Below are 57,671 nucleotides of genomic sequence, written 5' to 3'. Positions count from 1 at the left end.
GCACAGGTGTTGCAGGCTGCCGAAAGTGCAATCGACTTGGCTGCGATTGCGACTGGGCCGAGTGACGAACTCGGATTAGGACCGGAATACGAAAGTCACTCCTGCCTCGACTACTTGCTTCAGGAACTTCCACGATTTCCGGGGCAGGGAGCCGTATTTATTGAAGCCGGTCTCAAGAGTCCCGTCGTGCGCAACCGAAACATGGCCGTCGCTGCCCTTACAGAGTGGCAGGCCGACCATCGAGATGGCGCACCGTTTGAAACCTTGCGAGCCGCCGAAAAAATCGAGCCGGATGATGATGTGCGAGAACGAATGACGAAGGTGCTAAGGGGCGAATCTTTGGAGGAGCAAGCATGAACGACAAAACAGGTGAGATCACGTCTGATGTCCAGCAAGTGGTGCAGGCGAACAACCAGTTCGCAGTCGATCTCTATTCCAAGTTGGCAACGGCGGTGAATGGTGATCTGTTCTTCTCTCCCAGCAGTATCTCCCTCGCTCTTGCGATGACCTACGCAGGTGCCAGAGGAGATACGGCAAAAGAAATAGCGGAGGCGATGCATTTTTCATTGCCTTCGGATCGATTGCACCAATCGCTACGAAAATTGCAGCAGGAGACGAAAACAGGCGGTGTTGAGTTCCGAATCGCAAATCGCTTGTGGGGACAACGTGATTATCACTTTCTATCTGAATTCTTGCAGATCACGGAACGAAAGTACGGGGCATGTTTGGCGGAAGCAGATTTTGTCCATGCCGCAGAAGCGATGAGAATAGAAATTAACGATTGGGTGGCGGAACAAACTGCTCAGAGAATCACAAACTTGGTTCCGCCCGATTCGTTCAATGAATTAACTCGCCTCGTCCTTGCCAACGCCATCTACTTTCTCGGTAGCTGGGAGAACGAATTCAAGGAACAAGCAACAGTTGACGCCAACTTCAATGTGACGCCGGGCCAGACTCACCCGACAAGAATGATGCGGCAAAGCGGCTTCTTCCAATACGGTGAGTTTGACGATCTGCAAGTTCTTGAAATGCCGTACAAGTCTCACATGATCGAATGGAAAACTGTGAAGCACGGAGATATTGAGGGGCAAGAACCGGTGGAGGTCCCCGATGGAGGTAGTGATTTTGCCATGACGATTTTCTTGCCACGGAAGGTCGATGGTGTCGCACACATCGAAAAGCACCTCACAACAAAGATCCAAGAATGGATGATGCTCCAACCGAGCAGGGTATCGATTCAATTACCGAAATTCGGCATGGAATCGACTCACTTCCTGAATGAAACTCTTCAGTCGTTAGGCATGAAGAAGCCATTCATTGTTGATAAGGCCGATTTCTCAGGAATGTCGGACAATCCAGAAGGACTTTTTATTGGCTCAGTCATCCACAAGGCGTTTGTCAAAGTGAACGAGAAGGGCACCGAAGCAGCAGCAGCGACAGCGATTGTTATGAGGGGAGGCAGTGCTCGGGAACCGGAACCGCCGAAAGAGTTTATCGCCGATCATCCATTTATCTTCTTGATCCGTGATCGAAGAACACAGCAGATTCACTTTATGGGGCGAGTCTGCGCACCAACCTTTCAAGACTGAACATTGAGCCCAAGATGATCAGCAATGTTGCAGTCGGCAGGAACGTAAACTCGTTCAGCCGGTGTGACGAGCGTGCCAGACTTCCAACTGCCGATGTGTTCTCGCTGTTCAGCAACAAAGTCACTGACATTGATGATTTCAAGAGCCTCATGTTTGCCATAGGCTTCGAGCGTCTCACCACGTAAGCCAAGCTGAATTGCTCGACGTTCACACTTGTGGCCCGTTGGAGTGTGATCCGGGTCCCATTGCAGACGCACATTTGACCGGCCAACAGCGGCCTTCCATTCGTCGTGATCAGAATACAACGCCGAGGTGAATGATGATGGAACGGTCTGCTGCAAAAGCGAATCAAAGAATGTTCGCCGCAGTCGAATAGCAAGAATCACTTCCTGCCCCTCGGAGCGTCCCCAATCGCTGCGATACATCATCCACAGGAAGTTTGGTTTAATCCAACTCATGCGGGTGTACTTGAAGTCGCCACCAAAGTAGCCATGTTGCGCAGCAAACAGTCCAATCGCCGGTCGATACGCTTGATAGACAAGGATTGTGTCGTCGTCGTGCTGAGCGAGAATGTGCCGACCACTTTCCGGCCACCGCAGCACCTGCTCTGAGTAGCTTGCAGTGTCGATTCGCAACTTGCCTTGGTCATTCATCGTCATCGCTCCTCATCGTCTTCAGGAGGCGACATAGAATTTGAGCAATATTCCAAGCGTCATCGTCACCTCGGTGATGCGTGCCTTCAAGTTCAAGACCGAGTTGCTTGTAGGCCCCGTCCAAACCGAGTTCGTGACCGGAGCCCATGGCAGCGGCGAACAAGGACTTCACATTCAGATGACTTGGGCCGAATGGATAACCGACGTTCAGGTCCTTGCAGACTCTCTCGAACTGGCGACGGTCGTAGTCGCCCCAACTCGCCCAGAGTCGGTCCTTTGACCCGTATTCTTTCTTCAGAACTTTGACGGCATCTGCAAGACTTCCGGCATCAGTCAACATGTCCGGTGTAAGCGTCGTGAGTTCTGTGCAGAATTCACTGATCTCCGACAGAACGGGCTTCACGAGAAAGCTGCGTTTCTCGGTTCGAGTCAACGTTTTGAGATCAACGGTGCGAAGCCCTATCTCAATGATCTCGCTTGTTTGTCCGGGCGGCGGCGAGCCTTCCCAGCAGGTCGATTCCAAATCGACGACCAGAATCACGTCAAGTGATCGTGCCATTTCCTTTCCTCTCCGATAGCGAACCTATTTCGTCGCCACTGTTTGATTGTTTGCAATTGTATTTCTGACTCGGACAGGCGGCGGCGTCAAAAGGTTCGCTGATTATCCTCGTCGAGATGCGTCTTCCTCTTCGTCATTCCGCTACTTCGCCGTAAAGTTCAACCGACCGACCATCCGGGTCTTTGACGACAGCACGCAGTCCCCACGGCGTTGTTTTCGGACCACTCACTTCGGTGAGATCGCCAAGTTCTTCAATGACAGCGGGCAGGTCGGCAACGCCAAATCCAAGACGAGTCGATGAATCCGCCTCAGTCCCCTCGGGCAATGGATAGAGTTCGAGAATCCCATCGCCGAGTGGAGCCGAGTAGTGAACTGGACCGTTACCGTGTTGCTCTTCGACAAAAGAGAAACCAAGTCGTGTGTAGAAGTCTCGGAGCGTGTCTGCCTGAAGGGTTTTCAGGACCAAGAGTTTCAACTGTGTCATCATTCGGTTTTCCCATCGTTTGATGGTTGATCGTGCTCTTTGACCCAAACATTCTCGTTATAGCTTGCTGACTCGCCTCGGGGGATTGTGATCGTTTGCCATTCGTCACCGGCGAGAATTCGGGCGACCATGATGATCTGGCCGATGTGGTAGGCACAGTGAGCCAGCGAACGGTGAATTGCCAGCGGCACTGAGTGCGCTTCCCCTCGGATCGTGACTGACTTTGACAAGTCTTCTGGTCGGAGTGCAGCCAATGTTTGAAAGAGGCTTGTCCATCCCTCCTCCCAGTGATCAACCACTTGTTGCCGACCCGAAAATGAATCGACAAATTCATTGTCTCGATTCCTCCATTCCTTCTCGCCATCAGTCGTCAGGAAATCAGTCCATCGAGATTTCAGGTTACCGCCTACGTGCTTCATGATGACAGCAATGCTGTTGGTGTTCTCATCGAGGGTGACATGCAGCTTTTCGTCGATCAATTGAGCAATCGCCTTGTCAGCCCAGCCTTTGTTCGCTCGAAAAGACGCCGCAGCACTATTCACCAATACGGAAGCGATGTTGGTGTGATCGTTCATGTGTGTACTCATCAGGATGGAAAGATGACGACCACTCGTCGGCTCAGTATAGATCGAGCACGGCCTGCGTCAGAACGTCGTTCGGTTCTCGGAACTAAATCTGTCTCATCACCAACCGTTTTGATCTCGGAGCCAAAGAATCTGTGCCGTGTGGTGTCGCCCATGCCACGCATAGTTGTTGAGTGCAAACCAAAGGTCCACTGTCTTGCCCGACTGGGGGTGACGGAATGTTCGGCCAAATTGTTCTTCTGTCATCGATTCTAAAACCTGTACCCACTTGGCATGTAAGCCATCAAGCAAGAGCAGCGATGGTTCAACGTTGCCCGACTTAGCATCACTGAGTCGAACCCAGTCGCCTTCCTCGTAGGCTTTGATGATCGGATTGTCCTCGGTAAGTGCCCACTTGAAACGAATGATGCTGTGCAAATGACTGTCGGCGATGTGGTGTGCGATCTGCCGAATCGTCCAATTTCGATAGAGCGTTTCGAGTTGAGAATCCGTCAACGCTACAACAGCTTCTCGCAGTCGTGCTGGTGCCTGCTTCACGATCTCAATGAGTTCTGTTTTCTTCACTTCATCGAACGTCTCGACAGGATCAAATGGTCCAGAGGGATTGTCGGGTGCTTTTGACATTTGTCTGTCGTTCCTAAAGAGACTTATCGTTTACTTAGAATGATGTATCGATCAATCGGAAATCGCCCCGTGCTTCAATTCTCAAAGCAGTTCAAAGCAACGGTGTTTTCGCAGGTCGGCCATCTGCTGCGCAAACAAATCAGGTAAGCACACAGCCAGTTCTTGGACTGATGATGCGTTCTGAAGCGACTCGACTACGATTGGCAACGGCTCGGACCAGATTTCCGGGAAGTCAAATTCACCATCGACGTTCGTTGAGAACGCAAGTTGGTCAATCGGTGGTGTGAACTGTGCATCAACACCTGCCTTGTTTCCACGAGCGTCGATTCGATACCAGCCGTGCTCTTGCAGATACACGGCATTCAACCCGTGCAGGCAAAACGGAGGCTTGTCGCCGTCGAGCGTCAGTCGTTGGTAACAGAAGCCAGCAGGAATGTCGTTGGCTCGCAGCAGAGCCGCCAGAAGATGGCTCTTGGCGTAGCAGTAGCCCGTTCCAATCGAACGAACGTCGGATGCTCGGCACGTCAATTCAGATCGCTGGTAATCAAGACTGTGCTGAATGTTGTCTCGAACCCACTCAAAGGTGCGTCGGGCGAGATCAGTGTCAGCTTCCGATTTGTCCCGCAATTCATCAGAAAGCTTCCGAATAGCATCGGTCTTCCAATCAATCACATCTGTCGCTTGTAGGTACTCTTTCATGAGATTTTTCTCCCGACGACTCGGATTCGGCGATAGTCAGCGAACCACGTACCGTCAGATTGTAGATTGGGATCTGCAAATCTCTCGACCGCCTCGAAGAAATCGTTGTGTTGGTCACTGGGAATTTCGCCAAGCCAATGGTTGCCGAACATCCTGACCCAATTCCGAAGACCGTCGTCGCCCTCCAACCGTGTTGGCCGGTCAATCATCGCCGCATGTGTAACCTCGATCCCGTGTGACTCCAACACTGTCGAGAACCCAGCGATGTTGGGGAAGTACCACGGGTGCTGAAGTGAACGTCCGACGACGGCCTCGAATGCCGATTCGATGGCGTTAGCCAGATGGCTGACATTCCCGTCTCCACCGAATTCGACCACCAGACGACCGTTGGGCTTCAAGGCCCGAGCAACACAGGCAGCAACTCGGTCAGGATCGATAATCCAGTGCAAGGCTGCATTCGAGAACACTGCGTCAAATGGTTCCGGGCAATGGAAGTCGTGAGCATCCGCTTCCTGAAACGTGATCTGTGGAAATAGTTGGCAGGCTTCATCGATCATCGCTGTGGAGTTATCGAAGCCTATGGCGTGTGCTCCGCTCTCGGCAATCTGAGCGGTCAGTTGCCCTGTACCACATCCGACATCGAGAATTCGTTCACCGGTTTTCGGTGCGAGCAATTCGACAACTGAAGAGGCGAGTTTCCAAACGAAGGAATGCTTCTCGTCGTACAAACTAGCGTTCCAGTTGGTCTTATTCATGGCTGACTCCTGTGGATTTGTCATCGGTAACGTCTGAATCTGAAAGCGTTTGTCGCATGAGATTGGCGACTTCAATATCCCGTGCGTTCCCTGACTTCAGCAATGCCTGAATGACTCGTCGCCGTCTCTCAGGTTCATGATTTTGATTCAGTTTCCATTTGCCTTCAATCCGCTCAATGTCAATCGTGAAGCAGACAATCCCATCCAGTAGGTGATCGACAAATCCTTCTTCCGTTTGCTCCGCCGACCATGGTTTCGGCATTGCCGATTCGTAGGTTTCGACGTATCGCCGAATAATGTCAGCTTTGCTTCCCCTGTTCTCCTCCAGCTTCCATTTGCCGTAAACATGCACGGCTACATAATTCCAAGTTGGCACGGCATTCTGCACCTCGTACCAAGTCGGTGAAATATAAGCATGTGGTCCGTGAAAGATGCTCAAGGTGATTTTTCCTTCCGCTGACTGCCACTGCGGATTCGCTTTGGCAAGGTGTCCGATCAACTGACCATGCGTGCCAACAGATCGGTTCAGCAAAAGCGGAAGGTGTGAGGCAATCGGTTCGACTTCATCGGTGGTGATGACAGTGGCGAAACTGTGTTCTTCGATGAAGTCGTGCAGACGTTCAAGATTGTTCTCAGAGAATTGGGAGGGCGTATACATGCAGGTTACAGTTCGTGGCATTGCGAATTGGATTGTGGCGTTTGGTCATTCGGCACAGATGACAAGACTCGGCCAAGGCTCGACCTGTCTTCCAACTCATAGCCGCAACGACGATAGAACTCCAGCACTTCTGAGTTCGTGGAACGGACTTGAAGATTGACCTTCGGACATCCGAGTGCCTGCAACGCTGCTTCCGCTTCTCGAATGAGCAGACGACCGATTCCACCTTTCCTGTGGTTTGGCATGACAGCGAGGCCATAGATCCAGCCACGAACACCGTCGTATCCAGCAATTACCGCTCCAACCACTTCAGCCTTCTTTTCGGCAACGAAAATCAAATCGTCCTGCTGACGCACCTTTCGAGCCAAAGCGGTCTGGGGATCATTCCACGGTTGAGACGACGGTAGAACTTCGTGCCACATCGCAACGAGAGATTCAGCGTCCGTTGGTCGATATCGTCGGACGTGTACTACGTTGGGCATTATTGTGCGCCGATCAAAAACAACGACTTCAAACCAGTTCTCCCTTTAGAACCGTGACAGCCTTGCCACCAAGGAGAACTCTATCGCCGTCAATGCGAACTCGCACTGCACCGCCTCGCTTGGATGCCTGATAAGCCATCATCTCAGATTTCCCGAGACGTTTCTGCCAAAACGGCCCAAGGCAACAGTGAGCCGAGCCTGTCACCGGATCTTCATTCACGCCAGCAGAAGGTGCGAAGAAGCGAGAGACGAAATCAAACTGCGGATCGTCAGAAACGGCGGTGACGATGACGCCCCGCATCGGAATCTCAGCGAGCTTTCCAAAGTCAGGTTGCAGCGACCGGACGATCTCTTCCGAACTGACCACGACAAACTGGTCGAAAGGTGATTGCCCAATGTACTCGGAGGTGTTGACGCCAAGAGCTTCCAATAATCTCGGTGGCGGTTCAGTCTGTGCTGGTGGTGTCGCCGGAAAGTTGAGTTCGATGAGGTCGCCGTCCTGCTTGCAGGTCAGAACACCACTTCGAGTTTGAAAGTGGATCGGCTCATTCGCTTTAACCCCGCCTTCGGCCCAGAGAATGTGTGCCGACGCCAAAGTCGCATGGCCGCACAAATCAACCTCATACGCCGGGGTAAACCACCGAAGCTGAAATTCGTCTTTAACTCGACGAACAAAGGCCGTCTCGGACAGATTCATTTCCGATGCAATCGACTGCATCCACTCAGAGTCCGCTTCATCATCAAGCAGGCAGACTGCCGCTGGATTCCCCGAGAACCTGCGATCGGCGAAGGCATCGACCTGAAACAATGGCACTTTCACGAACGGCTCACACTTTTAGAGAATGTCAGGGGAAACGCATGGCAATCGATTTTACACCCCGAAACTTGCCGAGCGGTTCACATTCCGAGCGTATATCACCGACACATCCATTCAGGGATTGGTTCACATTCATGATTGCCATCTCACTGACTCGTCATCTCCAGCCGACCTGTCGATCTTGATAATTGGCTCTTTCTGTTCAGGCTGACGGAACAGCGAGGTCGGAAATCGGTTCGGGTACAGGGTTGGTCCACAGCCCGAGATAAGGTCTTTCACAACGCAACTCGGCCAAGACAATCTTTGCAAACTCAACATTCTCAGGATCGTGGACTGTCCTCGCAACATAGTCGGCGGCGTACTTTCTGAGCGACGGCTGAATGATTGCGATTGCCTTCGCCAACAAGATCCGATCGAACGGATCTGTTTCAGGATCAGAGAGTTTCTGTTTGAGTTTTGGGATTGCCGAATGAGCTTTACTCTCCATCTTCCAGAGCAAATTCGGTCCACAGCGACGAATGCTGAGATCGTCGTGATCAAGAATATCTGGAAGAAGATCGACATACTGCACGAGATGTACGTGGACGGCTTTGGTCAGGCAACAGTTGATCGAGAGAATCCGAACACTCGGGTCTTCATTCCAGATACCGCAGAAACACGCTGTCGCACCCCAATCTCCCAGTGCAGATATTTCCTGCTCAGTCTCTTTAATCAACTGTCGGCACCGGGGCAGCTTAGCGTTGGATCGAAGAAGCTCCTCTGCGTGATCGAAGGCGACTTCACCTTGGCTGATTACATTTGGTTCACTGGCGACAAGAGAGCCCAGTGGAGCCAACGTTGCACAAGATGCTGCGATCGACTTCGCTACAAACGCTCTGCGGTCCATGTGTTTTCCTTCGGGTTGAATTGGCCGTTTCCACTGTTGCTGTTGTCGATTACACCTCTTTGAAAACTGGCGACCGCTCCAAAAGATCAGCCAAGTCAATTTGAAGTCGCTCTTGAGCCTGAGCTAACGGAATCAGGATCTCTGTGACCTTAAACGAATTCGGGTTCATTCGAACTGTCAGGAGGACGTACTTGCCGTCGTGGCAAGTAGCTGCGTTAATGGCAAGCAAATCGCACTTCAAAGCTTGAGTCTCGGTTGTTCGATAATTTTTCTTGTCGTCGCTCATGTCAGTTCTCCTTTTCCGTTTGTAGTTGGTGTCCGTTATCGACCATACCGTTCGTAGAATGCGGTTGCGTCACCGTCTGCTCCATAGTTGCAGTTCCAACAAACACCGAATGCGTGCTGAACACGAGCACCACATTTTGGACATTGATTTTGAAAATGAGTTGGCGGGATAAAATCCGTGTAGGTGGGCTCTGCAAATCCGCCATTGCGAACCAACTCACTGTCTCGGTTGAGAATCCGTGGCAATGTGTCCCAGAAATAGTGACCGCCAGCCCGAGCCCACTGTTGGTAACCAAGGTCGTTACGAAACAACAATGTTCCGAAGTAAAGGCAAGTCCAGAATAGGGTTGCAACGATGACTGTGACCCAGAACGGGACAACGAGGCAGTCAGCTAAGGTCCAGTACATTCTACCTGCTGCGTGGTTGCCGAGCAGATAGAACAGAAAGAACACGAACATCGCAATCGCAAACATAAAACGAGCGACGATTGTTGACGGAAGCGTTCTGATGCCACGACCGGAATCGATGACAAGCAGAAAGGCAAACGCACCTAACGCCCAGCACACTGATGCCAAGAACGAACAACTGCCGCTCAACCACATGGCCGGAAAAGCAGACAGGATGAACAGGCGACCGATCATTTTCCGGCCTCCTTCATCTGATCCCAGTCAATTGAACTGATCACAAGGCTTTTGCTGTCGGGGCCGACACCATCGACAGGGTGATCCATGAGGAGTCTGGCTGCACCAAATGCCCACGCTCGCACATCCGAGAGTGAACAATGATCGCCGCCGACGAGACGCAGTTTGATTGGAGCTACAAACGATCGAATCGACGACGATTCGGCAACCTGATGATTCAACAACAACTTTTGGACTTCGGTAGCGACTACGTTCCAGTCAGTGAATAGCACGGCGTCAGATTCGATGCCCGTCCATCCTGATCCTGTCCAAAACCAGCGATGGTCGTTTCCAATCAAATACCGAGGAAACTGAATGCTTCCTCGATTGAGTACGGACAGATGAAGTGGTTGTTTGGTCATGTTTGCCTCGTTGGTGTTGAGGCTTCGTAGTTGGTGTCCGTTAGTTGGGGAACACTGAAAAAACTTTTCGCTGACCAAATCGCTCGACAGTTAGAGCAACTTCGTCTCCAATAACTGTGGTAGCGAGAATGTCGAGTACCTGTTGCATACTGTTCGCCGAACTGCCATCCACTTGAAGTATCACATCACCGGACTTGATCCCAGCCGACGCTGCGGCGTCTCCCTCTATTGTGCGTTTAACCAAAACACGTTGGCCCCGCTGGTCTAATGCCATTCCAAACGACGGGGGGAACTTTGCTGCAACGTCCATGCGGCGGATTGCTAGTGGATGGTCTGATCGCACCCCGATAGACAACGCTGCCCGATCCATGTGAGGTGCTTCGATTTGAAAATCGTATTCCATCGACTTCCCAGCGGGCTGAACAACTCGCACGAGATTAGTAAAGTTTCCTTTCTTGTCACGCTCTGCAACTAGAACCATTCCGGGGTCCGCATCAGGTTCCGGCGACCTTGCTCCATGCAGCCCGACGATCAGGGTTCTATCTTGTATATTGAATTGGACAAGCAACGCCCCGTCGCTATGCCCTGACAGTGCTATCTGTAATTCGATAGGAGCCATGATCGAACGTGGCAACCCAAACGAAACATTTTTTCTTTCCTTCGGTGATAAAACAAGCAATCCGTCATCTATCGCCAAGTGATTGTCAATCAACAGGTGCTGCTCACTCGCAATAGATCGGGGGTTCAGTCCCGACAGATCCTTAAGTTGGGCAAAGTCAGAAACCACGTGAAGCCGTCCATCTGTTTGTCTCCAAACGGGTGACGTGCCAAATATCGCTATTCCCTTTTTGTCGCCATCAGCCTCGGCAAACTGAACGGGTTTATCTTCGCTATTCACTCCGATGACACATTTGCCGTTTTTGGCAATTGAAATCGAGAGCCCTTTGAAGACACAATTGTCAGGTTGTCGCACCTCACTTAGAGACGATGCAAGCTTGCTAAATTCTTTGGTTTCAGTGGATGTCGTGTCAGGACGGTGAGAAAAAGACTCTGCACCATGACTGTCTGTATTGGATTTCGGGATATCCAAAGCCACGTCATTCACATCGGGCGATTGTGCTAGTTTCCCCCACGGCATTTGAAAACTCAACCAAACCATTGCTCCGATGCAGATGCTGATTACGCCCATGATCCCAGCAAAACCGGAAACAATACCGCTGCCTTCGCCGTAAATCCTCTCAGGCGACTTTTGGTGTTTGGCGTGCGATTTAGAACGCCGCTTTCCCGCTTTGTTTGTCTTTGCATGAAGACCGATAAGTCTGTCATATTCAAACTTCGTTGCCGGGACGACCAGCGTCGCCACCGCTTCGTCGATTTGCCCAAGAATTTTGTAGACCGCTCTGTCATGGTCCCCTCCTTGCTTGGACAGCACATAGCTTCTTCGTTGTTCCGCAGCACTACGGATGACCGCTTCGTCGCTTTCGCCGGGTTCGAGCGAAAGAATGTCATAGTATGTCGGTGGCCGCCGGTCGGACGGGATGCCAAGCCACACTCGGTAGGGATCAATAGACATGAGTGATTTCCAAGGGTATCGAATCGTTTTGACAGCTAAACAAATTTCCGACTTTGACTGGCAATTGCAGCCACTGGTTATCGGTTCTTCCCCGTAAACAGAGCCTGCTTAACTTCAGACGTGAAGTTCTTACGACACGAACTGCAGGAAATTAATCGACCACCGTTCTGCATCGTGATTGTGTATGTGCTGACTGCACCACACTTCGGGCACTGACTAGCGTCGGTTTCGTGCGCCATGATTCTGCTCGCTCTGGAGTTGTTGGGGGATCTGGGATCAAGAAAGTTTTCGACCCACCGAATAGTAAAAGAGAAAACCAGCGACATAAAGTCGCATGGAAGTAATCGCTGGTGTCCGCTACTTGGACTGGTAAAATCCAATCTGAACGACGGCGGTATCACGAAGAACACCGTAGCTCACTTGGTACTCCAGTCGGTTGCCAGAAGATTTTAGCAGACTACTGTTGTTCTTCGCAGCAATGCCATTTGGGATACCTCGACGGATATCCGATTCGTATGCTTGACGACATTGGACATGAAAACTTTGGTCAACGGTGAATCGTTCGTCCGTCTCGAACCGAGTAATAAAGCCCCCATCCGCATCGTAGAGATTGATGACCAACGGGAGCAGCCAGTTGGCCTCCATCCACATCGACGTTTCAACATCGAAGTCAAGTACAATCGATGTGTCGGTTTTGTGCCCCTTCAAGTCCTTAATGCTCGGGTTGTACTTCTGCTCAATCCACCGGGGCGTTTCCAGTGTCGTACCAACCTGAGTCGCTAGTTCAATTGCGTTAGCAAGGGGTGGTGGCGTTTGTGCTTCGGGTTTCAAGCTGCTTAGGTCCACGATCTGGCAATCGGTTAGCACAAACTGACCTCGAATGAACACTTCACTGAAGGTGCCCGCAATCGAGAATTGCCGCCGGTCTCCCTTCCACGCATCGGGAGCCTTGAAACGGCACATTGCAACCATGCCGTCCTGACATTCAATGCTGATTTGCGAACCAGACTCGTGTTCCCCTTTGGCAAACGACACGCCAGACACGACCACCGTTTTTCCCACGTGATTTTCGATTGGCTTGCCCTGCTGCTTGTCTGAAAACAATGCGGCGTAGTTGGCGACACCTTCCCTGAGTTTCGACGAATCAGCAGTCGAATCCCCAGTTGATGAAAACGTGGAAATGGCAATGTACATCAACAGCAATCCCACGCAGGCTGCTCCCACCAAGACCAATCGCTTGGGACGCAAGAAGGAACTCGACGCCGAATCTTCATGCGTCTCTATTTCAGTGACGATTTCGTTGACTCGACTCTGCAAGGTTTCGATCTGAGAAACTAGCGATGATTCTCCTGCTGCTTTGCCATGAAGTTGGAAGGCGGATTCGCCTAGATCCTTTACTGCCTGCGATTTCTGAACACGAAGCGTTCCTTCCTCTGCCTTCAACTTGGCTTTTCGGGCAAGCGACTTCGCCTTACCAGAAACGCCTTCCTCAACTGAAATCGAATTCGCTGCATCTTGAATTGAAGTATGCTTCTTCTCGATTCCATCAATCCGCTGGTGTATGTCTGGAAAGTCCGATCGAAACTTCGCCTGACGCCGAATCTCTTCGCCAAGTTTTGAATACGCCCTCGGAAGATCCACTGTTTTGATACGTGCCATCTCTGCTTGGCGTGCTGCAACGACACCAGCATTTTTTGTTGCGTCTGCGATTTCAGATGCCGACGATTTCAACTTTTCAAGGAGTGTCGGGTTCGCTGCGGCCACTACTGGTTCAGGCTGTGATGCTTTCTTTGGAAGTGGTGGCGGTCCAGCAGTCGGTTCTACACGAATCAGTCCTTTCACTGATTTTGCACGAACCCACTTCTCCGTGGATTCGTTTCGCACCAGATCGTCAGCCTCTATTCTGCCAGCGTCTGCAAGTTGTTTGAGTTCCTTCGCAGGAACCGGACCATGTTGATGACCGTCTTTTTTGAAAAACCAATTTTGTTGTGTCATACTGTGCGTCTCGAATTTCGGGAGTGCGAGGCTGGTGAATCGAATGAAAGTAAAACCGGCTCAATTTTCAACGGGTGGCCGCAGGGTTTCTCGCCAGTCAATCTTTGATTTGCCACCAGTGTTCATTGTGCTAACTCGTCGAAAGATGCCGATGCCTTTGGCGAAAGTCGTTTCAACATCAATCGAACCCGAAGTGCCAACGGGAACGGACTGTCGTACGACCGCACATCGAACGGGAGTGTCGGTTTCATCCAAGTGCAATTGCCGATCTTCAAAGCGAACAACCGTGAATGTGGTTGTTTCGCCGTAGATCACTTGATCCCACTGCTCGCCAGCGGTTGCTCCAGTTTTAATCAGTGGCGTCCAGTCCATTTGGCCGGAACCATCGTTCATCTGTCCCAGTTCGACGAAGCCATTTCGTTTTCGGTAATGCTCATCTGCCCCGGCTGGAAACGGAATGGAACCGCCCGCCCCGCCAGCAATGAAGCTGTCAATATTCTGACTCCGCATTACATTGTCACGATCGAAGCTGATTTCGATTTGCGATTTGACTTGCTGGTCACCAAGGTGTGAAACACGAACGTAGTGAAGTTTCGTTCCTGCATGATAGGGAAAGAATTCTTCGTTCAATTCATCACCGATAGATGAACCTTTTGGTTCAGTTGCTGATCCGTCTCGGTTCTTTTCCGCTTGGACGTTTGCATAGCCTTCGGGATCAATTGTTGTGGCGATGATCGACAGAACACCACTGCAAATAAGAAGCAGCACAAAGAGTCCAGCACAACCTCCACATCCGATAGTCACGTATTTCACGATTATTGAGTCCTTTTCAATTTCTGATTGCCGTGGGAAGATGTCATTTACTTTAAGCCTTTGGGTTTGGTGTAAACACAATTCGGTGGCTCGAAGAAATCCACAAACTAATTGAGTAACGAGAAAGTTCGTGTTGCATCACTTCGCTTTGACACAGATCATCACGTCGGCCACATAAAAGCTGATGTATGTTGTGGCAAACAGGGGAAGCAGCCCCAACGAGAGTGTTCCGAAGACAATAAAGAAAGGAATACCGATGATGAAGATGCTGGCGATTCCACTGAAGATTGTTGCCATCATGCACACGCCAGTCAGAACTCCAAGAATCAGTGGCAAGCCCAGCATTGCAAATCCGGCTTTCTGTCGCCCAGCAATGATCGATCCCAAACCAGTAATGCCAGACCAACCGGCAGCAACGGCGACGACAATTGCGACGACCTTATGAGGTGTCGAGATGCCGGTTTCCATTTGCATTTCTTCGCTGATCGCCGCCTTCGCCATGGCAATTTTTTCGTTGATTCGGGCAACCTGCTTTCGAAAAAATCCTGCGATTCCTGCCGTCTTTTGCTTTACTCCGCAATGCGGACAGATGACTGCTGCCTCGTTGATTGCTTTCCCACAAGACTCACAGAATTTTTCACTGGCTGAACGCCCAGTGGAAATCGACGCCGACTGGCTTGGGACTGGCGGCGGGGCGGTGTCCGGTGTCGTGACGATCAAACCTTTGACGGCAGTGGCTGGCTTCCACTCCGGCCAACCTTGTTTCCAAACAAGGTCGGTAGGCTGAAGCGCCCCGTCTGTAACGAGTTGCTTAAGTTCCGTGGAGGAAATTGGACCAGTCCGCTCGTCGCCTTTTGAGTAGTACCATTCGCCAGTTGCCATGTGTTTTCTCGGAGATTCAGGGAAGTTGTTGGATGCATTACTAAGCGAGAGCCAGCAACAAATAGGCTCACATTTCTCCTAACTGGTGTCCGCCAGAAACTCCTGAGCCTATTTCCTCTTTGTTCTCGCTCAGGTTTGTGTGGGCTGATTCATTCCTGCAAACGACCCAGTAAACTGGGCGGCATGAATCACCTCGGACACACAACTGCTCTCCAAGAACGCTTGATCGAATTCAATTCAGGCGATTTGGAAGCTCGTGAAGCGATCATCGAGCACACATGCGAGCGTCTCAGGCTTAGAACAAGGCAAATGCTTCGATCATTCCCAACGGTGTCGAGATGGTCACAAACCGACGACGTTTTGCAGAACGCCATGATTCGGCTGCACAAATCGCTGGCCCAAGTGAAGCCTGAATCACCGAAGCAGTTTTACGGACTGGCAGGAACTCAAATTAGAAGAGAATTGATCGATCTGGCTCGCCGCTTCTCTGGCGCAGAAGGTGTTGGTGCCAACCACGACACGAATGCTGGAGAAACCGCAGGGAAATCAGCGGACACCAACTACGAGCCTGAATCGCTAGAGCATTGGTCTGAATTTCACGTTGCTGTCGAACAGTTGTCAGAAGATCAACAGGCGGTTGTTGGCCTGTTGTGGTACGACGGAATGAGTCAACCAGAAGCATCGAAGGTACTAGGGATTTCACTTGCGACGTTGAAACGACGTTGGCAAGCTGCACGGTTGCAGCTCTCGGAACAACTGAAGTCACACTGGATTGATTGATGGAAAACCGTGACGACATCATCGCCAATCTGCTGCTTCGCTGGGAAGAATCCTTCGAGCATGGCGATGATGTTCCTGCCAAAGAACTTTGCCAAGCTCATCCCGAGCTATTCGATGAAGTGCAGTCCAAGATCGAAGATCTCAAGAAGATGTCGTGGATGACCAGAGACGATGATCTGGGCGTCGAACAGCCTGACGAACTGCTGTCACAAACTCTTGGCGATCGCTACCGAATTGAATCGCTGATTGCTGCTGGTGGTTTCGGCAAAGTTTACCGGGCGTTCGATCCCGAACTTGAACGGCATGTTGCTGTGAAAGTCCCGCATCGACAAGAGTCGAACGGTCAAGTTGATGCTCTCGTCGAAGAGGCTCGCCGTGTCGCAAAACTGAGGCATCCGGGGATCGTTTCCGTTCACGATGTTGGCAGAGAAGACGGAACGTATTTCATCGTCAGTGAACTCATTGATGGCAAGAACCTAAGCGAAGTGATTGCTGACCAACGGCCAAGCGTCAAAGGTGCCGTGCTGTTGGTCGCCAACATCGCTGAGAACCTCGAAGCAGCACACAAAGCGGGTTTTGTTCACCGAGACATTAAACCAGCGAACATCTTGATTGATGAAAATGGCAAGCCGTTAATCACCGACTTCGGAATTGCGTCAACGCATTTAGACGAAGAGACTGCGACAAAGGGCACACTCCCGTACATGGCCCCTGAGCAGATCGCAAACGAAAAGCAGTTGATCGACCATCGAGCCGACATTTACTCGCTTGGTGTGGTGCTGTACGAACTGTTGACGGGCGAAAGTCCGTACTCAGCTAGAACGCCGGGGACACTACGTGAGCAGATTCTCTTCCGATCGCCAAAACCGATCCCAGATAGCGTCTTGTCTGCTGTTCAAGAGGTGTGCCTGAAGTCTCTGTCGAAGCATCCAGCCGATCGATTTAACTCCGCTGATGAATTTGCGTCAGCACTTCGGCATAGCCTGACGACGTTCCCAACGAAAAATTCAAAACGATACAAATGGTTTGCGTTGTTTGTTACAGGGGTTTTGATGGCGGCAGGCGGATTTTTGGCAGGCCAATTCTTCGACGATGAGGATCACTCGGTCGTTCAAAACGCTTTTGAGGGCGGAATCACGTTCGACGGAACACGTCGAATCGTGACCCCCATCATGAACACTGATGCCCCCTTAACTATTGAGGTTTGGGTGGCTCCCAGCACAAACGACAACTCCGAGAGTCAGTTTGTCGTAGGAAGCGATGTTCCGGGGCACTACGGAATGGGATTGGGGATGGGAGCGAACGGACATCCAATGGTTGAAATCATCCGAAGCGGTCTGGATGCCACTCGATACCGACTACCGACCAATCGCTGGAGCCATCTGGCAGCGGTCTTCAGTTTCGATGAAACGAGGCTCTATCTCGACGGAAAACTGATTGGAACATGCCTTCCCACGGCCAAGGCTGAAGTTGAGTCACCGTTCGTCGTTGGAAACTTGGGGTTTGATCACGGAAAGATGTGCTTTCTTGGGAAGCTTCGATCAGTGAGGATCACATCTGGAGAAAGATTCAACGAAGAGTTTCTCCCAGACGAGAATTTGTCGATCGGTGACAACTCGGAGTCACTGCTGATCTACGACGAGAGCAGTTTTGGTAGCAAACAGATTGAGGATTTGAGTGGGAACGGAAACCACGGCAATTGGGACTCGGTAGTTGTCATTGAGTAAGTCACAGTAAACGGCGGAACGTCACCGTAACAGTGTCGGAAATGTCGGATTCTGTGTCGGATTTGCGATTTCGCAATCGGCGCAAGTTGTTTAGTATCAGCAACTTGCGGTTTGCGAGTTTTGGTTCCGTTATCCTCCACTCGAAAAGCCGCTTGTGATTTCACAAGCGGCTTTTTTCGTGCGTTGATCTCCGGCAATAACAACGGTTTACGTCATTTCCTGATATTTCACCACGTTATATTCACCGGTAATTTCGGACTGCGTAGGATTTCGACTTTCTACGAATGACAAATTCGCCATGTGGGAAGCGATTGTGCCTCGAGGCGGTGGACCACTTCCCGCATGTCCATCGTCGAGAGAAAAAAAGCTTTTATGTTTTGGAAGGAAAAATCACCTTCCAGATTGATGCGAAACGTGTTGTGGCAACCGCTGGCACCTTCGCCTACATGACAGTGAGCACTACCCATTCTTCCAAGAACAAAAGCAATCAAACGGCGAAAATGATCATCTCAATTGCGCCCGCTGGACTGGAAGAAATGTTTTTCGAGTTCGGTGTGCCGCTACCAGAAGGTTCAACCTCCGCATTGCCGCCGACTAAAGACGAGACCGAAACGCTGCTTGCAATTGCACCAAAGTATGGAATCGAAATCAGAGTCCCACAACATGACTAAGGACACGTCGGACGTGATCAGACAATACGAAAATCAGGATTTGAACGATCTATTGACGGCTTGGGCTGCGGCTTCGGAGATTGCTCACCCTTTTCTGTCAGAAGAGTTTCTCGCCACAGAACGAGAAAACATCCCCAATCTTTATCTACCTAATGCCGAGACATGGGTGCATGAAGACGAGGGACAAGTCGTTGGGTTCATTGCCTTAATTGGCAACGAAGTCGGAGCCATCTTTGTGCATCCCAGTCATCAAAGAATGGGCGTTGGTCAACGATTGATGGATAAAGCCAAAGCACTTCGAGAAGAACTCGAAGTGGAGGTGTTTGTAAAAAATGCCATCGGGCGTGCATTCTACGCAAAACATGGGTTTGAACTTCTCGAAGAGAAAGTCCACGATCAAACCGGCTTTGATCTCCTTCGACTTCGTTTTACTGGATCGGCTGGATGAAAATCCAGGTCGCCATTCTCGGCTCTATACTCCTTCTGGCGTGATCGATGGCACACAAGAAACTTAACTTGCCCGAGAAAAACTGCATCGTCTGCGGACGACCGTTTGCTTGGCGAAAGAAATGGGAGAAGGTTTGGGACGAGGTTAAGTATTGCAGCGAAACATGCCGCAAGAACCTAAGTGACACGGCGACTATCAAGTCAGAGAAATCATAAAACTATTTGTCGCCATCCATGGCTCTCTGCTTCTTTTAGCCTTCAGGATTGGTTACGACGCAATCGGCTTGGGTTGTCTTGTCGGCATTGGCCTCTTGGTCATGAACGCTGTTTGCAAACGAACTCAAATGACGAGATATCCAATGGACCAAAAGGTCGCCAAGAAGCTCGAAGGCGAAATTGAGGGAGCGGATGCCAAAGTCACCGTGAAAATGAGCTTGAAACGATTGCCATCCTGCAGGATCTGTTGTCCAAGCTCAAGTCCGCTACTAACGACTTCAATCGCTTATTCTCCTCTTCAAGCTGCTTCAGACGCCGAAGTTCTTCGGTGCCAAGTCCAGCGAACTTTTTCTTCCACCCGTAGAACGTCTGCTGGCTAATCCCAAGCCTGCGGCACACCTCATCAGTCGGTGTTCCGGTCTCGGCCTGCTTGAGCGCAAAGGCAATCTGCTGGTCTGTGAATTTCGACTTCTTCATCGGCGGTTTCTCCTAGGAAATGCCGACTAGATTTCACTCCGATTTCCCCACTTTGCTTGGACCAGTTTTTTGGGTGCAGGTCACAAACGCTGGAGCACTGCCTACGACAACGACTTCGCGGCGCGGATGGATTGGAGCATCACCGGCAAATGCTCCGACGCCAACCATCATCCGGTTGCGGTGGTCAACGGTGACACTTCACGACGAGTTCTGCGGGTCACAGCAGCACCTGGTTCAACGTTGGATTTGAACGCAACTGGTTCAAGCGATCCGGACGAAGATGAATTGATTTACGCATGGTCTTTTTACCAAGACCCCAGTTCCTACAACGGCGAAGTGAAAATCAAAGACCCTTCCGCCGCCGCGGCAAAGCTGATGATTCCAGCAAATGCTGGTGGCAAAAACTTGCACATCATTCTTGAACTTCACGACGACGGCAAACCTAATCTCTACGCCTACCGCCGTGTTATCATCAACGTCAAATGATCATACGCCGTCTGGAAAATGTGATTCCATGAAATCTGCTCGCCGCATCTGCGTCGTTGGTTCGGCGAACATTGACCTGACGTTTCGGACGCCTCGGTTTCCACAACCGGGCGAAACCTTGACCGGCCACGCGCTGCATCAAGGCATGGGCGGCAAGGGGGCTAATCAGGCAGTCGCTGCGGCCCGACTGGGTGCTGATGTCACGTTCATTGCCTGTGTTGGAAACGACGCATTCGGAAAGGCGGCGATCGACGCCTATGCGGCGGAGGGAATTCAGACAACGTTCATTCGACAGGCAGAAGACCAGCCGACCGGAACCGCTGCCATCCTTGTGGACGACGATGCTGAGAATTGCATCATCGTTGTCGCGGGAGCAAACGCAGAGCTTCACGCCGAGGACGTCAAAGCCGCGTCGTCGATGATCGAGCAATCCGACGCCGTTCTTTGTCAGATGGAAACTCCGGTGGATGCTGCCGTCGAAGCATTCCGCCTTGCCCGTGCTGCAAACGTGCTGACGATACTCACGCCGGCGCCAGCCGAACACGTCACAGACGAACTACTGGCTTTATGTGACGTGTGTGTTCCCAACAAGACCGAGATCTCGGCGTTGACAGGGCAGACGGTTGAGACCGAGGCCGATACGCTTCGTGCAGCGGAACGACTTCGTGAGCGAGGCGTGCGGCGAGTTGCTTTGACCATGGGCGGCGATGGCGTTTTGATTCTTGACGACTCGGGATCGACTCACATTCCGGCAATCAATGTGGATGCTGTGGATACAACCGGTGCCGGTGATGCTTTTACTGCGGCACTGGCCGTTTCGCTGGCCGTTTCGCTGGCCGAGGGCATGACCCTCAAGGAATCCGCCCGCCGCGCCAGTGCCGTTGCGGGCATTTCTGTGACTCGACTTGGAACGCAGACCGCATTTCCAACGTTAAAGGAAGTCAGCGAATGGATCACTTTGAAGGAAAACGCATGAGAGACGTGACCGCATTGCTGCTTCTTGTCTTGTTGTGCTTGAGTACTCCAGCCGCTGCTGAAAAACCGCGAGTCTTTGTACTTACCGACATTGAAAACGAACCTGACGATGCGATGTCGATGGTGCGTTTTTTGACTTACGCAAATCATTTCGACATCGAAGGTCTCGCGGCCACGACGTCCATCCACCAGCAGAATCGGATTGCTCCAGAACGCATTCGTCGCATTGTCGAAGCGTACGACAAAGTTCGCATCAATTTGGAGATGCACGAAACAGGCTATCCGGCGGCGGACGTTCTGCTGCAGCGAGTCACCGAGGGCATTCCGGTCTATGGGATGAACGGCGTTGGAGACGGCCATGATTCGCCCGCATCGGAGCTGCTGATCAAGGCGGCAGACAAAACCGATCCGCGACCGATGTGGGTCACCGCCTGGGGCGGACCAAACGTGTTAGCTCAGGCTCTGTGGAAAGTTCGTAAAACGCGATCGCCGGAAGAACTGCAGAAGTTCGTGGCGAAGCTGCGTGTCTATACGATCTCTGATCAGGACGACAGCGGGCCGTGGCTTCGTGAACAATTCCCAGACTTGTTCTATGTCGCGAGTCCCGGATTTCATGCCGGCGGTGCGTACCACCATGCAACGTGGAGCGGCATCAGTGGCGACTACTTCCACGGTCGGTTTTCCGGCGCCGACTTCCAACTGGTTTCAAACGAATGGTTGGAAAAGAACATTCGGCGAAAAGGTCCGCTGGGTGTTGAGTACCCGCACTGGGAATATCTGATGGAGGGCGATACGCCATCGTTTCTTAATCTCATCAACAATGGCCTGAGCGATCCCGAACACCCGGACTGGGGTGGTTGGGGAGGACGCTACGAACTGTACACACCGCGCAAACAGAAGTGGCACCTTCAGGAAGAAACGCGACCGTGCTGGACTGATGCCGAAGACGAAGTGTTGGGAATCGACAACCGCTGGCACACGGACAACCACGCGACGATCTGGCGCTGGCGCTCAGCCTATCAAAACGACTTCGCTGCCCGGATGGACTGGACGATCAAACCGTACGACGAAGCCAACCATCCACCTGCACCAAAACTCGGACACGCCGATCGACTGCCCGCGAAGCCAGGTGACGAAATTCAATTGAGCGCCGAAGGTTCAACCGACCCAGACGGCGATGCGTTGTCGTATGAGTGGTTCTACTACGGTGAAGCCGGCACGTTGTTGACTTCCAGCGGAACCACCGGACAACCGGTACCGATCAAAAACTTTGACCAGGTCAAGGCATCCTTTGTCGTCCCAACACAGCGCGTGATGCCCGGCGTCGGTTCCATGCACATTATCCTCGCGGTGACCGATCACGGGACACCTCGTTTGACGCGTTATCGGCGAGTGATCGTGGATGTGAAGAATTAGATGAGCCAATACTCGCAGAATTGGGTGCTTGAAAGTTCGACACCTTAGTATTTCGTTAGTCTTCGCGAATTTCGCGGGAGACCGACATGTTGAATCCTGAGAGAATGAGCGTTCGACGGTAGACGACGCATATGAACTTGGACGCAACGGACTCTAACTCAAGCGAGAAACAATGCCGCCTTCAACAACCATGCAGAAACCGGAGAAGTCTATGACGCACGCAACCCCTCAAACCGTCCGGGCGGTCGCGATGACCGCGCCGGGCAAGACCGAGATGCGAACGTATCCGTATCCGACGATGGATCACGACTCCGCGATCCTGAAAGTCGAAATGTCGGGCATCTGCGGAACCGATCGGCACATCTTTAAGGGAGAGGCAACGGAACTGCGCGGCAAGTCGATCTATCCCTATGTCGGCGGTCACGAAGTGATTGGAACCATCGTCGAGATCGGGGACAACGCAGCTCGGACGATGGACTACGACGGACAACTGCTCATTCCCGGTGATCGGGTAGCCATTGCCGTCGAAGTCAACTGCGGGGACTGCTGGTATTGCCGAAATCATTACAACAACTGCACCTGCGAGAATCAGATTCAGGCCTATGGGCTGCATCCAAATTGCGAAACCAAACCTTACCTGCGCGGTGGGTTTGCAGAGTACATGTACATTCGGCCGCGAACTCATTTGTTCAAGGTGCCGGAAGAGATGCCGACAGACGTCGCCGTGCTTGTTGAAGAAATGGCGGTGGCTTTTCATGCCCTGGCCCGCGCGAGCGTGCCCTTTGCTCCGGTCAACGAAGGCTTCGGTCCCGGTATGTCTGTTGCCGTGCTGGGCAACGGTCCGCTGGGCATTCTCCACGGCGTCATGGCTCGAATTCAGGGAGCCGGGTTGTCGATTGCGACGGACTTGTCTGACCTGCGACTCGGCGTTGCGAAGAATCTGTATGCCGACGTTACGATCAATGCATCCAAAGTGGACGTGGAAGAACGCATCGAACGGGTGAAGGAAATGACCGAGGGAGTTGGTCCTGACCTTGTGATCGAGTCGGCTGGTGAACCGGAAGCCTTTCTTGAAGCTCTGAGGATGGTTCGCAAAGGAGGGACGGTCATCGAGGTGGGTAACTGGGTCGACCTCGGCAAAACCGTTCCGCTCGATGTCATGCGGCACATCAACTCGAAGAACCTGCACATCCACTCGGTCTTTCACTGCGGAACCAACTGGCGCCCCGTGTTGAAGGTCCTGCAACAACAATCGAATCGTTACGACTTTCCATCAATGATCACGCACCGCATGAGTCTTGATGAATTGGTGGATGGATTCGGCACGGTGACGAAATTCGACGAATGCGTCAAGATTGAGGTCGTGCCGCACAAGGCGTGAGAGGTATGTGAAGAAACGACTGCAGGTGCTCAATGAAACGAACCAGACTACTCAACAGCGAACTTAGTTACGAGATCAGCCGAATCGGACACACGGCGTCGATCACATTGTGCGACGCCGGACTGCCGATTCCTTCTGGAGTCAAACGAATCGACCTAGCTATCGAACAGGGGTATCCGTCTTTCCTGAGAACGCTCGACGCACTGGTGAGTGAGATGATGGTCGAAGAGATCGTGGTCGCCAGTGAAATTCACCAGCGCAACCCTGAGACATTTCAGGGCATGATGGACGTGTTTCAGCGTCACGAAATGAAACCTGTCGTCACAGAAATTTCGCACGAAGAATTCAAGCGACTTACGTGCGAAAGCGAAGTTATTGTTCGCACGGGTGAATGTACTCCGTACGCAAATGTTATCCTGAAATCCGGTGTTGTCTTTTGATTTCACGCCACCCAAATTCCTCGACCGCAAATAAGGCGACTCTGATGAATCGAACCAAAACCAGCCTTTCAGCGATTTATCAGCTTGCCTTCCTGCTACTTCTCACATTGACCGGTTGCACCAGCAACACGACCACCAACGAGTCGTCGTCAGGCAAGGCGAAAGAACCGAAGAGAATCGCTGTGATCGTCTCGACGCTGAACAATCCGTGGTTCGTCGTCTTAGGAGAAACGGCTCGCGACCGAGCCGTGGAACTTGGCTACGAAGCCAACATGTTCGATTCACAAAATGACACGGCGAAGGAGGCGGAGCATTTTGACAACGTCGTCGCCGCTGGCTACTCGGCGATTCTGTTCAATCCGACCGATGCGGACGGCTCGATTGCCAACGTGAAACGAGCGACGGAAGCCGGCCTTCCGGTCTTTTGCATCGACCGCGAAATCAACTCGACCGACGCCGCTACCGCTCAGTTGCTCTCGGACAACTACTCGGGATGCGTCGATCTGGGCAAGTACTTCGTCGAGAAACTCGGCGAGAAAGGAAAGTACGTCGAACTGCTGGGGCTGGTCGGAGACAACAACACCTGGAACCGTTCAAAAGGTTTTCACAGCGTTGTCGATCGGTATGAAGGGTTGGAAATGGTCGCCCAACAGAGTGCCGACTTTGATCGCAATAAGGCACTGGAAGTCATGGAATCGATTCTGCAATCGCACGACGACATCAATGCTGTGTTCTGTGGTAATGATGCGATGGCGATGGGGGCCTACCAAGCGTTGCTGGCGGCAGACAAGGCCGATCAAGTGAAGGTGTTTGGGTATGACGGATCGGAAGACGTCGTCAAGTCGATCAGCGAAGGAAAGATCGCTGCGACCGTGATGCAGTATCCCAAAGTGATGGCCCAAACATCTGCCGAATACGCGCACGAGTACCTAGCCAACGGCAAACGCGACTTCGATCAAAAGATACCCGTCAACGTCGACCTCGTTTCGCAGGAAAATATCGACGACTTCGCTGGCTACGGGAAAAAGGAGTAGCCGTGTCGCGCTCGAGGTTGATTACATGTGGTTCATTGCTGATTGTTGGTGGGATTGCCTGCTGGTTCTTTCCACTCTTTCATATCCGACCATTGGATGGAGGTAGGACTGAAGCTAGCGAACGGGCTGCGACACTTCGTCAATCAGGTCCTGCTGATCCAGCCGCTTACGTTCGCGAGTTTTGGGACGGACCACTGAGAACGGGCGACGCTGGCACAGACGTCGTTCAACTCTGGAATGCCTTTGACGCCGACACAACTGGAGCGAGAAGCCAGTATGGTCGACAGGCTGGACTTGGTGGGGCATGGTATTTTTGCATTCGTGGGCAGGGCACCGTCGAGACAGTAGAGAAGGACCGCGTCGTCCTCACAGTAACGGATAGTCCACGCCGAATCTGTCTCGAACTGGGAGTCGTTGTCGACAACACGGTTCGTGAAGCGATCGGTGTGAAGGCCAGTGACTTCGCCAACTCACAGGATTTCAATGCCGTCTCGTCGGAGCTGAATCGCCGCGCCGAACAGGAGGTGATTGCAGCGAATCGCGCATTCCTGAAAGAAGGCGTGGTCGTCGATTTCGTCGGCTGTGCAAAGATTAGCGGCAAATCAGACATTGATCCGTTGTGCATGATTCCGATTCAACTTCAGACTCGTGGCAACGAAGACGCCAAAGCTGGTTTTGGCAAAGATACCGCTACTAGAGCAACTCCATGATCCAGTCGGCGGCAAAGAGCCACGTTGTGTTGGCGGGTGAGGGAATCGTCAAGCGTTATCCCGGCGTGTTAGCGCTCAACCAGGTCGATTTTGACGTTCGAGCTGGAGAAGTCCACGGTCTGATCGGAGAAAACGGCGCTGGAAAATCCACGCTGATGCATATTCTGGCGGGAGCGAATCGCGCCGATGAAGGTGTCATTCGGCTGGAAGGAAAACCCGTTCAATTCGCCAATCCGCGCGAAGCGTCAGACCGCGGTATCGCGTTAGTGCATCAGGAATTGAATCTTGTTCCGCACCTCTCGGTTGCGGAAAACATTTTCCTTGGTCGCGAACTTGTCTCAAGGATCGGACTCATTCGCTCGCGGGACCAGAACGAGCAGTGTCGTAGATTACTGACCGATCTGGATGATACCATCGATCCTCGTACGGAAGTTCATCGGTTGCGAGTCGGGCAGCAACAGGTCGTCGAGATTGCCAAGGCGATCAATTCTAGCGCACGCGTGATCTTCATGGACGAGCCGACGTCGGCGATCAGCGATCAGGAAGTCGAATCGTTGTTCCGTCTGATCCGGTCGCTGCGGGATGCTGGTGTTTCCATCGTTTACGTGTCCCACAAGCTGGAGGAACTGCTGAATATCAGCGACCGGATTACTGTCCTGCGCGATGGTCAACTTGTGGAGACAGTGGAGACCGCCTGTGCCGATCGGCATTCGATCGTTCGCCTGATGGTCGGACGAAAACTGGATGATCTCTACATTCATTCGCCCGCTTTGCCCGATCAACCCGAGCGTCTGCGCGTCGAATCGCTGACGCTGGCACGCAAACACGCGCGGCGTCCGCTGGTTGACGGCGTATCGTTTTCTGTACGCGGCGGCGAAGTGTTCGGCATTTTCGGATTAATGGGTGCTGGACGCACGGAGTTGCTGGAATCGATCTTTGGCCTGCATCCGAGACGCATGACAGGAAACATTGCGATCGACAGCGTGAACAGCAGGTTCACATCGCCGGAACAGGCATTGCAGAGTGGCTTGGGGCTCGTTCCAGAAGACCGCAAGCACCAAGGATTGATCTTGGGGATGAGCGTGGAACAGAACATCAGTCTGTCGAATCTTGCGGATATGGAGACCGCCGGATTGCTGAGCGGACGGCGCGAACGAGATCACGCCCAGTCGTTCGTCGAGCAATTCTCGATTCGCACACCCAACGTCACGCAGCCCGTGCGCGCCCTGAGCGGTGGCAATCAGCAGAAGGTTGTTCTGTCGAAAGTCCTTTCCAGGAAGCCAGGCGTCTTGATGCTGGATGAGCCCACGCGCGGCATCGACGTGAGCGCGAAACGAGAAATCTATGGGTTGATCGATCGGTTAAAGCAACAGGGAATAGCGATCGTCGTTGTTTCTTCAGAGTTGCCGGAACTATTGGGCATCGCTGATCGGATCATGGTGATGTGCGAAGGCCGCAAGACCGGCGAATTCGAGAGATCCGCGGCAAATGAAGAGGTATTGATGCGAGCCGCAGTACCTGGAGCAGCAACCGGGAACGAGCCTGTCGAATCAAATCATACAACCTGGCAATAATCGATCATGCGTGACAAAGAACAACTCTGGCAACAAGCAAGCCGCTTTCAGTCGCTGCTCGTCCTGGTCTTGATGATCGTGGCAATGAGTCTGTTGTCGGATCGCTTTTTGACTCAGGCAAACGGCTTGAACATCATGCGGCAGATCTCCGTCAATGTCTGCCTGTCGATTGGCATGACCATGGTAATCCTGTCCGGTGGTATCGACCTGTCCGTGGGATCGGTGCTGGCGTTTTCCGGTGCGATCACGGCGGGGCTGATCAAATCGTCAATTCCGCTGCCCTGGCTGGGAGTGGAACTGCAATTCACGACCTGGGGTGCGATCGTCGCCGGATTGATCGTGGGTTTATCACTTGGCTGGATCAACGGACAGTTAATCACCCGGCTGAAGATTCCACCGTTCGTTGCGACGCTGGGCATGCTCAGTATCGCTCGCGGAATGACGATGCTTTGGACGAAGGGATTTCCCATCACCGGCTTGGGCGATGGATTCGCGATCCTTGGAACTCAATCGGTGCTGGGAGTGCCGACGCCTGTATGGATAGCTGGAGGTCTTGTCGGCGTTTTTGTCTTGCTCACGAAGAAGACGCGAGTAGGACGGTACATCTATGCTGTCGGAGGCAACGAACAGACCACCAGATTGTCCGGGCTGAACGTGAATCGCATCAAAGTCATCGTGTACACACTCGCCGGTGCATTGTCCGCCGTTGCCGGACTGATCATGACCTCGCGACTGGACTCAGCCCAACCCAATGCGGGAGCTGGATATGAACTGGACAGCATCGCCGCAGTCGTCATTGGAGGGACATCGCTTTCCGGCGGCCGCGGGACAATCCTAGGAACCGTCATCGGGTGTCTAATCATCGGAGTCTTAAACAGCGGATTGGTCCTGTTAAACGTTTCGCCTTTTTGGCAACAAGTCGTCAAAGGCGGCGTGATCCTGGTTGCAGTGGCCATCGATCGAATGCGTGAGTCCGACGATTGAATCAATACGTTGCCAACTCCATGCGCCGTTCCGGTTGTCGACAGGAATGAATATTTGAATTGGATCGATTTACTGTTTCGAGTCAGACTCGCTAAACACGACGGACGATACAAACGCCACGCGTTTATCCCCTACGAGTGAAAATTGACGCGAGAATCGCGGTTTCAGTGAGATCCCAGGCTCGAATTCCGGCTGCAAAAAGTTCTACTGGTGTCCTCGATCCTCCACCTCATAAACAAAAGCCGCCGATCGAATGCGATCGGCAGTTTTTTTCGTGGGCTTTTTGGTGTGAATCGCTGGTCTCAAAAAGTTCAATCAGTTTGTGCAATTTGGGGCATGAATTCGTCATTGGTTTTCAACCAATGACTTGCGGGGTTTCACTGTCCACTATCCTCGCCTCGTGTATAAGCTTGGTTCGAGTCCGCCTTGGGCAGCTTTCGGATGGAAACGCGAATATGGCCATACTCGGAATATATGTCGAGATCATCGTCAGATTGGGCGGCGGTCCCGTTTTTCGTTGGCGTCAGATAATCAGATCGTCACGATGACGATTGACTTGCTGTCGTTGGACGATGCGATTTGCGGAATTCTCGAGGGGCGCAGCCACAGCCCGCTTTGAACGCTTCGTTGAACCGGCTGAGACTTTGGAAGCCCGAGTCCAGTGCGACGTTTAAGATCGCGTCGTCCGTTGTGACCAGCAGTCGTTGAGCGTGGGAGATGCGGTGCTGAATAATGAATGCCGTCATCGTGGTACCGAACGTTTTTCGGAACAAAGTCATCGCGTAGTTGGCATGAACGTCTGTTGCTTCAGCGATCGACTGAGAGGTTAGTGGTTGCTGGTAGTTCCTCGCGATGTAACAGGCAATTTGATCAGCTCGAGTCAATGCGGCCATCGAAGTCGTGACTGCCCCGTCGGTCATCCCGTGCGCAAATCGCAACATTCGAGCCTGCACTTCCAAGCGAGCGGCACGCTCTAGCACTCGGTCGTCGGCCTTGAGGTCCTGCTCCCATCGCTGAAAGGCCATTTCGTCCCATTTGTACTGAATGAAATCGACCAAGAGCTCACCTTGCAGGATGCGATTCACGAAACTCAAATCGAGTCCGGCTCGCAGAAACTCACTCAACGGCAGCGTCACGACGAAATAAGGTGCATCCCCTTCAATCTCAACGATCTGATGTGGAATCGCTGCCCAGAAAACGCCGAGCCTTCCGGCCTCGATCGTGGTCCGCTGGCCACCCAGCAGGTAGGTCAGAGAACCAGCCGTGAGCAGGTTCAATTCGATCTCATTGTGCCGGTCTGGACGCGACATGCGGGTCGGCGTCCACGATTCGCAGGCGAAACCGTAGGGCGAGAACTCAGGGCGTTTGGTATCGAATCGCTTCATGAATCTTAGAATAACGCGAGTATTGCTGCGATGGCAGGGAGACTTGCGGTGTATTCACGAATAATCTCTTGGCAGACTCGGATCGCGCCACGGCCACGCCTACACCAAGGCGCGATTTCCTGAAGTCAAGTGATACACCGCACAAAGGAAAAGTCATGAAATTTAAGACGACCTTAATCGCCTTACTAACACTTGGCGGACCGATGGGTCTGCTTTCCAACGCCACTGGCGACGAAGCCAAACCTGCCAGTGTCGCTGCGTTTCCGGGCGCGGAAGGATACGGTTCGATGACGCCTGGTGGTCGAGGCGGTCAGGTGATTGCCGTGACGAATCTGGACGCCAAAGGGCCAGGCAGCCTGCAAGCGGCGTGTGATGCCAAGGGGGCACGAATTGTCGTCTTCAACGTGTCGGGGACAATCGACGGCGACGTGAAAATCAAGAATGACTTCATCACGATTGCCGGCCAAACCGCTCCCGGAGATGGAATCACGATTAAAGGCAATCTCGCCATCGACGCCAACGATGTCGTCATTCGCTATGTCCGTGTCAGAACGGATCACGAAGGCGACGCACTCGGCGGTCGGTACCGAAAAAACATCATTGTGGATCATGTATCCGCCAGTTGGAGCAGCGATGAGGTGTTCTCGCTGTACCACAATGAAAATGTCACGATCCAGTGGTGCATGATCACCGAAGCCTGCGCCAAGGCAGACGGGTCGCATCGTTTTGGCGGCATCTGGGGAAACCATTACAGCACATATCATCACAATCTGCTTGCTCATAATGACAGTCGCAATCCTCGCTGGGCATCGGGCTGTGGGTTCAACGATTACCGAAACAACGTGTTGTACAACTGGGGTTATCAAAGCAGCTACGGTGGCGAAGCCCACCAGAAGGGCGATCGGCGAACACCACCCATCGAGTTCTCCGCAATCAACATGATCGCCAACTACTACAAACCTGGTCCCGCCACGCGAACCGACGTTAAAGACTGCATCGCAAGTCCGTCGTCCCGAGGCGATGATGATTTCGGCGGTTGGCACGTGGCCGAAAACTACGTCGATGGTTTTCCCGAAGTCACCACTGACAACTGGTTGGGCGTGAAAGGTAAGACCTTCCACAGTTTGCCCGCAGCGTGGGAGGCAATGCCCATTCATCAGCAATCCGCGAAGGATGCTTACCTGAGCGTCCTTGAGCATGCAGGTTGCTCGTTACCGAAGCGTGATTCGATCGATGCGCGCATCACCGAAGAAGTCCGCAACGGCACCGCAACTCACGGTAATAACGGCATCATCACGACTCAGGATGATGTCGGCGGCTGGCCGGAACTGCAATCAGCGGAAGCGCCTCTGGATTCAGACGGTGATGGCATGCCCGACGACTGGGAGAAGAAATTCGGTCTGAATGCGAATGCGGCAGATGACAATTCATCAGACAAAGATGGCGACGGATACACGAACGTCGAAGAATATCTTAACGGCACTGATCCGACTGAATTCATCGACTACACCAAGCGGGAAAACAACATCAATTCGTTGGAGAGCTCTCATGGAAAGTAGTCCGCATCACAGTCTGAGCTTTCGACTGCTGCTTCTGCTGATGCTGTTCGCCGCAACCGCAATCGGCCAGCAAAGTACGCTGAAGGCCGCCGACAAGCCACGCGTGATTGTCACCAGCGATGGCGAAATCGACGACGAATGCTCGATGGTTCGCTTCCTGCTGTATGCGAACGAATTCGACATCGAAGGAATCATCACATCCAGTTCGCAGTATCACGCTCACGGGCACAACTGGGCCGGAGACGACTGGGCACAGCCCTATTTGGCAGCGTATGCCAAAGTCTATCCGAACCTCGTCAAGCACGACTCGCGCTATCCGACTCCTGAATTTCTTCAGTCTCGAACGTTGCTTGGAAACGTGAAGTCGGAAGGCGAAATGGACGAGATCACAGCAGGGTCGCAGCGGATTGTTGAAGTATTGCTGGACGAATCGGACGAGCGTCCCGTCTGGATTCAGGCCTGGGGCGGAACGAACACGATCGCGCGAGCGTTAAAGAATATCGAACAGCAGCATGCGGACAAGATGGCCGAAGTCGCGAAGAAGATTCGCTTCTATTTCATCTGGGAACAGGACGAGACTTATCAAACTTACATCCGTCCGCACTGGGGCAAGTACAACATCCCGACGATCATCTCCGATCAGTTCATCGCTCTGTTCTACCACTGGAAGAAGTATATCCCGGCGGATGAACAGTCATATCTGGTTGGTTCGTGGATGAAGGCCAATATTCTGCGAAACCACGGCCCGCTGTGTTCTTTGTACAAGGCTCATGCGAAGGACGAAAAAGGATTCGTCTCAGGCGATTTCCGATCCGAAGGTGATTCGCCGGCCTTCATCTATAATATTCCAAACGGCCTGCGCAGCGATGAATCGCCGGACTGGGGTGGTTGGGGCGGGCGTTTCGTGAAGGTTCGCGAGAACACGTGGTTGGACCCGGTGCTTGAGCCCGACTATGAATATCCCGACGGTCGCTGGTACACGAGTTCCGCGTGGGGTCGGCTACGATTGAAGAAGGAAATCCCGAACGACGCCGAACTGACTGCGTATCTCAAGCCACAATGGCGCTGGATCGGCGCGCTGCAGAACGACTTCGCCGCTCGAGCCGACTGGTGCGTGAAGGAATTCGAAGAAGCCAACCACGCCCCGGTCGCCACGGTGACAGGGCAGCTCACACGAGATGTAAAACCCGGCGAAACGGTGCAGCTATCCGCCACAGCGGCTGATCCCGACGGAGACAAACTGACGTTCCGCTGGTGGCAGTACAGCGAAGCAGGTTCAGCAGAAGCGACCGTCACGATTGCCGGAAATGATTCTGCGAACGCGGCCAGTTTCGTTGTGCCCGACGAACCAGGCAAGCAGATGCACATCATTCTTGAAGTTACTGACAACGGCACGCCGCAACTCGTCGGCTATCAACGCGTTGTCTGCAACATCAAAGAAAACTGATTCTTCGGCGGCGTTAGCTTCCAGCTTGCGAAGAACGACAAACCATGCCCATGAACTACACACAACTGATTCTCTTCGCGATCGCGTGCTGCGTCACAGAGCAAGCATCTGCGCAGTCCGTTCAAGTAAGCCCTCATCGCGTGGTCGTCCCCCTTCGCTTGGCCGAGGTCAAGTGGGCGGACGGTTTCTGGAGGCAACGGCTGGCCACCTGCCGCGACAAAACCGTCCCGGCGATGTGGGAAATCATGCGAGGGACTAAGTACAAGCCGTACCTGGAACATTTCCGCATCGCCGCCGGTTTGTCGGATGGCACCTACCACGGCGCACCGTTCAACGATGGCGACTTCTATAAATGGATGGAAGCGGTCTGCGCACTGCAAGCCACCGAACCAGACCCTGAATGGGATCAACGCCTCGATGAAATCGTCGAGATTATTGGGAAGGCACAGCGCGCGGATGGTTATCTCCACACTCCAGTGTTGATTGCCAACCGCAATGGTGACACGACCGTTAAACCCTTCGGCGACCGATTTAACTTTGAGATGTATAACATGGGCCATCTGATGACGGTCGCTTGTGTGCATCATGATTTGACCGGCAAGGACAGCCTGCTGAATATCGCTCGCAAGGCAGCCAACTTTCTTGATAACGCTTATCGCAATCCGACTCCCGAACAGGCGGGGCACGCGATCTGCCCTTCTCATTACATGGGCTTGCTGGATCTGTATCGAACGACAGGCGAAACTCGCTATCTAAATCTCGCGGAGCGTTTGATTCAGATGCGAGACCAAATTGTCGATGGCGGCGATGACAACCAGGACCGGCTGCCATTTATGCGGCAGAATGAGGCGGTTGGTCACGCGGTCCGTGCGACGTATCTGTACGCGGGAATCGCTGACCTGTACGCCGAAACCGGCGACAAAAAACTGCTGAAACCACTGACCGCGATCTGGAATAACCTGGTCGAAAAAAAGCTCTACATCACCGGCGGTTGCGGTGCTTTATACGATGGAGCCTCGCCGGACGGCTCAAAAGATCAGGGTTCAATCACGCGAGTCCACCAAGCCTTCGGACGCAACTACCAGCTTCCCAATACGACTGCTCACAATGAAACGTGTGCGAATATCGGCAACGTGCTCTGGAACTGGAGAATGTTCCTTGCCAGCGGCGAGGCAAAGTATATCGATGTGATGGAACTCGCGCTTTACAACTCGGTGCTTTCGGGGGTGAGCCTGAACGGGACGGGTTTTTTCTACACCAACCCGCTGCGAGTATCAGAAGCCGCTCCCGTGGATCTGCGTTGGTCTCGGATGCGAGTGCCATTCGTAACGTCGTTCTGTTGTCCGCCCAATGTGGCTCGCACGATCGCGCAGGTCAGCGGTTACGCCTACGCAAAGTCCGACAATGCAATCTGGGTCAATCTGTACAGTAGCAATACGCTCGATACCAAGTTGCGCAGTGGAAGCCGAGTTCTGCTGGAACAACGCACTGAGTATCCGTGGAATGGCAAAGTACAAATCACGGTCGTCGAGTGTCCTGCACAGCCAATGGAACTTAAGCTACGGATTCCTGGTTGGGCGAAGTCGGCGACTCTTAAAGTCGACGGAGAATCTGTCGCAACGGAACTAACACCGGGCACATACGCTTCGCTTGAACGAACCTGGAAACCGGGAACCGTGATCGAGCTAAATCTACCGATGCCAGTGCAACTGATCGAGTCGCATCCTTTGGTTGAGGAAACTCGCAATCACCTTGCGGTCAAACGCGGTCCGATCGTGTATTGCCTGGAGTCTATTGATCTGCCCAAAGGCACATCGCTGGCAGAAGTGCGAATTCCTGCTGACGTAAATTTGCAGTCTCGATTTGACGCGGACTTGCTGCAAGGTGTCACTGTTCTTGAAGGCGAGTTCGCATTCCTGGGAACTGGCGACTGGCCGGACAAACTTTACCGCGAATTCAAACGACCTGATTCGACTCCGATCCCTGCAACTCTGGTTCCTTACTTCACCTGGTCGAATCGCGGCGCGTCCGAGATGTCCGTCTGGCTGCCACTCAACTGATTGGAACTTTAATGTTGGATCAATTCAACGTGGTCACAAGACTTGCAGTGTTCTTGTTCATCTTCGCCGCTGCAACGGATGGGTTGGCGCAGGAAGCAAGTCGCGCAGCTGACGGCGCATTGGCTGGCAAGCGCTACCGAGTCGTTGTTTCAACTGACATTGGCGGCACCGATCCCGATGATTTTCAATCGATGGTGCATCTGCTTGTTTACTCTGACGTGTTGGATATCGAAGGACTGATTTCGTCGCCGTTTGGACCAGGCCGCAAGCAGGACATTCTGGACGTACTCGATTGCTACGACAGAGACTATACAAATCTAAAAACGTATTCGCATCAATATCCAACGCCAGATGCATTGCGAGCGATCACAAAGCAGGGCGAAACCGAAATCGCTCCCCATATCGGCGTGCGAGCATCCACGGAAGGTTCGCGGTGGCTAGTCGAATGTGCGCGGCGAGATGATCCGAGACCGCTGCACGTGCTTGTCTGGGGTGGCATTGAGGATCTTGCTCAGGCATTGCACGATGCGCCGGATATCCTGCCGAAGCTGCGGGTCTATTACATCGGCGGCCCCAACAAGAAGTGGGGACCGAATGCTTACCAGTACATCGCCGACCATCATTCCGATCTCTGGATCATCGAAGCGAATTCAACCTATCGCGGTTGGTTCACGGGTGGCGATCAATCGGGCAATTGGGGCAATAAGGAATTCGTGAGGCAACATATTGCCGGCCACGGAGCCCTTGGCGATTTCTTCAACTCGAAAATGAACTCCATCAAAATGGGCGATACGCCTTCGGTGGGCTGGCTACTGAGCGGGAAGCCCGAAGACCCGTCACAGCCCGGATGGGGCGGTCAGTTCGTTCGCGCTTGGACGAGGCCCTATTCGCGATTTGACCGCCTCACTACGCCGGATGATAAGATGGAAGTGTTTGGCGTTCTGGAACTGGTGTTGCCCCTGGGCAGCAACAGGCCGGAGAAGCCCGAAACGCAGCTGATGGTTGAGAATCAAGTGATTCCCGGCCACGTTTCGGACAACGGCACGGTGAAATTTCGCTTCTGCCCCAAAGCCGCAAAAACCTATCCGTTCTCAATCCGCAGCAATGTCGTCGCGCTCGATGGTAAGACTGGCGGAATCAAGTCCGTCGCTCCTGCAGCCGACATCGCACTGCATCCGTCACCAACCCTTTCGCACTGGTGGACCGATGATCCTGCTCCTCAGTTCGCCGAACGCGAGCACCATGGTGCAAAAACTGTGAGTCGCTGGCGAGAAGATTTTCTCGGCGACTTCGCAAAACGCATGTTGCGATGCAAAACCCCTTCCATCACTGAAACGAAACGTTAACGAGAAAACAAACGAATGCACAATCAACGCCTCTACGCTGTCCTGTTGATCACGATGGTGACCAGCATTGCTGTCGCCCAGGAAGACAAGCCAAAGCCCGATAGCAACGGCGACAAGCCACGCATCATCACGACCACCGACCTCGGTGCCGATCCCGATGACGAGCAATCGATGGTCCGTCTGTTGGTCTGCGCGAACGAGTTCGATATCGAAGGCTTGATCGTCTCGACCGGTTGCTGGAAGAAGAATCAGACCGACACCGGGATGCTCGACAAGCTAGTCGACGCGTATGCCGAGTGTGTTGATAACCTGAAAGTACATGCCGCAGGGTTTCCATCGGCCGAGTACTTGAAGTCCATCTCGATCATGGGCCAAGAAGGCTATGGCATGAGCGACGTTGGCGACGGAAAAGACACCCCCGGGTCGGAGCTGATCATTGCCTCGGTCGACAAAGACGATCCTCGCCCGGTTTGGGTTGGAGGCTGGGGCGGAACGAACAATGTCGCGCAGGCGATTTGGAAAGTTAGAGCAACGCGATCCAAAGAAGAATTGTCCAGGTTTCTCAGCAAACTGCGAGTGTTCGACATCCTTGGGCAGGACGATGCCGGCGCCTGGATCGCCAAGAACTTCCCCGAGGTTGTGTATATCCGCGCAACCGGTGTTTATGGCTGGGCGCCTTCCGACGAATATCTGAAGGAACACATTCAAAGTCATGGACCGCTCGGTGCCGTTTACCCAAACAGGAAATGGGCGACCGAGGGTGACACGCCAGCCTTCATGCACGTCTATCCGAATGGCCTGAACGATCCCGATAAAATTGATCAGGGTGGCTGGGGTGGACGATTTGACCTAACGAAAAAGACTAGCATCAAAAGTATGCGAGCCGTGAAGGAAGAAGAGAGGCTGTACGATCCTTACGACATGTATGGCAACACTTCGGAAGGCAGCGAGGCTATCAAACGCTGGAGCACTGCCTACGACAACGACTTCGCGGCACGCATGGATTGGAGCATCACCGGCAAATACTCCGACGCCAACCATCATCCGGTTGCGGTGGTCAACGGTGACACTTCGCGACGAGTTTTGCAGGTCACAGCAGCCGCTGGTTCGACAGTTAATCTAAGCGCCGTCGGATCCAGCGACCCCGACCAAGACTTGCTGACGTACGCATGGTCGTTCTACAAGGAACCAAGTTCGTACAGCGGCGAAGTGAAGATTAAAAATCACTCCGAAGCCACGGCCAGAGTAGCGATCCCCGCAGATGCAGCCGGAAAAAACATTCATTTAGTTCTGGAACTTCATGACGATGGAGATCCCAATCTCTACGCCTACCGCCGCGTCATTGTCAAAGTTCTGGCAGGACAGAAATAAATGACGTTGGGCAAAGTCAAGAGTCTACGGATCATCGTGGCCTCCGATCCGCTTCCGATTTCAGTCACCAGTAACGCCCTGAAGACCCGACTCAGTCGCTCAGGGAACCGACTGTTTGTTCATCAGTAGCCAACCAGGTACTTCGTCGTCAGCCCAGGTCGTTCGAGCATCGCCGAGTTAAAGATGCAGTATTCGCAGGATTTTATGAGCCGTGCCGACTGGTGCCTTACTCAATCGCTGACAAGCAACGCGACATGCTGAACTCCATGCTCCCGCCCGAGGTCGTCACGGTCAGCGTTTCAATCGGCTGCGGAAACCTTGGTGTTAGCAATGCCACTTTTCCAATCGCTCCCTGACATTCATGTGCTGCAACCAATGCATACGAGGCTTGCAGAATATTTGCACGGCGATGTGAAGCGATTGAACCGCAACATTGGCTCGAATAGGACGGCACGCGGTCTCTACTTCGACGTAGCTGCCAGCAACTGCCAACAAGTTAGCTGCATGCGGGGCATGTGAAACGGCCCTTTCCAAAGGTTGCCCTTCAATCGAGAACTGATGCGGCCGTCGCGGTGAAGATAGCCGAACCACTCACCAAACTCTTTGTAAGGAAAATGTGCGTAGGCCCAGTCATGGACGAGCCTGTGCCAGTCCGCGTATTTCTTGTCGCCGGTCAGTTCATAGGCCAACAGTGTGGCGACAATCGTTTCGTTTTGGGGCCACCAGAATTTCATATCATGCCAATACTCCTGGACGGGCAATCCGTTCAAATCAACAAAATAAAGAACTCCGCCGCACTCTTCGTCCCAACCTCGCTGCCACATCCAATCGAGCATCTGACAGCCGGTTTGAATCAGGCTAGCGTCCCTGCGAAGTTTGCCTTCATGCATGATGAACCATGCACCTTCGATCGCGTGACCGGGATTGAGCGTGCGACCGTCGAAGTGGTCGATAATTTCGCCGGTTGGACTGACCGTCTCCATCACGCACTGAAGGTCGACTTTGATGTGGAAGCGGCGAATATCGTCGAGGCTGCGGTCGATCCATTCATTGGCATCGAGTAAGCCGATGGACTGACGAAGCTCTTGAGCCGTCGCGATCGTGATCATCGGGAAACCGATCCCTCGAGTCGGCCTGATCGATGTCAACTTTGGCTCGACACCTTGCGGATTGAGGTTGTGATCGATGAAGCGCTGGAACGTGCGTTTTGCTTTATCAGCGTATTGTTCGTCGCCGGTTGCCTTGAAGAGTTCTCCATAGGCGATTGCAGCGAAACTCTCGGAGAATGCGTAGCGGCGTTTCCGGATCGGTTGCCCTTCTCGAGTGACGTGAAACCACATGCGTCCGTCGGTCGGATCGAAGCAATGTTCGTCGAGAAACCGAGCGCCGTGTTTCGCTAGTTCCAGCCATTCGTCACGTGGCTCGACGTTGTTGTACAATTCGCCCAGCAACCAAGTGAATCGGCCTTGTTGCCAGACGCCTTTATCAGTGTCGAGCACAGTTCCGTCACGGTCCAGCGACATCATGAAGCCTCCGTACTGGCGATCCACGCAGTGCTTGATCCAAAACGGCAGCGTGTCACGCAGCAGCCCATCACGATAAATCGCAATCAATTCGTCTCGGCGTGCATCATTCATCGAAGCAATCGTTCTCGCAGTGCAGGCACAGCAACCTGTGCTACATTTTTTGTAGCGTGTGAATGGTTAGCCCTGTTAAGTCGCCAGTTGGTTTCGGCGTGACGAGACTTACCAGATAGCCAACGACGAAACACGAAGTGATTCCACACGACGTGTACAAGTATCCGTTGATAGCCGTGAACTTCCACAGACTGAACATCACGGCCGCGCCAACCAAAGCGCCGAACAGGGCACCGGTAGAATTAGCGCGTGTCGTGGTGCCGCCCAAAACAAATAGCCCGCCCAGCACTCCCATGAACAAACCGATCACGACCAGAAACGTATCGAACAGTGATTTGATTTCCGGATTGACAAAGACCAACCCAAGCAGCGTCCCAACTAAGCCCATCAATAGTGTCAAGCCGCGAGCCGCGTTCAAATATCCACCATCGGTTTTGCAAACGTTGTAGGGGCGCAGAAAGTCGGTCACCAATGCCGTTGCTGTGGAATTCATGCTGGTCGAAACCGTCGACTGCGCAGCGGCAAAGACACTAGCAACTATCAATCCCGCCAACCCGATCGGCATTTCATGGGCAATAAAATATGGAAATACTTGGTCGGTTGTGATCGTTGGGTCAAGCCGTTCCGGATGCGACCGATAGAACGCATACAAAGCGGTGCCGATTCCGAAAAACAGCAACGTTGCCGGAATCGTCAGCACCGCATTCGTCCAGATCGAACGCGCAGCGAGTTTTTCATCAGCCGTTGTCATGTAGCGTTGCACAACTGCCTGATCGGCCGTGTACGACGAAAGATTCTGACCGATCGCACCGACGACGATCACCCATAGTGCGATCCGAGCACTGGTCGGACTCAGGTGAAGATTCACAATTTGAATTTTATCCGAAGCGTTGGCTGCGGACAGAAACCCGCTGGCACCACCGTCGGTCCCGATGACCAACAATATGATCGCAATGAGTGCTCCGCCAAGCAGGACGACTGTTTGAATTGTGTCGGTCCAGATCACTGCTTCGACACCGCCCATCGTGCAATACAAAATGCTCAACACGCCCATCAGCAAAACGGATTGAGCCGGCGTCAGCGGCGTGGCGACGGCCAGTGCCAAACTGGTTAACGACATGACAACAGCCATGCGAAACAAATGAAACAACGTAAAACTCGCACTTCCAAACAGTCGAACGGAACGACTAAATCGCTTCTCTAGATATTCATACGCGCTGGTCGCGTCGATACGGCGAAAAAACGGCATCGCGATATACACGGCGACGATGGCAACCAGCGGAATCGTGAAGTTGCCGATCGAGTACACCCAATCCTGTGCATATGCTTTAGACGGAAGCCCAGTAAATGTCAGCGAACTGAGCATCGTCGCGAAGATGCTGCATCCTGCCGCCCACCATGGGACGTGACCTCCACCACGAAAAAAGTCGTCGGTGTTTTTGTTTTTTCTTGCAAAATATACGCCAACGCCAACCATCGACAGCAGGTAACCAATCAACACGACATAGTTAAACCTTCCAAAATGACGTTCCGTTCGATTGACTGAAACGCGATACACGTTTGGACTGCGGACACGCGGTCGGATTTCGCCGGTCGCAACGACGATGTCGTTGCCCCACTGCATTGCGGTTGTCGTGACATGGTTGGCGGGCATCGATCCAGCGGTAACCCACGTGTCGGTAATGGTGTGATAGGCGAGTGATTCTTTAACAAAACCGGGATGATCGTCCTTCAGTCCGTCACCCTGGAAGAACAGTTTCTCGGTCGCGCCGCCAAGTACAAACACATGACTTTGGCCGTACTTAATACTCGTGCCCGCCATCACGCATCGCGGAGCGTCGCTTCGTTGTCGCCACTGACTTGTCTGCGGATTGTATTCCCAGACGTCTCGCAAAAAATCGAAGCTTGATTCTTCCTCCGCCGGACCGTCTTGCCGCCTTCCACTGATGACGTACACGCAGTCGTTATAGCCATTGTGCTGGCTGACGGTCAGGTTCAAGGCCCGAGAAGGTCCCGGCAACGCGGGTAACTCTTTCCAAACGAAATCGCCCGGGCTAGAACGTTTCGACAGATCAAGCGACCAGAAATTCGTCATCGCTGTTTCCAGCGATTGGCCGCTTTGTCCACCCGCCACATAGATCACATCGCCGATCATGGTCGCAGCAGAAAAAGCACATGGCTTTGGCAGCGCAGGAAATACAACCGTAGCGATCTGATCGGACTCGGCATCCCAGCTAAGCATGAATACGTCGTCGAAGGTTTCGGCCGAGTCGTTCCCGCCGATGCAAACCACTCCGTCCTCGGTCGAGACCGTTGTCCCGTACGCAACCGCACGGTCAAGTCTGCCACCGTCTTTCCACGTGAAGCCATCAACACTTCGCTTCATCACGAAAACGTGATCGTGCCAAACTTTGTCGTTGTCCCAGACGGGCTGAGGGAAATTTGCGCCGCCCGCGACGATCATCGCGTCATTGTGAACACCAACAAACGGACCAGCGAGCCCAAGTTCATCCGGCACCGGCGGCAATTCGTTCCAGGACAGCAGTTCCTGAGCAGTTGCGAACGAAGAAAACACAGTTGCAGCGACAAGAATGAGGACACGCAGGATTTGATTCATGTTTTCTTTCACAATGCGGGTTGCCGGCCTTCAAGTTATGGTCATTCCGCAGGTGCCAGGCCGCCAGCCTGCTCTACGTCGAACCCGATTACTTCCAACTCATTCCGCAAGGACGCGGCATCCGCCTTTGACAATCGTCCTTGAGGCAATCGACATCCCCCCACTTTCAAACCACGCATCTCCAGAATTGCCTTCATCGCCGGATGAAACGGAAACTTCCCAATCGTCCGAATTAGCTCGATTGATTTTGATTGCCATCGTCTCGCTTCCTCCACATTGCTCGTCGCAAATGCATCGATGATTCGGCGGTACAATGGTGCTGCGATGTTGTACGTACTGCCGATGCCAGCACGCGCGCCTGTCGCCAGTGCTCCTAACAACATTTCATCACATCCCCAAACCACATCAAAACGTCCATCTTGCAATTCCAAGCAATGCTGGAAATCGAATAGCTTGGTGTCGGTGTATTTCAAACCCACCAGATTCGGGATTCGATCGCCGGCTTGCAAAAGGAATTCGCCCATATCAATTGCCGAACCGGTTAACGAGGGAATGTGGTAGTAATAGAAAGGCAACTCGGGTGCGCCACTGGCAACTTCCCCCATCGTCTGCACCAATGTCGCAACGTCCGACACTTTGAAATAGGACGGACAGGTTGCCGAGATGACATCTGCGCCAATAGCCTGAGCATGCTTAGCAAGCTGACTTGCTTCGCGCACACTGTTGTGTCCAACTTGCACAATCACGGGAATGCGTTTCGCGGTCGCTTGCACGTAAGCTTCCGCCACCGCTCGACGCTCATCGCTGGTGAGCGACATTCCTTCGCCCGTACTACCACAAACATACAAGCCTTCGATGCCTTGCGCGAGCAAGTGATCAACCATCGACGGGATCGCACGAAGGTTCAAATCACCCTCGTCATTGAGCGGTGTGTAGGTTGCGGCTACTAGACCGCTTAAATTCGTAGTCGTCATCAGAGCCCTAGATTTGCAAGTAGGTTCGGTTCGTGTTGTTGTCGTGCAGGCTGGGAGAAAGCGTTATTGCAACTCGCTGAATGGAATCGCAACCAGAATCACTTCCCGATTAGCCGCTTCGTAAAAACAAAGCAGACTCTTTTGATCTGATGCGACTTGCAGAGTCGAATAGGCAAAGGGCCCCGAAATGATCTCCACGATCTGCCACGACTGGCCGTTATCCCTCGAAACCACAATCTGGCCGTTTTCGCGACCCGAGTTCGATGGAAACGAAGCCCACAAATCCCATGTGCCGCCATCTTTAACAGGGCCTTTGATCAACGCCCCCATACAGGCTACTGATGGCAAGCCTTGGTCGATGTTCACCGGTCCCCATGTCTCGCCACTATCATGACTGATCGCTTTCTTGCGGAACGTCACGCCCTCATGATTGCGACTGACCAAAACGATATCGCCATTGGCGGCTTCAGCGACCTGACATTCGTTTGGAAATCCCTCACCACTTTCATCTTCCAATGGCTCGGTTCGCTTCCATGTTTCTCCGTTATCATCGCTATAAGCAGCGACAACTTGCCACGAAAGCTTTCCATCCTTTGCTGGCGGCAACGCTCCCCAAAGCCCCGTAATCACTCGCCCCTTATGCGGTCCCTTCGACAATTGGACCATCGCTCCCGGAGTGTTCGCGTTTACAAACTGCGAAGGCTTAACTTGCCGGCTGATGTCAACGGGCTTGCTCCACGTCAAACCGTCATCATCACTATGACAAAGAAAAGTCAGGACGTTCACCGCCGGGTCGTCGTAACCAAGTTCAGCCTGCTTGATCCAACCTGCGTTTCTAGCGTGCCGACCGTAAGGAAAACGCGCGAACATCAATAAGATGCGGCCACTGTCAAGCTGCACCGTCAACGGATCGTTGATCGAATTCATGCCGTTTTCATACGCAACGATCTCATCACTCCACGAATTGCCGTTGTCCGTGCTGCGTTTCAGAACAATGTCATTCTGAGCATGATCGTGAAAACCGAGTCGCCGTTCCGCGAACGCGAGAATGCTTCCCTTGCTTGTGACCAACAACGACGGAATTCGATACCCGTACGCCTTCGCATCTTTCGCATGACCTTCTCGAGGAACACCGACCGGGATGTCTCGCATCTGAAAAACCGTTTGCGAAAAAGCGGGTTCATCAGCCAAGCCATTGGTGCAGCAACAAACCACGCAGGCGACCGCGACCGCGAGAAGAAAAAAGCACTTCATTCGTTAGGATCCTGAGATTCTTGCAGCACAGGCTTCTAACCTGTGAACTTCTGGCTTGGAATTGCCAGCGAATATTTTAGGAGCTGGACGAGGCAACAAGTCTCGGGCCACAGGACTCGTTGCCTCGTCCACTACCATTTCAACACTTAAACGTCTCGCCGTTCGTGAATGACCTGACTGCGCTGCAGGCAGACAAACTGCCTGCCTTGCGGAACATGTGGAGATGCGGCCGCCGAAAACGTAGATTTTTGGGTAGACCACTAACGCACGACAAACCACGGCAGCCTGGCGGCCCACAATAACGCATGTTATCCTGCGTTATAACATACGAATGACGAAGCTCCGTCGCAAGCCTTTAGCCAACAAAGTATGGAACAAACACTCGCCGAACGATCGTACGATTACATCCGCGAAAAGCTCAAGCGCGGCGAACTACCGCCGGGAAAGCGTTTAGTCAATCGCGTGCTGGCCAGCGAGATCGGTGTGAGCGTGATACCGGTTCGTGAAGCGATTCACCGCTTGGCCAGCGAAGGGTTCATCGACCATGTTCCGGGCAGCGGCGCATTCGTCCGCAAGACCGACCCACAAGACATCGACGACCTGTATGTTTTGCGAGATGCGTTAGAGAGCTGCGCCGCTGGCGAAGCGGCTCGGTACATCACAGAGCACCAGCTTGATGAACTGAATGCCATCTTGAGCGAGGCCGAAAAGATCGCCGCACAAATTTCGAAGAGGCCAAAGCAACACGCAACCAAAACGCAAATGAACGCTTGGCTAGATACAGAACAACGCTTCCACCAACTAGTGTTTGAAGCAGCCCGAAACCAACTTCTCGCCAAAGTGTCGCGGGAACATCGCGCCATCGGCCAGATTTTCGACGCGCAGCGCGACGACCCTCAGCTACTGACATCCGACGTCGCGACGTCAACCGTATCAGGTAAACGCGACCTGATCGACGCGTTTCAGAAACGCGATCACCAACAAGCTCGCGAATTGATGAGCCAACAAATCCAGCGTGGCCGCAAAGAGGTCCTCAGACACCTCAGGACTGTAGCAAATCGATAGCAGATAAGCTTGACGCGATCGCGGCATACAAAAGTTCCGATCTTCTAAACGAACTGCGCCCCGCTGCCAAACGGATCGAGCCTAGCTTGATGGTGAGCAGGGCTACAAAGTTGGATTGCCGCTATATTGCAAAGCCACGGCCATTTCCCAAGAAATGAGACCCCAATGCTAAACGAACTCAACCAGCGGCTTGCGACTACGAAAGCAAACTACCGCCGAAAGGGTAAACTGGACTCGCAGTTGCGTGCAGCGCAACACGCGCTTGACGACGCGAAAAGACAGCAAGCAAATCTCAAAAATATCCTTGCCAAAGAACAGGCTGATGTTGATGCCCTAGAAGGACTCAGCCTGACGGCACTCTTTCACGCAGTGCTTGGCAGCAAAGAGCAGAAGCTTCAAAAGGAGCGTCAGGAACTTGTCGCTGCAAAGCTCAAGCACGACCAAGTCATCGATACCGTTGAAACCCTCAACGAGAGTGTGCACCGATTGCAAGATGCGCTCTCGCGAATCAAGAACGCTGATACCGAGTACGAAGCCGCACTTGCCGAAAAGGCTGATTACCTTGCTGCGAACGGTAGCGACGTTGGCAACAAGCTATTCGAGGTCACCCAGCAAATCGCTGATCTAACCGCTGATCAAAAAGAACTCGACGAAGCCAACGGCGCCGGTCACTCCGCGCTTCGAGCGATCGAGGAAATCCGAACCACACTTGCCTCGGCGGCAAGCTGGGGCACGCTTGATCTGTTCGGTGGCGGCATGCTTACCACGATGGCGAAGCACTCAAAAATTGACTCAGCCAAAAATCAAGCAAGAACGGCACAGCGGAAACTACTGCAATTTGAAGAAGAACTCGCCGACGCGGATCAACGGCTGCAGATTTCACTACAGATTGATGGATTTTCGAAGTTTGCAGACTACTTCTTTGATGGACTGATTTCCGATTGGATCGTGCAATCAAAAATTGAGAAAGCTAGAACCGAATGCTCCAAGACAATTTCTCAGGTCACCACAGCAATTCGTCAGTGCGACAGTCGTTTAAAACAGGTCGAATCGGAGATTGAAACATTGACTCAACGCAAGAGAGAATTGATCGAAACGGCATAGTCGTCCCTAGCGGTCCGCCGGTCCGTTCTGTGATGACAACAGCGACGCGATCAATATCAGACCCCCGATGGGGAGGAACCGCGGAAGCGACTGCTGGTGATGGCACTCAACAAGATTCGCGACACTGCCAACCGTTACAGTGCGCTCAAACGCGATGTTGACGGATTTGGCCAGGATCAATCTTGAACGTTTCTTCAATGACGGAACCGCATCGTTCGCAGCCCAGCATTTCGAAGCTTATCCGGATGCGTTCCGCGACGATCCCTTTTCATGGTTGTGATCTTGGATGAGCCCCCTGGTGGGACACTTCCCTATCCGACTCCCGCGCAGGAACGCGCCTCTGAACTTCGAAGGCCTGTTCACCAAAAGACGCAAACAGCTTGAGCCACCGAACAGTCACGCGGCTCTTCGCAGTGCCTTCGAGACCCACGTCGGGCTTGGTGCGGGCCTTACTCAGTTGGTCGACAATGAAACGGGTTAGCGAGTGGCTAGTCGTGCGGCGTGACTGCACACAATGAAAAACTGCCTCGCTTGAATCAATTCGCCAAGACACCTTCCCATCAAGCCCCCTTCCCCTGGGGACTTTCCGTGTACAGTTGCGCACCCAAAATTCCTGCTGTGTGATCGCATCGACGCCAAAACAAATCTTTTCGGTTTCGTTGATTGACGACGTTGCAGTTCAATTTTCGGTTAAACGCCAAAGAAGGCCCCCTTAAATACACATCCAAATTTTATTCGTCCTGCGACGACGGGCGTGGCCAAGACTAGAGTGGCCACTCGCATGCCCCGCCTAAGACAACGCAATATTGAGACTTCATTGAACCTGCCCAAACGTTTGCGTGTTAAGAATCTAAAATCCCGCCAAAGCCGCTCATCTCTTCGGCAGTCCATAAGACTGAGCATGGAAACCCTGGAGTCACGGCGTTTGCTCGCCGTGACTCCCCTGAGTTATTCGGAAGCCGGTGCTATTCGAAATACCGTTGCTTCCATTGACGGCTTTGCGTCTCGATTGCAAGACTTCGGTGCTTTCAAGACCCAACTGCCATTGGTAGATACCAGCATCGGTGACCTGGTCAACATCGATGCGGCCTTCGGCGAGTCCTTTGCGACGCCGATTGAAACTTATCTGGCACCAACGACAGCGAACCCGACGGTCGAAGGACTTCAGGCGGCTGTCAATCAAGCCATCGCCGATCTGCCGCAACTTTCCGGCACCGTCACCGTTGTCGATACGCCGGGCTCGCTGTTGAGCTTTACCATCGATGCGACCTACGGCCGAAGCGTCGACATCAACTACGACCTGGCAGATGCGATCTCACAAAACGAGAACTTGCGTGATCTGATCACGATCGACGGTGCCCTAACCGCAAAGTTAAACTTCGCGATCGACTTTAACATCACGATCGGGATTGATCGAACCAAGCCGACTGCCGCCGACGGAGCATTCATTTCGTTTGATGACGATCTAGCGCAAAACAAAATCAGCGCATCGATCGACTTAGGGACTCCGTCACCGATTCAAGCCAGCGTTGGATTCTTAGGTGTAACTCTCGAAGATTCGACAGCCAGTTTAGCGCTCAGTGTTTCTTTCGACACCGTCGCACAGCGAGTCAGTCTAGCGCAGCTTTCGGCAGATGACCTCACGACGGTCGTCGACGTAACGCCGACCCCTGGGCAAAACAGCTTTAGCCTGCATCTGCCAATCAGAACGAACCTCTCTGGTCTCGAATTATTCACAGCAGGTATCGATTTCGACGAACCAGACTTGTTCGACACAGCTACTCCGCCGGAGATCCAAATCAACACGGAAGAGCTGTCCGAGTTTCGGACCGTTTCCGCAAATGGATTCTTCAACGCTCTGCAGCAACTTCAAAATACCTTTGGCAGCATCAATACGTTTGACGCCGAGATTCCGTTCACGGGCGGCAAGACGCTGAGCGATGTGCTCAGCATCGGCGATGCATTCGGAGCCGAGATCATTGATGCTTCGGCAGACGCAACCAGCCAAGATCAACTCGTCGCGGCTTTCAAGAACGCGCAAGAGTTCGCTGCGAAAGTTGCCGAGCGAACAACCTATGTCCCTAAGACCGCGACTTCGCCAGCCGAGATCCTGTTCGACGTTTCGTTCGACCATTTATTCAACGCGGCCACCTTTCCCATCGAGTTCGGTGCCGGCATTGGCGAGCTAAACATTCAAGCCGATTCATCACTCAGGGTCGACGCAGAACTTGCCGCTGCGTTAGAGATCGGCATCAAGCTGGAACAACCTGGCGCCAGCTTTGGTTTTGGCGATGCCACTTTGCTTTCAACACTTAACGGTGGCGAAGAATTGCAAACCGAAACCGGAAATGACTTGCGTGTCACGCTGCGCAACGGCACAGCGACAGACCTGGACTTTGACAACTACGCAACCGTTGGCGATTTAAAAACCGCATTGGCGGGTGCTGGGTTAGTCGTCACATTCGATACTCAACAAAACCTGATCGATGGCGGGACCTTCAATCAAGGCTTGATCATCGTCGATACCACAACGAGTTCTGCCGGCAGCAAACTCAAGTTCGAGATGCTCAACGGCTCGCTCGCCGGTCCAACACTGGGGCTATTCGGAACAGGCAACGAAGGGATCTTTCTGAACGCCGACGGCACACCCGATGAAGTGACACACGGTTTGCGAACCGGTCCGCTGCACGGACAGAGCCTTGCCAATGAAGTGTTCGTGCGTCCCAAGACCGGCGTACCGATGTTCTCGGCCACGGCATCGTTGAGCTCGAACATCGACGGAGCAGCACAACTTGGCTTCGTCGAAATCGCGATCGCCGATGGTACAGCCCTTGGCTCACTCAAGGCCGAGTTCACGCCGGCCTATCCGTCGACAACGGCTACGGACGGTCGCATCGACGGCACGGAAGTGGTGGAACTCGCTAGCGCGGCGAAGCTACGACTGCAGGCTCAGAAGCCTATTAAGTTTGGCGAAGCGTACTCTGGCGACTTGCTAATTGAAATCACCAAAGCGGATGGCACCACATCCGATCTAACGGTTGGTTTTGATATTGCCGCCAGTTCGACACTGGATGATCTCGCTGCGGTGCTAGTTGGATTGAATGGTCAATTGATCGTTCAAGGCGCGACGAATCCCGACGCAAATCTAGTGCGAGTTGTTTCAAGCGGCGGCAAGCTCAATTTCTTTCTAACCGACGGTGTTGGTCGCTTCGTGACCATCAAGCCGGCAACCCCAGGTGATGCAGCATCCGTCACCAAGCTTGGTATCAAAGAAGACCTCACCGGATACATCGCCACACCGAAGATCAGCGGATCCGCGCACTTTGAACTTCCATTTTCGGTTGATCTGAACTTGGGCTCGTTTTCCTTGCCAGCTCTTTCACGCGTGCTTTCGTTCGACGTCCCTGATCTGACGGTTAGTGATTTTTCGTTGCCAGAGAACTTCAATCTCGACGACCTAGGACTCGGCGATACCGGCGACTACCTAAAGCGATTGAAGTCACTCAACAGCGAAACGATCATCGAAACGCTTAAGAATGCGCTCGACTTGCTGCAGAACTCAATCGCCGAATCACCGTTGTTCGACCAGCAACTACCGATGCTAAACGTCAACATTTCCGAAGTGCTCGACTTTACCGACACGTTTGCGGAAATCATCTCGAACATGAACGGCACGACGGCCAGTGGTCTTGGCCAGTTGGACGAAGTGTTCGAAGACATCTTTGGCGTGGCAGAGAGCAATGGTGGCGGTGCGACGTATCCGAACTTTGCCGTTTCGATTCTTCCTCAGCTCAACAGCGGGTTGGTATTCGATGGCGTTCAGCTCGACTCGCTCAGCAACTTCCCATCTGGCGGCAAAGATTTCAGCGGCCAGCACTACACGAACCTGGTCACTTACCTGGGCGCCTTACAAGCCGACAACACGGCGTTCGGCTTGTCGCTCGACGAGACTGGTAATGAACTTGCGCTGCGGATCGATTTACCGTTCGATATTGGGACGGATTTTGGCGTGCAGAACCAGGTTGATCCGCTTGGCTTCCAAGTTCCGATCAGCATCGATTTAGCGGACTTAGGGATAAGTGGCCTGTCGAGCTTTGTTGATGCGCGTGGAGATGCGTTGGTCAGTGCTTATGCGCTCGGACAAGTCAAACTTTCGGTCGGAATCGAACTGCCAGAGTACGGAACACCGAAACCATTTCTTTACGATGGCGTGACCAATGGAACGTCACTGGGCGTCCTTGTGCGAGCAGCCGCATCGCCATTCGACTTTGACGTATCGTTGGGCCCCATCGGTGCCTCGCTAACCAGCGGAAACTTTGCGTTCAACGGAACAGTGACCGCCGACCCACAGAACAACCAGTACGCAAACTTCAGCGTCGGAATCACCGACGACAACAATGACGGACGGCACTTCTTTGACGAGATCGTCACGACGGCTCAGAACGGCTTGGACTTAAGCGACTTTGAATTCGCCGGTGACTTGAGTTCGTCGCTAACTGCGCAGCTGGGTTTTTCGGGCTTGCCAATCGGACCGTATTCGTTCGAAGCGTCGGTCAGCGACACCGATCTAACGGACCTCTCGATTGACAACTTCAGTTTGCAGATCGACGGTCGTGATCCCGCGACGGTGATTCAAGATGTGAAAGACGTTTTGGCGGGCGACTTCAATATTCTGGCGCTCGTCGGCGGTTGGGATGGTGCATTCGATTTGCTGATCAATGCGATGGAAGGCGAAGTCTTTGGAGTTGAGCTGCCGTTCGTCGGCGACAAGCTGAAAGACCAAGCGAACTTCCTGCGAGACATCAAAGACAGCGTCTCGGCTAACTTCTCTGACAACGCTTCGAATCAGGAAAGTGGTACTTTCTCGAATCTTTATGACGATGTACGCCAAGATTTGCTCGACGCGGTTGGCCCGAACGGCATCAACCTGTTGAAAGACTTGACCGGTGACAACCAGGTCACGATCGACGACATCGTGATCCAACAGCTAAACCCCGGCATCGGCTTCCAAATTCTATTAGGCAACGATCTCGGCCAACTCGACTTGCCAATTGATTTTGACCTGGGCATCCCGGGTTTGAATCTCGACGTCGATGCGAATGTCACCGGTACGCTGGGCTTTGAACTGGGCATGAGCTTCGGTGTGGACCTTGATCACGGATTCTTTATCGACACAGGCGAAAGTTTCCTAGAAGTCTTCGTTGACGTCGGCGTTCCAGGACTTTCGGCCAGCGGCGAACTTGGATTTTTGCGATTGGATGCCGACTTGTGGCGTGATTCGCAAGGAAATCTCGCCAAGCCAGCGGCTCTGATCGGCGACGAACAACCGCTCAACTCACAATTCAACATCACGAGCATGGCAGGCGGCAGTACCGCCAACTTCGATGTCCGCGTTGTCCAGAAGACGGCCCAAGACAACAACGACTTTGTCTATGACTTAAGCCGACGTGCGTTGACGCTAAAAGTGTCGGGTGCAACAACAGCACAAAATGTTGTTACGTTAATTAATACGAACGCGATGCTTAACACTCTGTTCACTGCTGCACTTGAACAGGGAAGCAACGGCAGCGGTCTTGTCGCCAGCGGCCAACGCGCCGTCGGTGTGGCCAATAGTTTTGCTGGCCGCTTTACTGTCGACATTCTCGATCCCGGGCAGGACGACGGATTGCTGACGTTGGGAGAAATCCTGACAGTCAATTCGTACAAAGATGTACTTAAAATCGATGCCACAGCTAACGCATCGCTCGATCTTCATTTGCTCGCCAGCTTCGGCGGCTCGAATTCGTTCCCAAGTTTGCAAACCGACCTGGCGATTGACTGGCAATACATGCTGGGCGAGTCGCTGCAGTTGCCGAACGTCGAGTTTACGGATATCAGTCTCGATCTGGGTGCATTTTTCAGCGGTTTTGCTGGCACCGTGCTCGAAGAAGTGGACAACATCCTGGAACCCGTCCGCCCGATCATCGATTTCTTGAGTCAGCCGGTGCCGATCGTTAGTGATCTGGCGGGCGGCAGCATCACGATGCTCGACTTGCTCAAACTGCAAGGCGGATCAGTTGCCAAAGCGGCGGCGTTCATTCAGTCGGTGGCGGACTTCGATAAGATTCTGCAAAGCATCCCCGACTTCGGCAGTGGCAAGCTGCTGAACATGGGCGGCGCAATCTTTGATCCCGTCACGCGGACCTTCTCCCCAACCGGAACTGCAGCAGAAGTTGCCAACGCGCTGAGAACTCTGGCGCCGGCCTCGGGAAATTTCGATCCCGATAACTTTGTGAAGTCGGTGCAAGCTCTTGAAGACGAGCCCGACAACAAGATCAAACTCGGCTTCCCAATCCTCGATCCATCGAATTTGATGGGACTGCTCAGCGGCAACGTTGCCAATCTATTCACACTCGAATTCCCGACCCTGGAACTCGACGCGAGCATCAAGAAATTCTTCCCACTGCCTGTGTTCCCCATCGTCGGTGTGCAGTTGGCCGGAGCAGTTGGTGCGCGGATCGATTTCGCGTTTGGCTTTGATACGTTTGGAATTCAACAGTTCCAACAGACCGGAGACTTTGAAGACGTTTTCAACGGCTTCTATGTTTCTGATCGCGAAAACGCGGATGGTACCGGAGCCGATATCGACGAAGTCATCTTGTCAGCATCCATCACCGCAGCGGCTTCGCTCAACGCGGGCTTCATCCAAGCATCCGTGGGTGGCGGATTGTTCGCGAATATCGATTTCAACCTGCATGACAATAACGACGACGGTAAAGTCCGCTTAGTTGAACTGCTTGATAACACGCTCCTAGGCACCAAAGACGGCTTCGGCCCAGTTCATATTTTCGATATCGATGGCAAGCTAGACGCAGGTCTGTTCGCCGATCTTACAATTGGCATCGGCCCGTTTTCGTATACGGAAGAATTTGATCTAGCGCGAATCACTCTGTTCGAATTCAACTTCCCGCGACCGACGGGCGAAGGCCTGCAATTGGCCCAGTTTATCGGCGGGACGAATACCGAGGCGACCAACGACGGAGATGCTGCGCATGGCACCACGTTGCGATTGAACATTGGTGCGAACTCCGCCGACCGCAGCAGCCTGCTGTTCAATACCGACGAAGCGGATGAGTACAAGTTGTATCCCGGCCCCCAACCGGGCAGCGTGATCATCGAAGCGTTTGGCCGATCGCAAGTCTACACCGGCATTACGAAGATCGTCGGCAACGCCGGTTTGGGTGACGACAAGATCATCGTCAGCAAGGACATCACCATTCCGGTTGAACTATCAGGTGGCGTTGGCAATGACACGTTGATTGGTGGTTCAGGCAACGACATCTTGCGCGGCGACGAAGGCAACGATGACCTGCGTGGTGGACTCGGCGATGACACCATCGAAGGTGGCGCAGGACTCGACTCCTTAATGGGAGAGGCGGGCGATGACCAACTATTCGGCGGTGCAGAAAACGACCAACTCTTCGGTGGCGAAGGCAACGACTACATCAATGCTGGCGATGGCAACGATACCGTTCATGCAGGCGGCGGCGATGACGTGGTCTACGCGGGTATCGGTTTCGACAGTATCTATGGCGAAGGTGGCGATGACGAGATCCATGGCGAAGCCGACGGTGACTTGATCGAAGGCGGAGCGGGCGGCGATAAGATCTATGGCGACGAAGGTGACGATCGCATCTTTGGCAACGACGGTAACGACGAGATCTACGGTGGAATCGGCAATGATGTCATCCGTGGCGGCGAAGGCAATGACACGCTGCACGGTGAAGAGGGCGACGACCAACTGTTCGGTGAAAACAGCCGCGATGTGATCTATGGCGGACAGGGTGATGACTTGCTCGAAGGCGGACTCGCATCCGACGAATTGTATGGTGGGCTGGGTAACGACAAACTGTACTTCAACGTCAGCGATATATCGCAAGGCGACGAAGCCAGCCATGTGCTGGTCGGTGGCGGTGGCGATGACTTGATTTACGCTTCGCCGCTCGCTTTTGACAACACGATCGATGGTGATGGCGTCAACGACGAACTCGGCTCGGTCAACAATACGCTAGACGGCAATGACACCATCTACGGCGGTGACGGCAAAGACGTCATTCAAGGTGGTGGCGGCAACGATGTGATCACTAGCTTCGGCGGTAACGACCTTATCGATGCGGGCAGTGGCAATGACAAGGTTTACGCCGGAGCCGGCAACGACTTTGTGATCGGCGGATTTGGCGACGATCAGCTGTTTGGTCAAGACGGCGAGGATGTGCTGTGGGGCGGATTCGCAACGCTCACCGACTTGACGAAGTTCGATTTCTTGAACACCGCCAATTTCGAACGGCCTTTGTATTACTCTACGACGGAAGCGGCTTATCCGACCGGCTATGTTCCGGCGAAAAACGTAACTCCTGTGTTCGTAGCAAAGCTTTCGATTGCAGGCGTCGAAGGTGACGGACGCGATACGCTTGATGGCGGCAACGATAGTGACTTGCTGTTTGGCGGTGCGGATGCGGACGTGATTCTTGGCGGCGCTGGTGCGGACTACATTGACGCAGGCGCTGGCGATGACATCAATGTCGATGGACAAGACGGCGATGACGTGATTCGCGGTGGCGGAAACAACGACGTGTTGCACGGAGGAGCCGGGATTGATCATCTCCTCGGCGACGGTGGGGACGATCAACTTTATGGTGATGCGGGCAATGGTGCAGTCCAGTCGGGCCAGCGTTTGTTTGGCGGCGACGGCAGTGATACGCTCAACGCTTACGCGCCGGATTCTTCGGCCAGCCAACACACGCTCGTTGGCGATCAGTTGTTTGGTGGCAACGACGGCGACACGCTCAATGGCAATATACGCAGTGAGATACTTGTTGGTGGTGCGGGCGATGACCTGCTGAGAGGCGATTATCTATCTGGGCCGAACTATGCCACCAACACATCCGCCGATCAGACCGGAGGGGCCGACAAACTGCTCGGAGATGGCGGCGAAGACAAACTCTTCGGCGGTGGCGGCGATGATGAAATGTGGGGCGGTTCTGACACGGATTACTTAGACGGCCAGAAGGGCAATGACACACAATACGGCGGTAGCGGAAATGACCTGTTCGTTGTATCGGCGATGAACTCTTTGCAAGTCGGTACTGATATCATCGATGGCCATCACGGCAACTTCCTTGGTGATACAACTGCCGACGACGACGCCACCGATGTGTTGATCATCAACGGCTCGCAAAACAACGACGAAATCGGACTGAGCCAAACGATTCCGACGCCCGGGCAGCATCCGCAATTGCGAGTCGATTACAAGTCGGGCGTGGCTGCAAACAGAGTAGTTTTTGTCGACATTCTCGACTCGTCTGGCAACTTGCTGGTTGAACAATTCCAAATCGCGGGACTTGCCGGCAACGATACGATCGGTTTTGCCGGAGTGCATCCGACGCTGCTGCCACTGGTCGCCCCTGCAGCTTCCAAAGTGTTTGACGTTTCGCAAATCGCCGCACGAGGTGATTGGACGAGTACCATCGAAGGCAATAGTGGTAACGATACGATCATCGGTTCCGCCGGTCGTGATCGGGCTGCGGGAGGCCCGGGGAACGATACGATTTTCGGTTTCGCGGGCGACGACCGCTTGTTAGGCGATAACGGTGCCGGTTTTACGACTGACGAAGATCGACTATTCGCTGGCCAAGGCAACGATGATCTGACCGGTGGGCAGGGAACAAACTTCTTGTACGCATGGACGTTTGATCCTGACCAAGGCAGTGAGTTCGGCGTGTTCACGGCTGCTGACGGCAGCCTAGTCGACAACTCCGCAGATGGCACGCTTCAACAGGAGAGCACTGGACTGAACCGCATGCTGGGCAATGAAGGCACCGACAACCTGTACGGCGGAACCATTCTAGATTTCATGTACGGTCGTGGCGGTGCGAATACCCTTTATCGTTCCAACGGCACGAAGTTCGAATCCATGGGCGGTCCGATTCCTGGTGATGAGTGGAAAGAGTACGCCAAAGCGACAGGCCAAGTCTGGTATGTCGGCGGTACCAACGCCAGTGATGAAATTAGCGTCAACTTTGTTACCGAACCCGGCCTGCTCTCCGATCACCATTTGATCACGCGACTGACCGATAACAACGGCAACGTGACGTTTGACGCCCAAGTGCGTTTGGACTTTGCGGCAACCGACGCTGACGGCAATCCAATTTGGACGCCGAACGATTTGCTTGCCGACTATGCGGCGATGCGCGAACTCACGGGCAATGAAACGCTGACGGATCTGCAAAAGTTGGATGTCAAGCGACTTGAAAGCAACTTGGTCAACCATCTGTTACCGCCCGAGGGCGATTTCCAAGCGATCATTATCGATGCACTAGCGGGTAACGACACCATCATCGTTGGACCAACCGTGCAGAAGTCGGTGTGGATCGATGCCGGTGACGGCGATGATCAAGTTACGATTCGCGGCGGTAATGCGATCCTGGCCGACAAAGCAGAATCGGGCACAACGAATGGTTTGATCGGTCGCAATGACATCGCACCGCTTGCGTATCCGCTCAGCGTCCCGGCCGGTGGCGTGCAGTTCGACGGCTTGACCATCGATCACGCAGGTGATGTCGATTGGTTCAAATTCACGGTGCCTGCAACGACGGGTACTGTCACGGTAAAGACCGCTTCGCCAATCGATGACCTTACGGTGCAACTCTTCGAAATTGAGCGACAAACTAATCCTGATGTGTCAGCATGGGCAGAGCAAACTCGCCTGCAATCGGTAACGTTGGATCTTGCCGCTTTGGGACTGAGCGTTGGTACAGAGTATTTGCTCAAGATCAACACGAACTTGACGCCGACGATTTACGGTATCGAGTTCGATCTAGGCGGAATGTTGCCAGTCGTTGATTTGGCGACGCGCAGCGATGCGATTCGCCGTGACATCATCATCGGTGGTCGAGGCGATGACATTCTGCTCGGCGGACCAGGCAAAGATTGGATTCTGGGCGGCGATGGCAACGATGTGATCAGCGGTGGACTGGATCGCGGCGCTGGGGATTTGCTGCTCGGCGGTGAGGGCGACGATACGTTCCAAATCATTCCTGATCAGCTACCGCTGTTGGGGAATCAGCCGAACACGGTGTTTGACCCAGCCTCAAAGACCTATCTGCCGACGATGA

At 53.2% G+C, this 57,671-nt stretch carries 47 protein-coding genes and 1 pseudogene (2 of these 48 cut by a window edge); 25 read left to right on the top strand and 23 right to left on the bottom strand.

The window, feature by feature from the left end; genetic code table 11:
- Positions 1-357, top strand: partial view of a hypothetical protein gene (locus Poly59_RS18265; RefSeq protein WP_186776367.1) — the end only. It extends 1,275 nt beyond the left edge of the window; 357 of the gene's 1,632 nt are visible here — the last part of the coding sequence; the start codon falls outside the window, past its left edge; its stop codon occupies positions 355-357.
- A complete protein-coding gene (locus Poly59_RS18260) occupies positions 354-1,589 on the top strand; it encodes a serpin family protein (protein WP_146535559.1) in 1,236 nt (411 codons plus the stop codon). Before Poly59_RS18265 ends, Poly59_RS18260 begins: the two co-directional genes overlap by 4 nt.
- Here the strand turns inward: Poly59_RS18260 and Poly59_RS18255 are convergent.
- From Poly59_RS18255 to Poly59_RS18210, 10 genes are all read right to left on the bottom strand, one after another.
- Positions 1,580-2,242: a DUF4291 domain-containing protein gene (locus Poly59_RS18255; RefSeq protein ID WP_146536082.1), complete on the bottom strand. Its 663-nt coding sequence runs from the start codon at positions 2,240-2,242 to the stop codon at positions 1,580-1,582. The two genes, Poly59_RS18260 and Poly59_RS18255, sit on opposite strands and share 10 nt — an antisense overlap.
- A complete protein-coding gene (locus tag Poly59_RS18250) occupies positions 2,235-2,801 on the bottom strand; it encodes a 3'-5' exonuclease (RefSeq protein WP_146535558.1) in 567 nt (188 codons plus the stop codon). The genes Poly59_RS18255 and Poly59_RS18250 overlap by 8 nt, the downstream gene beginning before the upstream one ends.
- Positions 2,802-2,934: 133 nt before the next feature.
- Entirely contained in the window at positions 2,935-3,288 is a 354-nt protein-coding gene (locus tag Poly59_RS18245) for a VOC family protein (RefSeq protein ID WP_146535557.1), read from the bottom strand.
- Positions 3,285-3,860 (bottom strand): DinB family protein, encoded by a 576-nt coding sequence (locus Poly59_RS18240; RefSeq protein WP_146535556.1) that lies wholly within the window; start codon positions 3,858-3,860, stop codon positions 3,285-3,287. Before Poly59_RS18240 ends, Poly59_RS18245 begins: the two co-directional genes overlap by 4 nt.
- Positions 3,861-3,968: 108 nt before the next feature.
- Positions 3,969-4,493 carry a YfiT family bacillithiol transferase gene (locus Poly59_RS18235; RefSeq protein WP_146535555.1) on the bottom strand — a complete coding sequence of 175 codons (525 nt, stop codon included), beginning with the start codon at positions 4,491-4,493 and terminating at the stop codon, positions 3,969-3,971.
- A gap of 81 nt (positions 4,494-4,574) precedes the next feature.
- Positions 4,575-5,192, bottom strand: a complete 618-nt coding sequence (locus Poly59_RS18230) for a transglutaminase-like domain-containing protein (protein ID WP_146535554.1) — start codon at positions 5,190-5,192, stop codon at positions 4,575-4,577.
- Entirely contained in the window at positions 5,189-5,947 is a 759-nt protein-coding gene (locus tag Poly59_RS18225) for a class I SAM-dependent methyltransferase (protein WP_146535553.1), read from the bottom strand. The genes Poly59_RS18230 and Poly59_RS18225 overlap by 4 nt, the downstream gene beginning before the upstream one ends.
- Positions 5,940-6,605, bottom strand: a complete 666-nt coding sequence (locus tag Poly59_RS18220) for an FMN-binding negative transcriptional regulator (RefSeq protein WP_146535552.1) — start codon at positions 6,603-6,605, stop codon at positions 5,940-5,942. Before Poly59_RS18220 ends, Poly59_RS18225 begins: the two co-directional genes overlap by 8 nt.
- A gap of 5 nt (positions 6,606-6,610) precedes the next feature.
- A complete protein-coding gene (locus Poly59_RS18215; RefSeq protein WP_146535551.1) occupies positions 6,611-7,087 on the bottom strand; it encodes a GNAT family acetyltransferase in 477 nt (158 codons plus the stop codon).
- A 28-nt stretch (positions 7,088-7,115) separates the two neighbouring features.
- Positions 7,116-7,907: a PhzF family phenazine biosynthesis protein gene (locus Poly59_RS18210; protein ID WP_146535550.1), complete on the bottom strand. Its 792-nt coding sequence runs from the start codon at positions 7,905-7,907 to the stop codon at positions 7,116-7,118.
- Positions 7,908-8,373: 466 nt separating this feature from the next.
- Between Poly59_RS18210 and Poly59_RS29655 the strand changes: the two genes are divergently transcribed.
- Positions 8,374-8,853, top strand: a complete 480-nt coding sequence (locus tag Poly59_RS29655) for a hypothetical protein (RefSeq protein WP_186776366.1) — start codon at positions 8,374-8,376, stop codon at positions 8,851-8,853.
- Here Poly59_RS29655 and Poly59_RS18200 read toward each other — a convergent pair.
- The 7 genes from Poly59_RS18200 to Poly59_RS18170 form a co-directional block, all read right to left on the bottom strand.
- The gene (locus Poly59_RS18200) at positions 8,840-9,076 is read right to left on the bottom strand and encodes a hypothetical protein (RefSeq protein ID WP_146535548.1); all 237 of its coding nucleotides are present in this window, start codon (positions 9,074-9,076) and stop codon (positions 8,840-8,842) included. The two genes, Poly59_RS29655 and Poly59_RS18200, sit on opposite strands and share 14 nt — an antisense overlap.
- Positions 9,077-9,111: 35 nt before the next feature.
- Positions 9,112-9,717, bottom strand: coding sequence for a hypothetical protein (locus tag Poly59_RS18195; RefSeq protein ID WP_146535547.1), 606 nt, complete (start codon positions 9,715-9,717; stop codon positions 9,112-9,114).
- Entirely contained in the window at positions 9,714-10,118 is a 405-nt protein-coding gene (locus Poly59_RS18190; protein ID WP_146535546.1) for a hypothetical protein, read from the bottom strand. Before Poly59_RS18190 ends, Poly59_RS18195 begins: the two co-directional genes overlap by 4 nt.
- Before the next feature lie 40 nt (positions 10,119-10,158).
- A complete protein-coding gene (locus Poly59_RS18185; protein WP_146535545.1) occupies positions 10,159-11,691 on the bottom strand; it encodes a PDZ domain-containing protein in 1,533 nt (510 codons plus the stop codon).
- A 357-nt stretch (positions 11,692-12,048) separates the two neighbouring features.
- Complete coding sequence (locus Poly59_RS18180) at positions 12,049-13,686, bottom strand: DUF4339 domain-containing protein (RefSeq protein WP_146535544.1); 1,638 nt, start codon at positions 13,684-13,686, stop codon at positions 12,049-12,051.
- Positions 13,687-13,746: 60 nt separating this feature from the next.
- Complete coding sequence (locus Poly59_RS18175; protein WP_146535543.1) at positions 13,747-14,499, bottom strand: hypothetical protein; 753 nt, start codon at positions 14,497-14,499, stop codon at positions 13,747-13,749.
- Positions 14,500-14,637: 138 nt separating this feature from the next.
- The gene (locus Poly59_RS18170) at positions 14,638-15,381 is read right to left on the bottom strand and encodes a GYF domain-containing protein (RefSeq protein ID WP_146535542.1); all 744 of its coding nucleotides are present in this window, start codon (positions 15,379-15,381) and stop codon (positions 14,638-14,640) included.
- A gap of 183 nt (positions 15,382-15,564) precedes the next feature.
- Here Poly59_RS18170 and Poly59_RS18165 point away from each other — a divergent pair, with 183 nt between their 5' ends.
- The 5 genes from Poly59_RS18165 (at position 15,565) to Poly59_RS18145 (ending at position 19,222) form a co-directional block, all read left to right on the top strand.
- Positions 15,565-16,161 carry an RNA polymerase sigma factor gene (locus Poly59_RS18165; protein ID WP_146535541.1) on the top strand — a complete coding sequence of 199 codons (597 nt, stop codon included), beginning with the start codon at positions 15,565-15,567 and terminating at the stop codon, positions 16,159-16,161.
- On the top strand, positions 16,161-17,888 hold the full coding sequence (locus Poly59_RS18160; protein WP_146535540.1) for a protein kinase domain-containing protein: 1,728 nt from the start codon (positions 16,161-16,163) through the stop codon (positions 17,886-17,888). The genes Poly59_RS18165 and Poly59_RS18160 overlap by 1 nt, the downstream gene beginning before the upstream one ends.
- 284 nt (positions 17,889-18,172) lie before the next feature.
- The gene (locus tag Poly59_RS18155) at positions 18,173-18,559 is read left to right on the top strand and encodes a cupin domain-containing protein (protein ID WP_146535539.1); all 387 of its coding nucleotides are present in this window, start codon (positions 18,173-18,175) and stop codon (positions 18,557-18,559) included.
- Positions 18,560-18,572: 13 nt separating this feature from the next.
- Complete coding sequence (locus Poly59_RS18150) at positions 18,573-19,007, top strand: GNAT family N-acetyltransferase (RefSeq protein WP_246151753.1); 435 nt, start codon at positions 18,573-18,575, stop codon at positions 19,005-19,007.
- Positions 19,008-19,054: 47 nt separating this feature from the next.
- A complete protein-coding gene (locus Poly59_RS18145) occupies positions 19,055-19,222 on the top strand; it encodes a DUF2256 domain-containing protein (RefSeq protein WP_146535538.1) in 168 nt (55 codons plus the stop codon).
- A 249-nt stretch (positions 19,223-19,471) separates the two neighbouring features.
- Here the strand turns inward: Poly59_RS18145 and Poly59_RS18140 are convergent.
- Positions 19,472-19,699: pseudogene (locus Poly59_RS18140) on the bottom strand (transposase); the annotation flags it as partial.
- Between the two features lie 69 nt (positions 19,700-19,768).
- Here Poly59_RS18140 and Poly59_RS18135 point away from each other — a divergent pair.
- From Poly59_RS18135 to Poly59_RS18095, 9 genes are all read left to right on the top strand, one after another.
- Positions 19,769-20,185, top strand: coding sequence for a hypothetical protein (locus Poly59_RS18135; RefSeq protein ID WP_146535537.1), 417 nt, complete (start codon positions 19,769-19,771; stop codon positions 20,183-20,185).
- A gap of 28 nt (positions 20,186-20,213) precedes the next feature.
- Positions 20,214-21,161 (top strand): ribokinase, encoded by a 948-nt coding sequence (gene rbsK, locus Poly59_RS18130; protein ID WP_146535536.1) that lies wholly within the window; start codon positions 20,214-20,216, stop codon positions 21,159-21,161.
- Positions 21,158-22,576 (top strand): nucleoside hydrolase-like domain-containing protein, encoded by a 1,419-nt coding sequence (locus Poly59_RS18125; RefSeq protein ID WP_146536080.1) that lies wholly within the window; start codon positions 21,158-21,160, stop codon positions 22,574-22,576. Before rbsK ends, Poly59_RS18125 begins: the two co-directional genes overlap by 4 nt.
- A 211-nt stretch (positions 22,577-22,787) precedes the next feature.
- Positions 22,788-23,957, top strand: a complete 1,170-nt coding sequence (locus Poly59_RS18120; RefSeq protein WP_186776365.1) for a zinc-dependent alcohol dehydrogenase — start codon at positions 22,788-22,790, stop codon at positions 23,955-23,957.
- A 32-nt stretch (positions 23,958-23,989) separates the two neighbouring features.
- A complete protein-coding gene (gene rbsD / locus Poly59_RS18115; protein WP_146535534.1) occupies positions 23,990-24,397 on the top strand; it encodes a D-ribose pyranase in 408 nt (135 codons plus the stop codon).
- Between the two features lie 44 nt (positions 24,398-24,441).
- Entirely contained in the window at positions 24,442-25,431 is a 990-nt protein-coding gene (locus Poly59_RS18110) for a D-ribose ABC transporter substrate-binding protein (protein WP_146535533.1), read from the top strand.
- A gap of 2 nt (positions 25,432-25,433) precedes the next feature.
- Positions 25,434-26,141, top strand: a complete 708-nt coding sequence (locus Poly59_RS18105; protein ID WP_390621494.1) for a DUF2291 family protein — start codon at positions 25,434-25,436, stop codon at positions 26,139-26,141.
- The gene (locus Poly59_RS18100; RefSeq protein ID WP_146535531.1) at positions 26,138-27,715 is read left to right on the top strand and encodes a sugar ABC transporter ATP-binding protein; all 1,578 of its coding nucleotides are present in this window, start codon (positions 26,138-26,140) and stop codon (positions 27,713-27,715) included. The genes Poly59_RS18105 and Poly59_RS18100 overlap by 4 nt, the downstream gene beginning before the upstream one ends.
- A 6-nt stretch (positions 27,716-27,721) precedes the next feature.
- On the top strand, positions 27,722-28,699 hold the full coding sequence (locus tag Poly59_RS18095; RefSeq protein WP_146535530.1) for an ABC transporter permease: 978 nt from the start codon (positions 27,722-27,724) through the stop codon (positions 28,697-28,699).
- 539 nt (positions 28,700-29,238) lie between these two features.
- Here Poly59_RS18095 and Poly59_RS18090 read toward each other — a convergent pair.
- On the bottom strand, positions 29,239-30,084 hold the full coding sequence (locus Poly59_RS18090; protein WP_146535529.1) for a helix-turn-helix domain-containing protein: 846 nt from the start codon (positions 30,082-30,084) through the stop codon (positions 29,239-29,241).
- A gap of 155 nt (positions 30,085-30,239) precedes the next feature.
- On the opposite strand from Poly59_RS18090, the gene Poly59_RS18085 reads away from it, so the two are divergent.
- Genes Poly59_RS18085 through Poly59_RS18065 form a run of 5 tightly spaced genes read left to right on the top strand, consistent with a single transcriptional unit; the run spans position 30,240 to position 37,867 of the window.
- The gene (locus Poly59_RS18085; protein ID WP_186776363.1) at positions 30,240-31,643 is read left to right on the top strand and encodes a pectate lyase family protein; all 1,404 of its coding nucleotides are present in this window, start codon (positions 30,240-30,242) and stop codon (positions 31,641-31,643) included.
- Positions 31,633-33,090, top strand: coding sequence for a DUF1593 domain-containing protein (locus tag Poly59_RS18080; RefSeq protein WP_246151752.1), 1,458 nt, complete (start codon positions 31,633-31,635; stop codon positions 33,088-33,090). The genes Poly59_RS18085 and Poly59_RS18080 overlap by 11 nt, the downstream gene beginning before the upstream one ends.
- Positions 33,091-33,134: 44 nt before the next feature.
- Entirely contained in the window at positions 33,135-35,150 is a 2,016-nt protein-coding gene (locus tag Poly59_RS18075) for an aceric acid hydrolase (RefSeq protein WP_146535528.1), read from the top strand.
- A gap of 11 nt (positions 35,151-35,161) precedes the next feature.
- Positions 35,162-36,496 (top strand): DUF1593 domain-containing protein, encoded by a 1,335-nt coding sequence (locus Poly59_RS18070; RefSeq protein ID WP_146535527.1) that lies wholly within the window; start codon positions 35,162-35,164, stop codon positions 36,494-36,496.
- 15 nt (positions 36,497-36,511) lie between these two features.
- Entirely contained in the window at positions 36,512-37,867 is a 1,356-nt protein-coding gene (locus tag Poly59_RS18065; RefSeq protein WP_146535526.1) for a nucleoside hydrolase-like domain-containing protein, read from the top strand.
- Between the two features lie 461 nt (positions 37,868-38,328).
- Here Poly59_RS18065 and Poly59_RS18060 read toward each other — a convergent pair whose 3' ends face one another.
- From Poly59_RS18060 to Poly59_RS18045, 4 genes are all read right to left on the bottom strand, one after another.
- On the bottom strand, positions 38,329-39,504 hold the full coding sequence (locus Poly59_RS18060; protein WP_146535525.1) for an AGE family epimerase/isomerase: 1,176 nt from the start codon (positions 39,502-39,504) through the stop codon (positions 38,329-38,331).
- Positions 39,505-39,544: 40 nt separating this feature from the next.
- Positions 39,545-42,121: a sodium:solute symporter family transporter gene (locus tag Poly59_RS18055; protein WP_146535524.1), complete on the bottom strand. Its 2,577-nt coding sequence runs from the start codon at positions 42,119-42,121 to the stop codon at positions 39,545-39,547.
- 41 nt (positions 42,122-42,162) lie between these two features.
- The gene (locus tag Poly59_RS18050) at positions 42,163-43,095 is read right to left on the bottom strand and encodes a dihydrodipicolinate synthase family protein (RefSeq protein ID WP_146535523.1); all 933 of its coding nucleotides are present in this window, start codon (positions 43,093-43,095) and stop codon (positions 42,163-42,165) included.
- A 63-nt stretch (positions 43,096-43,158) separates the two neighbouring features.
- On the bottom strand, positions 43,159-44,349 hold the full coding sequence (locus Poly59_RS18045) for a sialidase family protein (RefSeq protein WP_146535522.1): 1,191 nt from the start codon (positions 44,347-44,349) through the stop codon (positions 43,159-43,161).
- Positions 44,350-44,718: 369 nt separating this feature from the next.
- Between Poly59_RS18045 and Poly59_RS18040 the strand changes: the two genes are divergently transcribed.
- From Poly59_RS18040 to Poly59_RS18030, 3 genes are all read left to right on the top strand, one after another.
- The gene (locus Poly59_RS18040; protein WP_146535521.1) at positions 44,719-45,414 is read left to right on the top strand and encodes a GntR family transcriptional regulator; all 696 of its coding nucleotides are present in this window, start codon (positions 44,719-44,721) and stop codon (positions 45,412-45,414) included.
- A 165-nt stretch (positions 45,415-45,579) separates the two neighbouring features.
- Positions 45,580-46,518, top strand: coding sequence for a hypothetical protein (locus Poly59_RS18035; protein ID WP_146535520.1), 939 nt, complete (start codon positions 45,580-45,582; stop codon positions 46,516-46,518).
- 901 nt (positions 46,519-47,419) lie between these two features.
- A protein-coding gene (locus Poly59_RS18030; RefSeq protein WP_186776362.1) for a PKD domain-containing protein crosses the window boundary here: on the top strand, positions 47,420-57,671 show its start. The gene runs 11,981 nt beyond the window's last position; the window shows 10,252 of its 22,233 coding nt (coding positions 1-10,252); the start codon lies at positions 47,420-47,422; its stop codon lies off the right edge, out of view.

Origin of the sequence: Rubripirellula reticaptiva, from assembly GCF_007860175.1 — a bacterium.
Taxonomy (GTDB): Bacteria; Planctomycetota; Planctomycetia; order Pirellulales; family Pirellulaceae; genus Rubripirellula; species Rubripirellula reticaptiva.
Note: the sequence above shows the minus strand (reverse complement) of the source record. Positions and strands in the feature narration are given on the sequence as shown.

Bases quoted from the DNA above. Each gene is read 5' to 3' on its own strand.
- Poly59_RS18195 (WP_146535547.1), bottom strand. From the start codon at position 9,717: ATGATCGGTCGCCTGTTCATCCTGTCTGCTTTTCCGGCCATGTGGTTG.
- Poly59_RS18255 (WP_146536082.1), bottom strand. From the start codon at position 2,242: ATGAATGACCAAGGCAAGTTGCGAATCGACACTGCAAGCTACTCAGAG.
- Poly59_RS18040 (WP_146535521.1), top strand. From the start codon at position 44,719: ATGGAACAAACACTCGCCGAACGATCGTACGATTACATCCGCGAAAAG.
- Poly59_RS18170 (WP_146535542.1), bottom strand. From the start codon at position 15,381: ATGGCAACTGGCGAATGGTACTACTCAAAAGGCGACGAGCGGACTGGT.
- Poly59_RS18090 (WP_146535529.1), bottom strand. From the start codon at position 30,084: ATGAAGCGATTCGATACCAAACGCCCTGAGTTCTCGCCCTACGGTTTC.
- Poly59_RS18235 (WP_146535555.1), bottom strand. From the start codon at position 4,493: ATGTCAAAAGCACCCGACAATCCCTCTGGACCATTTGATCCTGTCGAG.
- Poly59_RS18080 (WP_246151752.1), top strand. From the start codon at position 31,633: ATGGAAAGTAGTCCGCATCACAGTCTGAGCTTTCGACTGCTGCTTCTG.
- Poly59_RS18125 (WP_146536080.1), top strand. From the start codon at position 21,158: ATGAGAGACGTGACCGCATTGCTGCTTCTTGTCTTGTTGTGCTTGAGT.
- Poly59_RS18185 (WP_146535545.1), bottom strand. From the start codon at position 11,691: ATGTCTATTGATCCCTACCGAGTGTGGCTTGGCATCCCGTCCGACCGG.
- Poly59_RS18260 (WP_146535559.1), top strand. From the start codon at position 354: ATGAACGACAAAACAGGTGAGATCACGTCTGATGTCCAGCAAGTGGTG.
- Poly59_RS18060 (WP_146535525.1), bottom strand. From the start codon at position 39,504: ATGAATGATGCACGCCGAGACGAATTGATTGCGATTTATCGTGATGGG.
- Poly59_RS18250 (WP_146535558.1), bottom strand. From the start codon at position 2,801: ATGGCACGATCACTTGACGTGATTCTGGTCGTCGATTTGGAATCGACC.
- Poly59_RS18215 (WP_146535551.1), bottom strand. From the start codon at position 7,087: ATGCCCAACGTAGTACACGTCCGACGATATCGACCAACGGACGCTGAA.
- rbsK (WP_146535536.1), top strand. From the start codon at position 20,214: ATGAAATCTGCTCGCCGCATCTGCGTCGTTGGTTCGGCGAACATTGAC.
- Poly59_RS18180 (WP_146535544.1), bottom strand. From the start codon at position 13,686: ATGACACAACAAAATTGGTTTTTCAAAAAAGACGGTCATCAACATGGT.
- Poly59_RS18155 (WP_146535539.1), top strand. From the start codon at position 18,173: ATGACAAATTCGCCATGTGGGAAGCGATTGTGCCTCGAGGCGGTGGAC.
- Poly59_RS18190 (WP_146535546.1), bottom strand. From the start codon at position 10,118: ATGACCAAACAACCACTTCATCTGTCCGTACTCAATCGAGGAAGCATT.
- Poly59_RS18225 (WP_146535553.1), bottom strand. From the start codon at position 5,947: ATGAATAAGACCAACTGGAACGCTAGTTTGTACGACGAGAAGCATTCC.
- Poly59_RS18110 (WP_146535533.1), top strand. From the start codon at position 24,442: ATGAATCGAACCAAAACCAGCCTTTCAGCGATTTATCAGCTTGCCTTC.
- rbsD (WP_146535534.1), top strand. From the start codon at position 23,990: ATGAAACGAACCAGACTACTCAACAGCGAACTTAGTTACGAGATCAGC.
- Poly59_RS18220 (WP_146535552.1), bottom strand. From the start codon at position 6,605: ATGTATACGCCCTCCCAATTCTCTGAGAACAATCTTGAACGTCTGCAC.
- Poly59_RS18095 (WP_146535530.1), top strand. From the start codon at position 27,722: ATGCGTGACAAAGAACAACTCTGGCAACAAGCAAGCCGCTTTCAGTCG.
- Poly59_RS18145 (WP_146535538.1), top strand. From the start codon at position 19,055: ATGGCACACAAGAAACTTAACTTGCCCGAGAAAAACTGCATCGTCTGC.
- Poly59_RS18100 (WP_146535531.1), top strand. From the start codon at position 26,138: ATGATCCAGTCGGCGGCAAAGAGCCACGTTGTGTTGGCGGGTGAGGGA.
- Poly59_RS18085 (WP_186776363.1), top strand. From the start codon at position 30,240: ATGAAATTTAAGACGACCTTAATCGCCTTACTAACACTTGGCGGACCG.
- Poly59_RS18240 (WP_146535556.1), bottom strand. From the start codon at position 3,860: ATGAACGATCACACCAACATCGCTTCCGTATTGGTGAATAGTGCTGCG.
- Poly59_RS18045 (WP_146535522.1), bottom strand. From the start codon at position 44,349: ATGAAGTGCTTTTTTCTTCTCGCGGTCGCGGTCGCCTGCGTGGTTTGT.
- Poly59_RS18165 (WP_146535541.1), top strand. From the start codon at position 15,565: ATGAATCACCTCGGACACACAACTGCTCTCCAAGAACGCTTGATCGAA.
- Poly59_RS18230 (WP_146535554.1), bottom strand. From the start codon at position 5,192: ATGAAAGAGTACCTACAAGCGACAGATGTGATTGATTGGAAGACCGAT.
- Poly59_RS18065 (WP_146535526.1), top strand. From the start codon at position 36,512: ATGCACAATCAACGCCTCTACGCTGTCCTGTTGATCACGATGGTGACC.
- Poly59_RS18070 (WP_146535527.1), top strand. From the start codon at position 35,162: ATGTTGGATCAATTCAACGTGGTCACAAGACTTGCAGTGTTCTTGTTC.
- Poly59_RS18055 (WP_146535524.1), bottom strand. From the start codon at position 42,121: ATGAATCAAATCCTGCGTGTCCTCATTCTTGTCGCTGCAACTGTGTTT.
- Poly59_RS18035 (WP_146535520.1), top strand. From the start codon at position 45,580: ATGCTAAACGAACTCAACCAGCGGCTTGCGACTACGAAAGCAAACTAC.
- Poly59_RS18200 (WP_146535548.1), bottom strand. From the start codon at position 9,076: ATGAGCGACGACAAGAAAAATTATCGAACAACCGAGACTCAAGCTTTG.
- Poly59_RS18160 (WP_146535540.1), top strand. From the start codon at position 16,161: ATGGAAAACCGTGACGACATCATCGCCAATCTGCTGCTTCGCTGGGAA.
- Poly59_RS18075 (WP_146535528.1), top strand. From the start codon at position 33,135: ATGCCCATGAACTACACACAACTGATTCTCTTCGCGATCGCGTGCTGC.
- Poly59_RS18050 (WP_146535523.1), bottom strand. From the start codon at position 43,095: ATGACGACTACGAATTTAAGCGGTCTAGTAGCCGCAACCTACACACCG.
- Poly59_RS18120 (WP_186776365.1), top strand. From the start codon at position 22,788: ATGACGCACGCAACCCCTCAAACCGTCCGGGCGGTCGCGATGACCGCG.
- Poly59_RS18245 (WP_146535557.1), bottom strand. From the start codon at position 3,288: ATGATGACACAGTTGAAACTCTTGGTCCTGAAAACCCTTCAGGCAGAC.
- Poly59_RS29655 (WP_186776366.1), top strand. From the start codon at position 8,374: ATGAGCTTTACTCTCCATCTTCCAGAGCAAATTCGGTCCACAGCGACG.